Annotated in this window: 47 protein-coding genes and 3 pseudogenes (2 of these 50 only partly in view); 19 read left to right on the top strand and 31 right to left on the bottom strand. The window is 54.2% G+C overall.

Annotated features, from left to right (window positions below):
* Both F822_RS14445 and F822_RS14440 read right to left on the bottom strand, forming a co-directional pair.
* A protein-coding gene (locus tag F822_RS14445) for a TonB-dependent hemoglobin/transferrin/lactoferrin family receptor (RefSeq protein ID WP_025040011.1) crosses the window boundary here: on the bottom strand, positions 1-864 show its 5' end (the start). 1,494 nt of this gene lie to the left of the window's left edge; 864 of the gene's 2,358 nt are visible here — the first part of the coding sequence; the start codon lies at positions 862-864; the stop codon falls past the left edge of the window.
* 29 nt (positions 865-893) lie between these two features.
* A complete protein-coding gene (locus F822_RS14440) occupies positions 894-1,616 on the bottom strand; it encodes a VPLPA-CTERM sorting domain-containing protein (RefSeq protein WP_156304441.1) in 723 nt (240 codons plus the stop codon).
* 661 nt (positions 1,617-2,277) lie between these two features.
* On the opposite strand from F822_RS14440, the gene rpsD reads away from it, so the two are divergent.
* Positions 2,278-2,889, top strand: a complete 612-nt coding sequence (rpsD, locus tag F822_RS14430) for a 30S ribosomal protein S4 (protein ID WP_025040014.1) — start codon at positions 2,278-2,280, stop codon at positions 2,887-2,889.
* Between the two features lie 3 nt (positions 2,890-2,892).
* Positions 2,893-3,174 carry a hypothetical protein gene (locus F822_RS14425; RefSeq protein WP_025040015.1) on the top strand — a complete coding sequence of 94 codons (282 nt, stop codon included), beginning with the start codon at positions 2,893-2,895 and terminating at the stop codon, positions 3,172-3,174.
* 418 nt (positions 3,175-3,592) lie between these two features.
* On the opposite strand, the gene F822_RS14420 is transcribed toward F822_RS14425, so the two are convergent.
* The 3 genes and pseudogenes from F822_RS14420 to F822_RS14415 all read right to left on the bottom strand — a co-directional run.
* Entirely contained in the window at positions 3,593-4,000 is a 408-nt protein-coding gene (locus F822_RS14420) for a hypothetical protein (protein WP_197272840.1), read from the bottom strand.
* An 83-nt stretch (positions 4,001-4,083) separates the two neighbouring features.
* Positions 4,084-4,227 carry a hypothetical protein gene (locus tag F822_RS15515; protein ID WP_156304440.1) on the bottom strand — a complete coding sequence of 48 codons (144 nt, stop codon included), beginning with the start codon at positions 4,225-4,227 and terminating at the stop codon, positions 4,084-4,086.
* 114 nt (positions 4,228-4,341) lie between these two features.
* A pseudogene (locus F822_RS14415) lies at positions 4,342-4,847 on the bottom strand (IS3 family transposase); the annotation flags it as partial.
* A 198-nt stretch (positions 4,848-5,045) separates the two neighbouring features.
* Between F822_RS14415 and F822_RS14410 the strand changes: the two are divergent.
* Positions 5,046-6,488 (top strand): anti-phage dCTP deaminase, encoded by a 1,443-nt coding sequence (locus F822_RS14410; RefSeq protein ID WP_025040020.1) that lies wholly within the window; start codon positions 5,046-5,048, stop codon positions 6,486-6,488.
* A gap of 374 nt (positions 6,489-6,862) precedes the next feature.
* Here F822_RS14410 and F822_RS14405 read toward each other — a convergent pair.
* The 3 genes and pseudogenes from F822_RS14405 to cls form a co-directional block, all read right to left on the bottom strand.
* Positions 6,863-7,234: pseudogene (locus tag F822_RS14405) on the bottom strand (ATP-binding protein); the annotation flags it as partial.
* Between the two features lie 9 nt (positions 7,235-7,243).
* Positions 7,244-8,698 carry a zinc metalloprotease gene (locus tag F822_RS14400; RefSeq protein ID WP_025040022.1) on the bottom strand — a complete coding sequence of 485 codons (1,455 nt, stop codon included), beginning with the start codon at positions 8,696-8,698 and terminating at the stop codon, positions 7,244-7,246.
* 350 nt (positions 8,699-9,048) lie between these two features.
* A complete protein-coding gene (gene cls, locus F822_RS14395; protein ID WP_036574741.1) occupies positions 9,049-10,413 on the bottom strand; it encodes a cardiolipin synthase in 1,365 nt (454 codons plus the stop codon).
* 780 nt (positions 10,414-11,193) lie between these two features.
* On the opposite strand from cls, the gene F822_RS14390 reads away from it, so the two are divergent.
* The 3 genes from F822_RS14390 (at position 11,194) to F822_RS14380 (ending at position 14,483) form a co-directional block, all read left to right on the top strand.
* Positions 11,194-12,402, top strand: a complete 1,209-nt coding sequence (locus F822_RS14390; protein WP_025040024.1) for a cation:proton antiporter — start codon at positions 11,194-11,196, stop codon at positions 12,400-12,402.
* Positions 12,399-13,514, top strand: coding sequence for a YbdK family carboxylate-amine ligase (locus F822_RS14385; RefSeq protein ID WP_025040025.1), 1,116 nt, complete (start codon positions 12,399-12,401; stop codon positions 13,512-13,514). The genes F822_RS14390 and F822_RS14385 overlap by 4 nt, the downstream gene beginning before the upstream one ends.
* Before the next feature lie 195 nt (positions 13,515-13,709).
* Complete coding sequence (locus F822_RS14380) at positions 13,710-14,483, top strand: gamma-glutamyl-gamma-aminobutyrate hydrolase family protein (RefSeq protein WP_025040026.1); 774 nt, start codon at positions 13,710-13,712, stop codon at positions 14,481-14,483.
* A 211-nt stretch (positions 14,484-14,694) separates the two neighbouring features.
* On the opposite strand, the gene thrC is transcribed toward F822_RS14380, so the two are convergent.
* The 3 genes from thrC to F822_RS14365 all read right to left on the bottom strand — a co-directional run bounded on the left by thrC (position 14,695) and on the right by F822_RS14365 (position 18,936).
* Positions 14,695-16,110: a threonine synthase gene (thrC, locus tag F822_RS14375; RefSeq protein ID WP_025040027.1), complete on the bottom strand. Its 1,416-nt coding sequence runs from the start codon at positions 16,108-16,110 to the stop codon at positions 14,695-14,697.
* 158 nt (positions 16,111-16,268) lie between these two features.
* Complete coding sequence (locus tag F822_RS14370) at positions 16,269-17,585, bottom strand: homoserine dehydrogenase (RefSeq protein WP_025040028.1); 1,317 nt, start codon at positions 17,583-17,585, stop codon at positions 16,269-16,271.
* 124 nt (positions 17,586-17,709) lie between these two features.
* Positions 17,710-18,936 (bottom strand): pyridoxal phosphate-dependent aminotransferase, encoded by a 1,227-nt coding sequence (locus F822_RS14365; RefSeq protein ID WP_025040029.1) that lies wholly within the window; start codon positions 18,934-18,936, stop codon positions 17,710-17,712.
* Positions 18,937-19,153: 217 nt separating this feature from the next.
* On the opposite strand from F822_RS14365, the gene F822_RS14360 reads away from it, so the two are divergent.
* Entirely contained in the window at positions 19,154-19,531 is a 378-nt protein-coding gene (locus F822_RS14360; protein ID WP_025040030.1) for an Mth938-like domain-containing protein, read from the top strand.
* A 255-nt stretch (positions 19,532-19,786) separates the two neighbouring features.
* Here F822_RS14360 and F822_RS14350 read toward each other — a convergent pair whose 3' ends face one another.
* The 6 genes from F822_RS14350 to F822_RS14320 form a co-directional block, all read right to left on the bottom strand.
* Entirely contained in the window at positions 19,787-21,544 is a 1,758-nt protein-coding gene (locus tag F822_RS14350) for a hypothetical protein (protein ID WP_025040032.1), read from the bottom strand.
* Between the two features lie 67 nt (positions 21,545-21,611).
* Positions 21,612-22,208, bottom strand: a complete 597-nt coding sequence (locus F822_RS14345; RefSeq protein ID WP_025040033.1) for a TetR/AcrR family transcriptional regulator — start codon at positions 22,206-22,208, stop codon at positions 21,612-21,614.
* Between the two features lie 245 nt (positions 22,209-22,453).
* A complete protein-coding gene (locus F822_RS14340) occupies positions 22,454-23,683 on the bottom strand; it encodes an EAL domain-containing response regulator (protein WP_025040034.1) in 1,230 nt (409 codons plus the stop codon).
* A 453-nt stretch (positions 23,684-24,136) separates the two neighbouring features.
* Positions 24,137-28,315 (bottom strand): PAS domain S-box protein, encoded by a 4,179-nt coding sequence (locus F822_RS14330; protein ID WP_036574744.1) that lies wholly within the window; start codon positions 28,313-28,315, stop codon positions 24,137-24,139.
* Positions 28,312-29,577: an ABC transporter substrate-binding protein gene (locus tag F822_RS14325; protein ID WP_025040037.1), complete on the bottom strand. Its 1,266-nt coding sequence runs from the start codon at positions 29,575-29,577 to the stop codon at positions 28,312-28,314. Before F822_RS14325 ends, F822_RS14330 begins: the two co-directional genes overlap by 4 nt.
* A 236-nt stretch (positions 29,578-29,813) precedes the next feature.
* Positions 29,814-30,740: a histone deacetylase family protein gene (locus F822_RS14320; protein ID WP_025040038.1), complete on the bottom strand. Its 927-nt coding sequence runs from the start codon at positions 30,738-30,740 to the stop codon at positions 29,814-29,816.
* 600 nt (positions 30,741-31,340) lie between these two features.
* Between F822_RS14320 and F822_RS14315 the strand changes: the two genes are divergently transcribed.
* The 5 genes from F822_RS14315 (at position 31,341) to F822_RS14295 (ending at position 37,671) form a co-directional block, all read left to right on the top strand.
* Positions 31,341-33,464 (top strand): EAL domain-containing protein, encoded by a 2,124-nt coding sequence (locus F822_RS14315; RefSeq protein WP_025040040.1) that lies wholly within the window; start codon positions 31,341-31,343, stop codon positions 33,462-33,464.
* Positions 33,465-33,588: 124 nt separating this feature from the next.
* Positions 33,589-35,742 carry a hypothetical protein gene (locus F822_RS14310; protein ID WP_025040041.1) on the top strand — a complete coding sequence of 718 codons (2,154 nt, stop codon included), beginning with the start codon at positions 33,589-33,591 and terminating at the stop codon, positions 35,740-35,742.
* 77 nt (positions 35,743-35,819) lie between these two features.
* Entirely contained in the window at positions 35,820-36,842 is a 1,023-nt protein-coding gene (locus F822_RS14305) for a class I fructose-bisphosphate aldolase (protein WP_025040042.1), read from the top strand.
* 25 nt (positions 36,843-36,867) lie between these two features.
* Positions 36,868-37,254, top strand: coding sequence for a fluoride efflux transporter CrcB (gene crcB, locus F822_RS14300; RefSeq protein ID WP_025040043.1), 387 nt, complete (start codon positions 36,868-36,870; stop codon positions 37,252-37,254).
* Positions 37,255-37,338: 84 nt separating this feature from the next.
* Entirely contained in the window at positions 37,339-37,671 is a 333-nt protein-coding gene (locus F822_RS14295; protein WP_025040044.1) for a DUF190 domain-containing protein, read from the top strand.
* 239 nt (positions 37,672-37,910) lie between these two features.
* Here F822_RS14295 and F822_RS15510 read toward each other — a convergent pair whose 3' ends face one another.
* Positions 37,911-38,072, bottom strand: coding sequence for a hypothetical protein (locus F822_RS15510; RefSeq protein ID WP_156304439.1), 162 nt, complete (start codon positions 38,070-38,072; stop codon positions 37,911-37,913).
* 453 nt (positions 38,073-38,525) lie between these two features.
* On the opposite strand from F822_RS15510, the gene F822_RS14290 reads away from it, so the two are divergent.
* The 3 genes from F822_RS14290 (at position 38,526) to F822_RS14280 (ending at position 43,485) form a co-directional block, all read left to right on the top strand.
* Positions 38,526-41,747, top strand: coding sequence for a hypothetical protein (locus F822_RS14290; RefSeq protein ID WP_025040045.1), 3,222 nt, complete (start codon positions 38,526-38,528; stop codon positions 41,745-41,747).
* Positions 41,748-41,818: 71 nt separating this feature from the next.
* Positions 41,819-43,009, top strand: a complete 1,191-nt coding sequence (locus F822_RS14285) for a hypothetical protein (protein ID WP_025040046.1) — start codon at positions 41,819-41,821, stop codon at positions 43,007-43,009.
* A 269-nt stretch (positions 43,010-43,278) separates the two neighbouring features.
* Positions 43,279-43,485, top strand: coding sequence for a hypothetical protein (locus F822_RS14280; RefSeq protein WP_025040047.1), 207 nt, complete (start codon positions 43,279-43,281; stop codon positions 43,483-43,485).
* 211 nt (positions 43,486-43,696) lie between these two features.
* Here F822_RS14280 and F822_RS14275 read toward each other — a convergent pair whose 3' ends face one another.
* The 3 genes from F822_RS14275 to F822_RS14265 all read right to left on the bottom strand — a co-directional run bounded on the left by F822_RS14275 (position 43,697) and on the right by F822_RS14265 (position 46,216).
* A complete protein-coding gene (locus F822_RS14275) occupies positions 43,697-44,368 on the bottom strand; it encodes a hypothetical protein (protein ID WP_025040048.1) in 672 nt (223 codons plus the stop codon).
* A gap of 182 nt (positions 44,369-44,550) precedes the next feature.
* Positions 44,551-45,516: a tetratricopeptide repeat protein gene (locus F822_RS14270; protein ID WP_051536577.1), complete on the bottom strand. Its 966-nt coding sequence runs from the start codon at positions 45,514-45,516 to the stop codon at positions 44,551-44,553.
* A 22-nt stretch (positions 45,517-45,538) separates the two neighbouring features.
* Complete coding sequence (locus F822_RS14265) at positions 45,539-46,216, bottom strand: SOS response-associated peptidase (protein WP_025040050.1); 678 nt, start codon at positions 46,214-46,216, stop codon at positions 45,539-45,541.
* Between the two features lie 58 nt (positions 46,217-46,274).
* Between F822_RS14265 and F822_RS15665 the strand changes: the two genes are divergently transcribed.
* Positions 46,275-46,535, top strand: coding sequence for a S24/S26 family peptidase (locus F822_RS15665; RefSeq protein ID WP_197272839.1), 261 nt, complete (start codon positions 46,275-46,277; stop codon positions 46,533-46,535).
* Positions 46,492-46,626, top strand: a pseudogene (locus F822_RS16080) (LexA family protein); the annotation flags it as partial. The gene F822_RS15665 and the pseudogene F822_RS16080, both read left to right, overlap by 44 nt.
* An 89-nt stretch (positions 46,627-46,715) precedes the next feature.
* Here the strand turns inward: F822_RS16080 and F822_RS15825 are convergent.
* The gene (locus F822_RS15825; protein ID WP_025040051.1) at positions 46,716-47,207 is read right to left on the bottom strand and encodes a hypothetical protein; all 492 of its coding nucleotides are present in this window, start codon (positions 47,205-47,207) and stop codon (positions 46,716-46,718) included.
* Complete coding sequence (locus F822_RS14255; protein ID WP_025040052.1) at positions 47,207-47,803, bottom strand: polysaccharide deacetylase family protein; 597 nt, start codon at positions 47,801-47,803, stop codon at positions 47,207-47,209. Before F822_RS14255 ends, F822_RS15825 begins: the two co-directional genes overlap by 1 nt.
* Before the next feature lie 456 nt (positions 47,804-48,259).
* On the opposite strand from F822_RS14255, the gene F822_RS14250 reads away from it, so the two are divergent.
* Positions 48,260-48,814, top strand: coding sequence for an NADPH-dependent FMN reductase (locus F822_RS14250; RefSeq protein ID WP_025040053.1), 555 nt, complete (start codon positions 48,260-48,262; stop codon positions 48,812-48,814).
* Between the two features lie 35 nt (positions 48,815-48,849).
* Here F822_RS14250 and F822_RS14245 read toward each other — a convergent pair whose 3' ends face one another.
* Positions 48,850-50,121 (bottom strand): NAD(P)/FAD-dependent oxidoreductase, encoded by a 1,272-nt coding sequence (locus F822_RS14245; RefSeq protein ID WP_025040054.1) that lies wholly within the window; start codon positions 50,119-50,121, stop codon positions 48,850-48,852.
* Positions 50,122-50,148: 27 nt separating this feature from the next.
* Positions 50,149-51,159 (bottom strand): zinc-dependent alcohol dehydrogenase family protein, encoded by a 1,011-nt coding sequence (locus tag F822_RS14240; protein WP_025040055.1) that lies wholly within the window; start codon positions 51,157-51,159, stop codon positions 50,149-50,151.
* A gap of 194 nt (positions 51,160-51,353) precedes the next feature.
* Here F822_RS14240 and F822_RS14235 point away from each other — a divergent pair, with 194 nt between their 5' ends.
* On the top strand, positions 51,354-51,677 hold the full coding sequence (locus F822_RS14235) for a hypothetical protein (protein ID WP_025040056.1): 324 nt from the start codon (positions 51,354-51,356) through the stop codon (positions 51,675-51,677).
* 43 nt (positions 51,678-51,720) lie between these two features.
* On the opposite strand, the gene mnhG is transcribed toward F822_RS14235, so the two are convergent.
* The 6 genes in view from mnhG to F822_RS14205 are tightly spaced (each overlapping or abutting the next) and all read right to left on the bottom strand, a layout consistent with a single transcriptional unit that may run on beyond the window.
* The gene (gene mnhG / locus F822_RS14230) at positions 51,721-52,095 is read right to left on the bottom strand and encodes a monovalent cation/H(+) antiporter subunit G (RefSeq protein WP_025040057.1); all 375 of its coding nucleotides are present in this window, start codon (positions 52,093-52,095) and stop codon (positions 51,721-51,723) included.
* A complete protein-coding gene (locus F822_RS14225; protein ID WP_025040058.1) occupies positions 52,092-52,373 on the bottom strand; it encodes a K+/H+ antiporter subunit F in 282 nt (93 codons plus the stop codon). The genes mnhG and F822_RS14225 overlap by 4 nt, the downstream gene beginning before the upstream one ends.
* Positions 52,370-52,858: a Na+/H+ antiporter subunit E gene (locus tag F822_RS14220; protein ID WP_025040059.1), complete on the bottom strand. Its 489-nt coding sequence runs from the start codon at positions 52,856-52,858 to the stop codon at positions 52,370-52,372. The genes F822_RS14225 and F822_RS14220 overlap by 4 nt, the downstream gene beginning before the upstream one ends.
* Positions 52,858-54,498, bottom strand: a complete 1,641-nt coding sequence (locus tag F822_RS14215; protein ID WP_025040060.1) for a monovalent cation/H+ antiporter subunit D — start codon at positions 54,496-54,498, stop codon at positions 52,858-52,860. Before F822_RS14215 ends, F822_RS14220 begins: the two co-directional genes overlap by 1 nt.
* Positions 54,495-54,839, bottom strand: coding sequence for a Na+/H+ antiporter subunit C (locus F822_RS14210; RefSeq protein ID WP_025040061.1), 345 nt, complete (start codon positions 54,837-54,839; stop codon positions 54,495-54,497). Before F822_RS14210 ends, F822_RS14215 begins: the two co-directional genes overlap by 4 nt.
* Positions 54,839-57,671 carry the 3' portion of a monovalent cation/H+ antiporter subunit A gene (locus F822_RS14205; protein WP_025040062.1) on the bottom strand. It continues 116 nt past the right edge of the window, so 2,833 of the gene's 2,949 nt are visible here — the last part of the coding sequence; its start codon lies beyond the right edge, outside the window; it ends in the stop codon at positions 54,839-54,841. Before F822_RS14205 ends, F822_RS14210 begins: the two co-directional genes overlap by 1 nt.

The following is a 57,671-nucleotide window of genomic DNA, read 5'->3' as shown; positions in this document are numbered from 1 at the left end:
GGTATCGATATCCTGGGGATTGGCTTTGGTGCGAGTTATACCGGTGCCCCCTATCGTACCCATGGTGGCGGTTTCGTGTCCACTGCGCTGCACCCCCCGCAGCATCAGCTTGAGATATTCATTGCCCGTAGCAAGCGTGCCGATGATGCCGAGCGAGCGATCCACGCCCTGGTATATGGTTTCAGGGCTGATGGCAAACGAGCGGCCTTTCAGGAAATCCTCCGGCTCCGGGGAACGAAACGAGACGACGCCCCCTACTCCCTCCGACCCTTGCAGGGCGGAACCGGCTCCGCGCTGGATTTCCACGCCGGAAAGCATGCCGACGTCGACCAGGTTGCGGCCGGTATTGGCAAAACCGCCAATGACGAAATTGTCCGGCTGGCGGATCCCGTCCATCTGGATCAGTATGCGGTTGCCGTCCAGTCCACGGATATTGAAACCACTCAGGCCAAAACGCGATGGATTGTTGCCGACCGATATCCCCGGCTCATAACGGATCAAATCCTTGATGGACGTAGCCATTTGTTCCTTTATCGTCTCTGCGGAAATGACGTTCAGCGTGACCGGCACGTTTTTCATGTCGCGCTCGGTGCGGGGCGCGGACACGGAAATAGTGCGAAGCACATTTTCCGCGCCTGCTTTTTCAGGTAGTGAATCCATGCACGGAGCCGTTGCCGCGACCAGTGGGGAGCCGGCCTCTGGGGTGGGCTTTGGAAAAGCGGCAGCGGCTGCAATTTTCAGTTCGCGTTCCGCGCATGGGGAAGGAAAGGTAGAAGCCTGATCGGCAGCTACCTCGGCATAGGCCGCGTATGCAGGCAGGAGTAGCGTGCCCGCCAGAAGGCAGGCTTTATATTTCTGTTCCACTTGGCCCGACCGCGCACCATCACTCTTTTCTATACCTGGGTATTATTTCCGGCACTACGCCGGCGAATAATCGTCCCCATCAGCCCCAGTCCGGCCAACAGCATGGCCCATTCACCGAGTTCCGGAACGGGAGCGGCAATATCCAGGGCGGCTTGCGTGAAGCTCTGGTGCGGTCCGATACTTTGCATATCTATGTGAAACACAGTTGGGGCTGCGTTCAGATTCCATACCGCCAGATAGTGGTTCAACTCGACCGGCCCCATGGAACTGGAGAAGTTAGGATCGGTATAGGTTACTCCCGCGCTGGTGGGCGCTATTCCATTCAGCTGGATGCTGCCGTAATCCATCACTGTGCCCCAGGTTTCGAATTGCAATGCCACTGTAAGCGGACCATTGAAAGCGAGAGCAGGCGTGACATCGATGTCGAATATCTGAGAGCCGGTAAAGCTATACAGATTTCCCGAGGTCGCGCCGAAGGTGCCGGCATTCCAGGTAAAAGTGGCGCTGCTTACGCCAGACGAGTCATAAACCGAGGAGTAGGGAGTGCCGGGCATGCCCCCGACGAAATTATCCCATTCCGCATACGCGGTACCCGCATCGCCCCGGGCCCATCCGCCCCAGGCAGCCGTGGCATCGCTCGGCTTGTCGAAGCCGAAGCCGGCGGCATAGGGATCGGGTCCGTTGGCGATATCGGCAAGGGCTGGGGCGGTCAGCAGCAAACCGGCAATCAAACTTATGGATTTCAATTTCACGTCAAGATCCTCCATGGATGAATGAATAAAGCAAGTACGCTAGCCCTGAGTGCCAGAGGCACATGAGCAGGCATATGTGGAAACTCCACATGTCAAACGCTTATTGATTGCGGGCGGAATCGGCTGGCGGGTATTTCGGGAAACCTGACTGGCAGGATTTTTCAGGGCTGGCGGCCAGAGGTGAGAGCCTGGCGTGGCGGGCAGACAACAAACTACAGTTATTTTATTTTTGAAAGCTCGAGAACGGTTTCTCAGATCTATCGAAGCCGTAAGCGACGACAAAATAATAATGAGAATGAGAACTGTTGTCAATTAATATATTTAGAAATAACGCTATTCTCATCTTTATAGTAGTAAGAGCTGGCTCTTCATAAAACAGAAATAACACCCTTGGATCAAGAGAATTTCGGCTGTGCGGCTAATGCTCCGGCTTAATGTGCTTTTGCGCTCCGTACTGAGAATTCGTGATAGATCGAGTAAAAATCATAATTGATAATAAGAATCATTTGCAAATGAGTTTCGATAATATTATGATTCTTACAGCTCGGCTGCAGCCTTGCAGTGGATTGATAAGGTGCATCGCTGCTGCTTGCTACCAGATGGGCTCCATGCGTCAAGGAGATCCTGCCGCTCTATCAACCAAAACGAAAAGGAGAATCGTTTGTCACGTTATACTGGACCGAAACTCAAAGTCATGCGCGCACTTGGGATCGAGTTGCCGGGCTTGTCCCGCAAATCCCTTGAACCGGGAAGCTATCCGCCCGGTCAGCACGGACAGAAGAGTCGCCGCCGTTCCGATTACGCGGTGCGCCTGATGGAAAAGCAGAAGCTGCGTTTCAACTATGGCCTATCGGAGGCCCAAATTCGGCTTTTGTTCAAGGAAGCCAAGAAATCCCAGACGCCGACCGGCGAGAAACTGCTCGAACTGCTTGAGCGCCGCCTCGACAATCTGGTATTTCGCGCCGGTTTCGCACCGACCGCGGCAGCTGCCCGCCAGCTTGTCCGTCATTGCCATGTCATGCTGAATGGCCGCTTTGTGAACATCCCATCCATCCGGATAAAAACCGGCGACGCCATAGCCCTGACCGATAAGGCAGCGCGCATTCCTGCGACCATGGAGTGCCTGCTAGCCCCTGCCCTTACCCGCCCGGAATGGATCAGCTTCGATGCTCGGACCCGATCGGCTGTCGTCACCCGCCTGCCAAGCGCCGATGAGGTGCCCTTCCCTATCGAGGTGCAGCACGTCGTCGAGTATTACGCCGTGAGGTTATAACGGATGAGGCCCAAGACCCGCAATCAGGCTGATGCACTACCGGAATACTGCACGAATCCGGAACAGGCCCTGGCAGCCCTGATCTGCCTGATGTCGCGCTTTCCGGCGAGACGTTCGCAGGCGGTTGCAGCGGCAATCATTATTCACTTGCGCCTTATCCGTGATGATCCTCGCCTGTCGCACGTAGTACGCGATTGTGCTGATAATCTGATCGAGGAGTGGGAAGCCTACGCAGCCCTGTGCGCACCGGATGCTGCCATTTCGCAATGGCATCTGCCAAACTGAGCGGTCGTCTCTTGGTAAAACCCAGTAAACACTGCTCAACCGGTCAGCATTGTCATGTATGTAGGACTGGGCCCGGCGGCAATCTGGGCAGGGGCGGGGCGAAAGCTGCCGGTGCACCAAGCGCTGCCATGGCCAATGCGATTCTGCTCAGCTGCATTTTCATGTTGAATATCCTTGAAGGGTTGGAGTACGTATCGTCCAGATATTGCAGGGAATTGATTCGTTCGGTTTTTTGGTTTTCAGAGCTCAGTGGCGTATTGCTAGGAAGACGATTGATTCCATTGTAGAAATATAATAAAAAGAATGAATCCACCTATTATCATTGCCATCCAGGCAAGATTACCCAGCTTAAGGTTCCGGATGGGATCATCTTTCGCTGCCTTGAAGCCCGGTTTGCGCTCGTCGATGAATTCCATATTCAGGTAACGGGCAAATATGGCACGGAGTAACAACGCTTCCCTGAAATCTGACCAGACAGGTGAAACATCGAACTGAAAACGCTTCCCTGACACCTCCAGCGTGCAAATTTTTTGTGAGAAGAGTCCCCTCTGTTAGATATTATTCTTGCAACGATGCTCGCGCGGGTGATCTCATTCCACTTGTATGCATACTTTATTTTGGATTGCGTGATAGCAAGCCCCTGTTCCGAAACTTCGATCTCCTCCACCGGCACACTAATTGTGAAATAGCTGAAGAGGCTTCCGCGCTGCGTATTTGGCAGTCCTACAAACCGCAATGGTCTCGTGGCCAGATCGAAGACCGGCACATCGTCCACCATTAAGTTGGCTTGCTCCCACTGAACGATATTTTCATAAGTAAAATCCATAGACAGAATCATTCCAGTTTGCGTCTGGTAATTATCAACGACCCTACGGGCACTGCTGTAGAGCTCCGCATACACCAACTGATTTACCGCATGCACAATGACACCTTGTTCGCCGGCGCCTGCGCAATTGCCAACCCAATCAGATCCTTTGCATTACCGAGATCCTCCCCTTCTATGCACTCGCGGGCCATGTCGAGCAAGTCGCGGCCTGACGTTTCTAAAGCCATCGCATTCCTCTATTTTCTGAGCATACTTCTGGGCAAACTGTTGATAAACCCTCCGACCGTTTGAATACCGCCCCCTGAATCGCCCCGAGTTTCATGGAGACTGTTTGGTTTAAGTTAGACGTCTACCGTTGCCTTTTCAGCCAGTTGCTGATAATAGTTTATCTCAGCTTCAGCCGGCGGAATGTAACCGATAGGTTCGAGTAACCGGTGGTGGTTAAACCAGGATATCCATTCCAAGGTCGCCAGCTCCACAGCGGCCTTGGTTTTCCAGGGTGCTCGGCAATGGATCAGCTCGGTCTTGTACAGCCCGTTGACTGACTCAGCCAAGGCGTTGTCGTAGCTGTCTCCCCGACTGCCTACGGAAGGCTCAATCCCAGCTTGGGCAAGGCGTTCGTATAGTGAATGGAGATGTATTGCGATCCTCTGTCGCTATGATGCACCAGAGCATCGGCTTGCTCGGGCTGGCGAGCGTAGAGTGCCTGCTCCAGGGCATCGAGCACGAAATCCGTGCGCATGGAACTGCTCACGCGCCAGCCCACGATGCGCCTGGCGAACACGTCAATCACGAAGGCTACATACAACCAGCCCTGCCAAGTCGAAACATACGTGAAGTCTGAGACCAGGAATACCCATACTCGGTAATGGGTGTACCTAAGTCCAATTGTTTGCTCAGCCATGAAAAATTAAAATCGAAGCTACAAAATAGATCTCTGTTTACCTTTCTTTATTGATCCGCCTGGAGCGAGTGATACGCGACCTCAATCTGACAAGAAAGCGCATTTTCTGCGTAAACTAATACTTAAACAAAAAAAAACCCAATGATCTCAAATTCTTCAGAGAGTTGTGAACTAATAATTGGCATTGTCGCGCCCGTTGGGGTGAACCTAGATGATGTTCAGAATCGGCTAAAGTCTCTTTTTGAGAGATTTCAGTATAAATTTAATTTCATTCATGTTAGTAAGCTTTGCCAGCCATATTTAAAGAACCTTGAGGTCCCAAAAACGGAACTCGAGCGACTTGATAACGGAATGAATAACGGGAAAACTCTCCGTGGGCTTTATAAGCGAGGTGATTTTTATGCTCTCCTAGCAATCAACGCTATCAATAACGAAAGGATCAAGATTGAGGGAGGACCTCAACCATTAAAAAGATGGGCGCACGTGATCCGGTCCTTAAAACATCCTGACGAGGTGGAGACACTGAGACGTGTCTATGGTGATGGTTTTTTTCTACTAGGCGTATCTTCAAGTATCACTAGTCGTAAAAACTATCTTCAAAATTTAAAAGGGGTGCCAGACAGCGAGGTTGATCGACTGATCGACAGAGATGACAAGGAAATCGGGGATTACGGTCAGCGAACCCGGGACGTTTTCAAATTGGCGGATGCATTCGTGACGACCGATGACGCAGAAGGTCTTTCCAAGCAACTTTTAAGAATATTGAATCTTTTATTCTCAGCTCCGGTAATTACCCCGACAGCCGATGAGTATGCCATGTTTATGGCATATGCAGCATCACTAAGATCAGCCGATTTGTCGAGACAAGTTGGTGCAGTAATTTCTAATTTGCACGGTGACATCGTCGCCACCGGTGCAAACGACGTACCCCGGTTCGGAGGCGGGCTTTACTGGCCTACTGAGGATGAAAAGAGAGACCACATATTAAGCGAAGATTCGAACGAAATGGAGAAAAGAGACATCATTTTGAGAATCATGATGAAGCTTTATCCAAATTGTCGAAAGGATGAGGAGAGCTTAATAGCAGAGGGGAAAAAAATCCTCAGGGATACGGGGATACTCAACATTTCAGAGTACGGACGTGCTGTTCATGCCGAGATGGAAGCAATCATCTCGGCTGCGAGAAATGGGATATCTATCAGAGGGAGCACCTTATACTCTACTACTTATCCATGCCACAACTGTGCTAAGCATATCGTAGCAGCTGGGATTTCTAAAGTTAGATATATTGAACCTTATCCCAAGAGCTACGCAACAAAACTTCATAACGATTCTATTGAAGCGAGCGGTAAAGACGACAAGGAAAAGGTACAATTTGAAGCGTTTGTTGGAATAGGACCTAGAAGATTTGTAGATTTATTCTCTATGGGCTTAAGTAGTGGACGAAAACTTATAAGGAAACAAGATGGGCGCTTGACAAAGTGGGAGCCTGGCACAGCACAATTAAGAGTTCCGCTAATTCCTTTATCTTATTTGGAAATTGAGCAGATTATGAATAGTGAGCTAAAGCAACTCATCCCATAGAAATAATTACGAGTGACCTCAGACGAAAAACTCATCCGTGACCTTGAAACACTTCAGGAGAGCATCCGTAGCGATTGGCAGAATGTGGCAAGAGGGCTCTCGACTCGTCTGAAGTTATCGATCACATTCAGCGGTGTGTCAAGGAGCTTAACGAGCTACTCGAACGCTATAGCTAAGAGTAGATTAAGTGCTAATTTTTTGAATAAGTCCCTAGGAAAACACTGATTTAAGCCCTGACTGTAGAATGCTTGAGTCATCCCATTCTGGACAATATTTCGATGAAACGCCAGATGTCAACAACGATTTAAAACTGATACACCCCCATTACGTTCGCATACTACTTGTGCGCTTGGTGCGATCTCCCGCTTACTCTTTACCATTCCCGCCGCACGCTGATTTTTGAGGCGGTAGCTCTCACCGTTGATCGGCACCATGCGCGCATGGTGCAACAGGCGGTCGAGTAGTGCGGCGGTGAGCGTGGCGTCCTGGGCGAAAGTGGCATCCCACTGGCCGAACGGCAAATTACTGGTAACAATCAAACCACCCTTCTCGTAGCGGGCTGCGATCACCTGGAAGAATAGATTGGCTTGTTCATGGTTCATGGGCAGATAGCCGATCTCGTCGATGATGAGCAGGCGATAACTATTGATGACCCGGTGCATCACGCCCTTGAGTTGATTCTGCGCATGGGCGGCGGTCAGCGTCAGCAACAGATCGGCAGCGGTGGTAAAGCGCGTCTGCAACCCCTGGTATCTCTACTTCAATGACGTACCCTTGTAAGCGTTCCATGTTGCATCAAGTGATCGAAGATTTTCACGGAAAATCGCCAGAGCCTCTGCGCTCGGGCGATTTCCTTTTCTATCGTGCTCTTCGATTGACCGAGCATAGCTCAAGACGGAATTGGCATCGGCGGATTCGGGTACGCCAAAACTCTTCAGGATGGAACTCAGTGATTGCTTGGCGGTGCGGTACTCTACAAGGCGTTGTTCCTTGACCGGATCGCCGAACCGAGCGGTTGAGACAAGTACCCCTCCGTTAATCCAGCTGACTGCAAAGACAAAGTTTGCGCCGCCGTTATAGATATCAGCCGAGGTCAGAACCAGGAATTTGAGCGGTGCCTGGAGCGAAAAGTCGATGTAATCTTCAACTGCTGTAGTCAGGGAGGAGACTTCCCATTGCTTGCCGTCAACAAGGCCCCGGATTCGGGTGTACGGCGGCAATTGTATCGGTCGCGTCACGGTGCAGACTGGAATATCCAGTTCACGCGCAATCACATCTCCAACCGCGTCAACCAGGCTGTCGCTTATTAGCTCACCCACACGCAAGATCACAATCGTCGTTCTGTCGATTCCTTCCATGCGCTTGTCCAATTCGCAACGCGGGAGGGGAGCAATGATATGCTCCTGTGACCAATATGGGCCATCCCACTTGCGCGCAAACATTGTATCGGAGAGATGTTCATTCTTCCCTATCTCGGGCGATAGCGCAGCAAGCCGTTCTCGCACATCTTTCTGGTAGGGATTGAGATGCAGCGCGTCCAGATAGAACCTGATTGCCTCTCCGGTACTTCCTTGTTCATCAAGCATACGGGCATGAGCGGTTACCCAGTCATAGTGGTGTCCCGCAGCGATTCCATCGCGTAGTGCCAGGACTCGCTCCGCCGCAAGCGCCGCGCGATGTGGGTTGACCGGATTCAAGTAGGGGTGCCGATCCTGAATCCCGACAATCAGCAGCATCGCCGCAGGCAGCAGTGGAAGACCCCACCAGATGAGCCGCAGCCGCGCGCCCGGACTCGAAATAGCAAAAGGCGAGAGATAGAGGATAAACCCCAGCAAGGCAACGACTACAGCCGGCCAGCTTTGGCTGGAGCGGAGTGAGACGATCTCGCTCGTATACAGCACCCATGCCAATGGAGCAAGGATACAAAATGCCAGCAGCCCCGCACATTCGCTCATCTGTTCCAATCGAGATCGCCGGTTTGTCTCGCCGATACCCGGCCCGTCACCGGAGTTTTGCCGTTTCCCGACAATTTGCGCCACCAGATAAGCACATCGCGCGCCCACGAACGATGCGACGAGCCAGAATAGGCTTTCTCCCTCCACTGCGCCATAGAGGATCAGAACGATGGCAACACCGATTAATAACCGGTACCCTTTTTCGGTCAGCCACTCGACTGCGGCCAGCAGGAAAGACACAAAGGTATTACGCATGACTGGACCTCATTGTCTCTGCCGATATTGATCGATCATTGAACTATTTTAGTGATGGTCCCGTCGATGATGGTGCGGCACATGCACCCGTAGCCGTCGTATGCCGGATTGGCCGCAGACCGGCCTTGCTGGCGCTTCTCAATCGGTTATCGGCATCGTAACCAAAGTCCCAGTACCATCGCTCGTCAAATTGCCGTTGCCTCGTAGCCGAGCGTGACTCCCGCGGTTAAGAGAAATCCATAGCGTGGTCTATGGACGCTGCGCAGGTAGCGAAAATGGCCGCAAACTGACCACCAGCACTCGGGTAGGCTCGCAGAGCCGCCTAATGAATTATCTGGGTTTAAGACATACTATAACCGTCGAGCCAGCAAACTCGCGCCAAATTCCTTTATGCGCGCAATAATCGAACGCTGCCGCCATTTTTCCAATGTGACAAGTCGGGAAGATTTAATATCTTCGTCGAACAGCGCTTTCATTTGCGTACCAAACTCTTGACCAAGGACAACCGCATTAATTTCCTGATTGTGCTCCAGGCTGAGCCAGTCAAGATTGGTCGAGCCTATGGTGGACCAGACACCATCGATCAGGGCGGTCTTGGCATGCAATAAAGCGCCCTCCCGTTCATAAATCTTCACGCCGGCACTCAACAGTTCGTCATAATAGGAGTGCGACGCATACAAAACCAGATTCGAATCGGTTTTGTCTGGTAACAGCAATCGCACGTCGACGCCGCGCTGCGCTGTACCCTTCAATGCAGCCAGTAACCTCGGATCAGGCACAAAATAAGCGGTAGTGACATATGCGTAGGTTTCAGCGCTGTTTATGGCGGATAAGAGCGTAACGTAGATAAGGCTGTAAGACTCATCGGGAGAGCTGCCGATGGCACGCACTACTTCGTTACCCCTCCTGCCTATCCGTGGAAAAAAGGATTTCGACGCTAGCGGCTTACCCTTCTGTTTTTCCCAGGTCGCCAGAAACAATTTCTGGAAATCACTAACGACGGGTCCTTCGATACGGAGATGCGTATCGCGCCACGGTTGGATATCCTTGGTATTCGATTTTGACCTGAATGATCCGCTGGAATATACGCTGCTGATATTGACGCCACCTACAAAGGCGATCTGGCCATCAACCACGAGCAGTTTCCGATGATCACGGCCCAATTCCAGTTTCTTGCGAAATGTCAATGGGTTGACGGGGTTGAATTCCAGTACGTTGGCGCCGCTGTCGATCAACGGCTTGAAGAATTCTTCAGGTGTAGCGCCCGATCCGATGCTGTCGTAAATTAAATTGACTTGCACGCCCTGTTTTTGCTTTTCGATCAATGCAGCGGCGAAGCGGCGGCCAACCTCGTCGTCCTCTATGCTATAGGTTTCCATGTTGATATGATGCTTCGCGCCCTGTATTGCCGCATACATCGATTTGTAGGTGGTGGGCCCGTCAACCAACAGCTTCACATTATTGCCCGTCATCAGCGGGCTTCCCGAGAGCTGCTCTGCCTGGGCAAGGTGCCTGGTAAAGATATTGGTTTCAGGGCCGCCGTTTTTGAGATTGGCCAGGACAGCCTTACTTTCCTGGATAGAGAGCGCACCGCGTGCGCCATCGACTTGCACCGGACGGTTTGCATGTACCGTTTTATCTGGAACTGAAAGGGAGCCGCAACCAGCCAGCAGCATGATCATGCAAAGACTCACTGCACATTTCGGAGCTGTCATGATTGAGCCTTCTTAGGTTTGCGGTACAAATAGCCGGTTTTTGTGGGGTTGGCGATTTTTACCAAATCAGCAATTTTGGGAGTGATGCTTCTCTTGCCCATGGAAAATTTTACCTAAACAATTTAGCTTGTGAAGGGTAAGTAGCAAGAATCGTTCCAAAGCCTATCAATCAAATGGTTATCGGTAAGAACCAGAGTAACGTGTGAAGTTCCTCGACATGACCTGACTGAAGAAATACAGGTATTGCATGGCATTCCATTCGCCTCGTCTGTCCCGGTAAGAGGCTATGAAATTTAAAGCTGAAGGTTTGATCCTACTGTCCGATGACCGGGATGGATAGGCCATTAATTCGTCCTGAGCGGCCATGAAAGTCACTGGATAGGTATACGGTTCCATTTTCGTGCCGCCCTCTGCCCCGTCTGGGTAGGCACAGTTCCTGCCTTGAAATATATCAAGCGGCAGACGTGCGCCAACGCTGGTTATTGCACCACACGCAATCCGGCGCGTGCTGATTTTCAGTACAGTCGATTACAGCAGACGTTTCCTCTTCGCATTCATGGTTTATAATTCACCCACATCTCTTCCAGATAGTTTATTCAGACCCTCGCTAACTAACCTCGCCCGTTATCTGTAATCCTGGGGTTCAGTTTGAGGATACCGTAAAGTTTCCAAAGTACAGACCGAACATCCGCATTGTCCTTAAGGAGACCGGATGCATCTGACAATAACGTTCGCGGTTGACGGAACAGCCCTATTTCGGCTGTTTCCCCGCATTGTTTCATGAACTGGCCCGCATACCTGCCTTTTTGGCCGCTAGAAGTCAGCCCCGCTCTCTGGCTTGCGTTGACGCTGGTTGCAGCCGTACTTGTGGGTGAAGCACTGGTACGTCACCTGCGATTGCCGCGTATCGTCGGCTATATCGGTATCGGCGCGCTGCTGGGCCCTGGCGGCCTGGGCTTTATCCCACCATTGCCCGTCACTGAATGGCGGCTGGTAGTTGACCTGGCGCTGGGCATCCTCTTGTTCGAACTGGGCAGCAAGGTAAATCTGCGCTGGCTGAAAGCCAATCCCTGGATTGCCGGCACAAGCCTGCTTGAATCCACCGCCACATTCGCCGTTGTTTTCTCAATGCTGAGCTGGTTTGGTGTTGCCAATATTTCTGCCGCGGTGGTCGCTTCCATTGCAATTGCCACCTCACCTGCCATTGTGGTACGCATAGTCACCGAATCACGCGCTCAGGGTCAGGTGACGGACCGGCTTCTGCTGATGACCGCGCTCAATTGTATTTATGCTGTCATCTTCCATAAACTGGCCGTCGCCGGCATGCATGGCCAGGCCGGCACCAGCGTCATCCATACGATATTGGCGCCGTTTTATCTCTTGGGGGGGTCCGCGCTACTGGCCTGGTTGTTCGGCATTACCTTCGAGCGAATCCACCATTATCTCGGGCAGCATGAGGAAACCTTTTCTTTCGTCCTGTTCGGCATGATTGCGTTTGCGACCATCATGGCGTCAACACTCAAGCTCAGCCCGATCCTCGTCCTGCTGGCTGCCGGCCTTATAACGCGATACCGGCGGCAGCGCCCGCGGACTTTCCCGCCGCACTTCGGTTCCGCCGGCGCCGTTCTGGTCGTGTTAATGTTTATCGCTAACGGCCTCGCGTCCGACCTCAGCGGGTTGCGTGACAGTTTTCTGCTGGTCTTGCTGCTTATCACGGCACGCGCAACAGCCAAGCTGCTGGCGGTACTGACATTGGCGCATTACAGCGGCATCAGCCTGCGTCAAGCCATGGCCCTGGGGATTGCCCTGATACCCATGTCGAGTGTTGCGCTGCTTCTTACATTGGATACGGCGGTGGACTTCCCCATGTTCGGTTCAGGGTTGGGGCTGGTAATGATGAGCTGCATCGTGATACTTGAGCTTGGGGGCCCCATTCTGGTCCAGATGGCCTTGCGAATGGCCGGGGAAACACCGGAGAAAAAAACATGAGCCTGATGCCCTTCGCGCCCTCCAGACCCTTGAGCATCGGGGTGGAGCTGGAACTGCAACTGCTCAGCTGCAATGACTATAACCTGGCGTCTTCGGCTCCCGATATATTGCGCCGGGTTGAGAAACGTGCGCATCCCGGCGAAATAAAACCGGAAATGACCCGCAGCATGATCGAGATCAACACCTCGGTGCAACAGGAATATACCGGACTGGTCGCGGAACTGCATGCCTTGCGCGACGTTGTATCCGAGGCGGGACGCTTTCTCAACGTCGCGGTTGCAGGTGGCGGCACACACCCGTTCCAGCACTGGAGCGAGCAGAAGATTTTTGATGCGCCGCGCTTCCATCATCTGTCCGAGCTGTACGGCTATCTGGCCAAACAATTCACCATATTCGGGCAGCATGTCCACATCGGTTGCCCTGGGCCGGACGAAGCGCTTCACCTGATGCATATGCTGTCGCGCTACGTCCCGCATTTTATCGCGCTGTCGGCCAGTTCTCCGTTCGTGCAGGGGCACGATACCGGGTTCGCCTCGGCACGCCTGAACTCGGTATTTTCCTTCCCGTTGAGCGGGCGGGCTCCTTTCGTACTGCGCTGGGATGAATTCGAGCGATTTTTCGGCAAGATGACCGGCACCGGCGTGGTCGAATCAATGAAGGATTTTTACTGGGATATCCGCCCCAAGCCAGAGTTCGGCACTATCGAGGTGAGGGTATGCGATACCCCTCTTACCGTTGAAATTGCCGCTGCCATTGCCTGCTATATTCAGGCGATGTCCCGTTACATCATGGTGGAGCAGCGCACGCCGCCGGAAGAGGACGATTATCTGGTTTATACGTTCAACCGCTTCCAGGCCTGCCGTTTTGGACTCGAAGGTGTTTTTATCGATCCGCGTACCCATGAGCAGCGCAGCATTCGTGAAGATATCACCGATATGCTGGCGCGCATTGCGGACCATGCCCGGGAATTGCACGCGGTGGAAGCAATGGACCGTGTTCGCGAGATATTACGAGCAGGCAATGGCACAAGCTGGTTGCGCCGGACCTATGCGCGGGAACATTACCTTGCCGATGTCATGCAACTGCAGGCAGAGTTGTGGATGGGAAAGTAATTTTTATAGCGTGATGCGCCAGCATACGGCTATTGTTAAGTATAAAGAATACCGGCTGAACGTTAAAATAGCGGGGTGATTTCAGGCAGGGTGCAAAAAAGGCAAATATATATTTATATGTGGCGAAGAACACAGCAGGAATGCGGCAATCTAATTATTCTTGATATTCCTTTATGTACCCTACCCAGACTCTAAATGACGCGCCCGTTACTTATCGGATTGTCACCGCGTATCCTGCATCAAGCACCTGCAGAATTAGGTTTCCGCAATAAAACCCTGCAATACCTCGAACAAAGCGTCGCCCACTGGATCATGCGCCGCCGTGCCCTGGCGTTCATGCTGCCCGCTATAGAAACAGGCGGCGTCGAACGCTCCAGCGTGCGCATCAGCGACTATGTCAGGGAAATAGATGGACTGGTGCTGCAAGGGGGAGCGGACGTCAGTCCGATTTCATACGGCGAAACGCCGGTACGGCCCGAATGGTCGGGAGATCGGGTGCGCGACCTTTATGAAATGGAGCTCTTCTGGGAATGTGTCGTACAGGGGAAACCCGTACTGGGCATTTGCCGCGGGCTACAGCTGATCAACGTGGCATTGGGCGGAAGCCTTTATCAGGATATCGCCACCGAGCACCCAAACGCTATCTCGCATGTCGACCAGGCCCTGTATGATCAGCATCGCCATCCGGTTCTAATCGAGGAGAACTCCCGATTGGCAAAGCTGTACGGTGAGGGTTATCAACATCTCGTCAACAGCATCCATCACCAGGCAATCAAGCGACTGGGACGGGACTCGGAGGTCGAGGCAGTCTCCAGCGATGGCATTATCGAGGCAATACGCATGCGTGGGACATGCTATGTGACCGGGTTTCAATGGCATCCCGAGTTTCATGGCGGCGCCAGCGAACTGCTCGACTCGGGACCCATACTGGATGATTTTCTCGCCGCCGCTGAAAAGCAGCGCAGGTAAATCGGGTGCCCCATGCCCCCGCACGTTCGCACGCGGTAGGTCGGGCTCTGCCCGACAATCGAAAAAAATGTCGGGCGGAGCCCGACCTACTCCGGCCGGAAAATTTGTGCCAGAGGTAGGTCGGGCTCCGCCCGACATCATGCATTGAATCGCGTAGCTGGCTGCTTTCCACTTGCCGCTGCTTAAAACAGCGGTGCGGTACATCGGTTCCCTAGACCTGTACGGTCTGCTCGGCAATAAACGCCTTGATGGCATCGGCATCGGCATTCATTACGACATATCGCTGCGGCATGCTTTCAATATTTTCATACCCCGCCGGACGCGCCGGCTCCTGGCCGATAGCCTCGATAATGCTCTCGGAAAATTTGACGGGCAGTGCGGTTTCCAGGCAGATCAGGGGCACCCCGGTCTCACGGTGCTCCAGGCCCACCTTCAAACCGTCCGCGGTATGCGGATCCACCAGCATGCCATATTGCTCATATGTTTTGCGGATGGTCGCGATGCGGGCCCCATGATTACTGGTTCCCGACACAATACCGAAGTTCTTCACTTTCTCCCATAATGGTGTAGCGGCGAGATCGAAAGCGCCGCCCTGGTCCACTGACCGCCATAGTTCCTTCACCCTGGACGCATCCCGTTCTGTCAGGTCAAAAATGAAACGCTCGAAGTTGGATGCCTTGGAAATATCCATCGAGGGGCTACTGGTCTGCTGTGTCTCTCCCGTGGCGCGGGGCCGATAGCACCCCGTCCTGAAGAATTCATCCAGCACGTCATTTTCATTGGTGGCAAGTATCAGCTTCCTGATGGGCAGGCCCATCATCCGTGCAACATGGCCTGCACAGATATTGCCGAAGTTTCCCGATGGCACGGCAAACGATACCTGCTCGCTATTCGAACGGGTAGCCTCGAAATATCCTTTGAAATAATAGATGATCTGCGCCGCAATCCGTGCCCAGTTTATTGAATTGACGGTGCCGATTCGGTATCTTTGCTTGAACACGGAGTCGTTGCTGACCGACTTGACAATGTCCTGGCAATCGTCGAATACGCCGCGAACGGCGATATTGAAGATATTCGGGTCTTGCAGCGAAAACATTTGCGCGGTCTGGAACCGGCTCATCTTCCCCTGGGGGGAAAGCATGAACACGCGAACGCTGCGCTTGCCGCGCATGGCGTATTCCGCGCTGGGGCCTGTATCGCCGGAAGTTGCGCCGAGAATATTCAGACGTTCTCCGGTTTTCGCCAGAACGTACTCGAACAGGTTGCCCAGCAATTGCAGGGCAATATCCTTGAACGCCAGGGTCGGTCCGTTCGACAATCGTAGAATGTGCAGCCCTGGTTCCAGCGTCGCAAGGGGCGTGATCTCCTCACTCTGAAACGCTTCAGCGGTGTAAGTCCGCGTAATGATGCCGCGTAGATCGGCGGCAGGAATATCGTCTGCAAAACGTGAAATAATCTCGAACGCGAGCTCCTGATAATTCAGGGCGCGCAATCTTTCCAGCTCGGCGGCGTCGAACTTCGGATAGGTTTCAGGCATCACCAACCCACCGTCAGGCGCAAGCCCACCCAGGAGAATCATGGAAAATTTTTTCGGCGGCATGCCACCACGAGTAGAAATATAACGCATTATTTTCACCACAACAGAATACTGGAACGACTCTCACATATCACTTATGCCGCGCCAGCCACGGCACGAGGCATCGTGCCCGCACGCCGGGGTTACCAACTTGCCGCTGTTGATTGCCGGTATCGTGCGTTTCTGGAAGCACCAAGGATGGTCCCGGATTACTTACTGCTTAAATTTTCCAGCCGGATACGCGTCACCTTACCGGTCGTCAGGGGGAGTTTTTTTATTTTCGCGATCGCGGCATTAATGTTTTTTTCAACCGTCAAGTGGGTGAGCATGATGATATCCACCTGATCTTCACCCTCGCTGGGCTCTTTCTGCACCATTGCGTCGATTGAAATGCCCAGATCGGCGAGTACACGGGTGATGTCGGCCAGCGCCCCGGGTTTATCCATCACTCGCAAGCGAAGGTAGTATGAAGTCTCCACCTCCTCCATCGTCAGGATGGGTGTATCGGAAAGCAGGTCGGGCTGGAAAGCGAGATGAGGAACACGATGTTTGGGATCGGCGGTATGCATGCGGGTCACGTCCACCAGATCCGCCACCACCGAACTGGCGGTAGGCTCGGCGCCCGCACCCGCACCGTAATACAAGGTGGCGCCTACCGCATCGCCTTTTACGACGATCGCATTCATGACACCCTCCACATTGGCTATCAACCGCCGTGTAGGGATCAGTGTTGGGTGAACGCGCAGCTCGATCCCCTTGGGTGTGCGCCGTGTAATGCCCAGCAGCTTGATGCGATAGCCCAGTTCCTCCGCATAGCGGATATCTTCGCGGGTCAATCTGGTGATGCCTTCGGTGTAAACCTTGTCGAACTGCATGGGAATCCCGAACGCGATGGCCGCCATGATGGTGAGCTTGTGTGCGGCGTCAATGCCTTCGATGTCAAACGTGGGATCAGCCTCGGCATAGCCCAGTTTTTGTGCCTGCTTCAGCACGGTATCGAATGTCAGTCCTTTTTCGCGCATCTCAGACAGGATGAAATTACTCGTGCCGTTGATGATGCCGGCAATCCATTCGATACGATTCGCGGTCAACCCCTCGCGCAATGCCTTGATAATGGGGATGCCACCTGCTACGGCCGCCTCGAACGCAACTATTACGCCTTTTCTCTGCGCCGCCGCGAAGATTTCGGTCCCATGCGAGGCCAGCAGTGCCTTGTTGGCGGTAATGACATGCTTGCCGTTCTCGATGGCCTTCAGCGTCAATTCCTTCGCCACGGTATAGCCACCGATCAGTTCGACGACGATATCGATATCCGGATTCGTCACGACTGCATTCGCGTCGGCGGTAACCACGACGTCATCACCCGCGATATTGCGCGCTTTCTCCAGGTCGCGATCGGCGATCATCCGGATGACGATGCCGCGCCCTGCACGACGCGTGATTTCCTCCTGATTGCGTTTGAGCACAGCAAAAGTACCACCGCCGACAGTGCCGACGCCTAGCAAGCCTACATTGATGGGTTTCATGTTGAGTGCAATAAAAAATAAAGTTGGCGGATGGGCTGAGTATTTCGGCGTAGGTTGGCAGTTGGAGTTTATCCCTCCCGCTGCATTTTTACTGTTTTGTTTTTAATGTTTTTTCAGGTTGGGCTCAGGTTCGGCATCGCTTGCGATACCGCTCGAGGAAATTCGCTATGCGGCCGATTGCTTCGGTAAGGTCATCGCTGTTGGGCAAAAAAACCACACGAAAGTGATCGGTGGATGGCCAGTTGAAGCCGCTGCCCTGCACCAGCAGCACCTTCTCTTCCAGCAGCAGATCCAGCGCAAACTGCTCGTCGTCCTCGATCGGATACATTTCCGGATCCAGGCGCGGGAATAAATACATCGCCGCCTGCGGCTTGTAGCACGTAACGCCGGGAATATCGGTCAGTAATTTCCAGGCGAGATCACGCTGCCGCATGAGCCGCCCTGTCGGCATCACCAGGTCCTTGATGCTCTGATAGCCGCCAAGCGCGGTCTGAATGCCGAATTGCGAGGGCACATTTGCACACAGGCGCATGGAAGCAAGCATGGTCAGTCCCGATATATAATCGCGGGCAAATTGTTTTGTGCCCGAAACCACCGCCCAGCCGGAGCGAAACCCGGCAGCACGATAATTCTTGGATAAGCCATTCAAGGTGACAAATAGAATGTCGTCCGCCAGCGAGGCTATCGAAGTGTGCGTGGCGCCATCGTACAGTACCTTATCGTAAATTTCATCCGCATAAATGATGAGCTGATGCTGGCGGGCGATCTCGATAATTTCACGCAACACGTCATCCGGATAAAGCGCGCCGGTAGGATTATTGGGATTAATGACAACGATGGCGCGGGTGTTCGGCGTAACCTTCGAACGTATATCGTCCAGGTCCGGCAGCCATCCGGATTGCTCATCGCATACGTAATGCCGCGCCGTGCCACCCGCCAACACCACCGCCGCTGTCCACAACGGATAGTCGGGCGAGGGGATCAGCACCTCGTCGCCGGTATTCAGCAGCGCCTGCATCGCCATCACGATCAACTCGGAAACGCCGTTGCCGATGTAAATGTCTTCCATCCGCACGTCCTGGATGCGTTTTTCCTGGGTGTAGTGCATGATCGCCTTGCGCGCGGCGAACAAACCTTTCGAGTCGCAGTAGCCGGACGCGGCGGAGAGGTTATGAATGACATCCTGCAGAATCTCCTCGGGCGCATCGAAACCGAACGATGCCGGATTGCCGATATTGAGCTTGATGATGTAGTGCCCTTCCTCTTCCATTTGTCTCGAGCGGTCGAGCACCGGCCCCCGGATGTCATAGCAGACGTTCGCCAGCTTGCTGGATTTCAGGATGGGTTGCATGAATGGAGAAGACCTGGTTGGCAATGGCGCTGGTAAGCGCCGGCAGAAGATGACCTAATGGTGGAGGATTTGAAATTCAAAGCTTTGCGTTTTCCATCGCAGGTACCCAAAAATCCTGCCCTGCGTTGTTCCCCTTAATTGACACAAAAACTTTATCAAGACGCAAAAAAGATGTAATGTTACCCGACACGCCAACCTGCCGCAAATGGAGCCTTACGTGAAGTTGCATCTTTCCGTGTTTTCCGAACAAAATATGTTCACCGGCTACGGGGCCGGATATGTCATGGTCAACAAGACGCGCCATGAGCAAAGCCTGATCGTATTACCCGATCGCCTGATCGAAAATTGGGATGCCAAAACCTTCGAGCAGCTCACGGCCGAGCATTTCGAATTCGTGCTCTCGCTGCAACCTGAAATGGTATTGTTCGGGACGGGAGCCACCCTGCGCTTTCCTCATCCGACACTGACGAGAACACTGATCGAGTCACGCATCGGCGTCGAGGTAATGGATACCGCCGCCGCATGCCGCACCTACAATATACTGACAGCCGAGGGACGGCGCGTGGCGGCCGCGCTGCTTATCCAGACCGAATAAGTCGACAAACCTCCCTGCCAATATGTTCGATCACGCCTCGCTCAGCGATCTTGAACGCTGCCGGCGCGGTGGCGGCGGAGGCGGCAGAGGCGCCGCATGCGCTACGCCATCCGGACACGGCACCAGCGCCGCCCGCCAGGCCCCATACCGATCGAGATTCAAACAGCCATCAATGAATGATGGCTGTTTGTTAAAAAAACAGGATTTTTCGGGATAACCCAGTACCTGCCCCGGTTTTGCATGCTCTACTGCACACTAGCGCCCAAAGCGCGATGCCTTGAGTTCTACATCGGCACGCGCCCAGGCCTTGTTGAAACGTGCCTCGATGAGCGTCGCCTGATCGTCCTTCTTCTGCGCGCGCAACGCTTGCATCAATCCGTAAAGCGCCCATCCGCTGTTGCGATTCCGCCGCAGCTCTTCCCAATACACGGTCTCCGCTTCGGCCGGACGTCCTGCTTCCAGCAAAATTGCACCCAGCGTCAGCCGTGGCGGCGCATTGAATTCCGACGGTTCCGTATATACTAGGGCGTCTTCAAGGCGAACCGCTCGATCAAGGGACGCGATGGCCTGATCGAATTGTCCGCGCGCCGCAGCGATCTCGCCGGCGAGCACGTCGGGTGCAGCACTCAACACGGTGCGCGCGGTATTTTTCGAGAAAAGCGGGAGGTCCAGTGCCGGATCCTTCATGATCTCGCGCAACGCACCCAGTTCCTGATCGGCCTGTTGCAACTGTTGCGTCGCGACAAACGCGAGGCCGCGCACATAGTGCCAGCTTCCTTTCAAAAACGGGTTGGTGGATGGCGGGGCGGGTTCTTCGAGAATTTCCTTCCAGTACCCGAACCTCGCGAGCGCCCAGTACGGCACCATGCGGAAGATCGCCGTCAGCGGCATCGCCTCCAGCACTGCATCGTCTACCTTGCCGGCAACTTCCCGTGCCGATTTGATTGCAACCTTGCTTTGACCATCCCCCGTTGCCGCGAACCAGAGGAAGTGAATGTTATGCGGGTAGTACATCATGGGGTATATCCCCTGGGCGCGGCACTGCGCGATGTAGTCCTCGTCGGCTGCGATGGCAAGCTGATTGCTCTTCATCGAGTCCGCGTAGCGGCCTACACGCTGATAGATGTGCGATGACATGTGTATCATGTGCCCCGCCGCCGGCATCAGCGTCAGCAGGGTATCGGCCGCCTTCTCCGCCCGCTCGGGCGTGTTTGTCGGCTCCATGATGTGAATATACATATGCAGCGCGCCCGGATGCCTGGGATGGCGCCGCATCACTTCTTCGGTGAGCGCCACGATTTCGGCTGTGCCCTCGTATGGGTAGCCATCACGCATCCAGTAGCCCCAGGGACGAAGATCCATCACCGACTCCACATAAAGCATCGCGATATCCGGGTCGTCCGGAAAACGCTGGTGCACTTCCCGCATTGCCTCCGCGTACGCCTTGTTGTTCGCCGTCCGGTTCTCGGTATTCCCCGAGTAACGCTTTTCGAGGGCGCTGATAAGCGCTCTCTCCCTGGGCGATGCCTTGGCCATGAGCGACTTGGCCTGCTGCACGATCTGCAGAGCCTGTGGCTCCTCGTTCGGTTCCATCATCGCATTGATATTGGGGCCGAGCACCAGCGCCTGGCCCCAGTAAGCCATCGCAAGGCCGGGGTCGAGCCGTGCCGCCTCGCGGAATGCCCGGCGTGCCTCGGCATGGTTGAAACCATAGGCGAGATTCAGGCCCTGATTAATATATTGCTGCGCCAACCTGTTGCGCGTGCTGACAGGGAATGTGTGCGTGCCCAGGTTCTGCAGCCTGGGTGCGAGCTGACCATCCGGGCCGGGCTTGTTCGCACTATCGGATTGCACGTAATGCTGGTGACCACCTCCAGATCCCGCGGGAGCTTCGCGCTTTTTGGTCGAGGCTACCTCGCCAGTCCCGGCGCCGGCCTCGGCGAATGCGCCGGGAATACCCGTGACGGCCAGGGCCAGAATGAATATCGTTGAACGGATGGCAGCGGATTGCATGGACACTATCTCCTCTTCTGAAGAATTAACTATATATGACCGGTCGTTTTTTTATCAAGAAAAAAAATCAGGGCCTGAAAAAATCACCGAGCAGATCCTGGCAGCACTGCTTGACCGGTGCGGATGATTTTTCTATTTTCATCCTCAATAAAGCACCCTGCCAGGTATTCGTCAGCAGATCAGCCATCTCTTCCGCAGATTTGTCCAATCTTACGGTACCCTGTTGCTGCGCCTTGGCAAGGCCGGATTGCAATAAATTCCGGTAACGGGTAACGGCGGACTGGAGAGATTTCCGGCAAATTTCGCTGGTATCGCCTATTTCTCCCATCAGATTGCCCATGAGGCAACCGCCTTTAAACTCATTCCTCTCGAGCTCCACTATGAGCTCGTCAAAATAACGCTTTATAGCACCGAGCGCATCATCATCGGCTGCTTCCAGGTGAGCGGTCAGTTGTGCGATGAATGGATTTGCATAGTGTTGAATGACTTCCGCACCAAAATCCTCCTTGCTGCCAAAGTAATTGTAAAAAGAACCCTTGGGAACCTTTACCGCATCCAGGATTTCCTTGAGCCCCGTGCCGTGATAACCCTGGCTCCAGAGCATGGCGACCCCCTGGTTCAGCAGGTTTTCCTTGTTGCTTTCCTTTCTGGTTGCCTTGAGCATGGATCAATAATACGACCGGTTGTATTAGATGTCCACAAAAAATGATATATCCCCTTTATAAAACCCAGGACGCGGCGCGCTACGGTATCGGGCTTCCGGGTTTTTATAACAGCCTCAAGCCATACGGAACGCTGGACGGCGTCACGCCAGATGCACTTCGCACATCCGCTCGCGCGGGCATTTATTCTTCGAGCGGCTTAAGTTTAAGTGGGAGGCAGGAGAAAATCTCGAGTGGGTTGCCCCATTCACTTCGAATCGCCAGCGGTCAAAGACTCCTTTCGAACCCGCTCGCGCCACTTTTCGATCCAGCCAGGCAGATCGGCGGCTAGCATAGGCCGCGACATGAACGTCCCTTGAGCCAGATCGCATCCCGTGCGGCGCAGAAGATCCCAATCGTTACGGTCTTCGACTCCTTCCGCCACGACCTCCATCTCCAGTTGCCTTGCCAGAGACAGGCTGGCGTCATACATTGCGCGTAATGTTTCGTCTTTCCAGGCGCCATGCACGAAGCCCTGGTCGATCTTGAGTTCGTCGAAGGGAATGTCGCGCAGTTGCGCCAGGGAAGAGTGCCCCGTGCCGAAATCATCAATGGAAAGACGAAAGCGCTTCAAGCGCAGCCGCGTCAAAATCTCAAGCGGCGCTCGCGTATCCTGCATCAACCGGGTTTCCGTTACCTCCAGCACCACGTTATGCGCCGCTACACCCAGCTTTGTCGTGATCTCGGCGACAAAATTCAGAAAATCCAGGGATGCCAGATTATCCATCGATACATTGACGGCGATCCGCAATGGCAAATGCGCTTCTTCCCAGGCTTTCACCTGCGTCATCGCTCCCATGAATACCACTCGAGTCAGCTTGTCGATCAGGCCCGAGGCCTCGGCTATGCTGATGAACTGGTCTGGAAAGATGAGGCCATCCACAGGATGCCGCCATCGCGCCAGCGTCTCGACACCGATCAACTCGCCGGTGGCAACCGCTACTTTCGGTTGGTAATAATTGATCAGTTCGCCATTGTCGATGGCAGCCCTCAACTCATCCGAGCTGTATACTTTCTTCGCCACACCGATGGCTTCGGCGGGGGGCGGCGTCCACTTCTCAAGCATGGCGGATAACGCATCCGGTTTGACCGGCTTGTGCAGGTATCCCAGTATCGGGATTTTATGCGCCCGCACCAGTTTCTCGGCGGTTTGCAGCATGCGCTCGTCCTCGCCGCTGATCAGGATGAGGCTACCGGAATAATGCCGATCAACAAGGTGCCGCACAAACTCGATCCCATCCATTTCGGGCATGTTGAGATCCAGCAGGATCAGATTCGGCCGTCCGCTCGCATCAGTTATCTGTTCCAGGGCCGAACGTCCGTTATCGCAAAATATTACCGAGGTAAATCCCAGGTTCAACAGGATACGTCCCAGCAGCTTGAGCATGAAAGACTCATCGTCAAGTACCAGAATATTGACCGCGGATCTATCTGTCATGGCGCTCGCTTTTCTCTCCAGGTCGATAGCTGGAAACTATGCTCATCTGTCAGCCCACTATTCCTCACCGCATCCCTCTCCTGGCGAAGCCGGATAAATTCCGGATTCCCCGGGCTCCGGTGCTAAAACGCGGCAGAAAACTTTATCGTGATAACCGGAGCATAACCCATTCGCCTCGATATTATAATGCTCGTTTGAGCTGATCGTTATTTTGCCTTCTCGAAAAAATGACGCCACTCTCGCGCGGCCATCGGCGGCGCGGGCCAGCATCCAGCAGCCTGTCGGACTTAAAGGAAATCGGCTGCAAAAACGCGTCTGGCCGGTTCATATTTCGCTGCTTTTTCGACCAATGGAATAACGACTGATCTTCAAAATCCGCAAAACCTGCCCTCACCCAGTCACTTTTTTGCTGCGATTCTTCAAACCTGACAGACCGCCAGGACCCCGCTTGCATTAGCCTTGCAATGAGTCGATATATTTATTCACGGCCGTTAACTCCGACTCGAAACGCGGCAATAGTGCGTTTAAAGCCTGAGTATCGCCTGCCTTTCCTGCTTGTTCCATCTCGGCACAGAGTTCGCCCAGCGCCAACGCGCCGACCGCCCTGGCCGACGACTTGAGTTTGTGAGCTGTGGCACCAGCGATGTTCGCCTGCCCCCCCTGGCAAGCACCGCGCAAGTCCGCTGCTATTTTTTCAGAGCTGGTGCGAAAATCTCTCAAAAACTCGCTGGTCACGGTCGGATCATCTCCGACAAGCTCTTTAAGGACATTCACGTCCACCGGTTTTTGCGCCGCCGGCGCTGTGGTGGGGGCCGCGGCGGGGGCGCTGGAAGCTGCGGTGGGCATGGCCGTGGGGGCTGCAGAGATAGCCGGGGCCGCAAGAGACAACAGCTCCGTGGTAGTCGCGGGAGGCAGCCATTTCTGTACTATGGCTTTCAAGTGTGCGAGTTGCACAGGCTTGCTCAGATAATCGTCCATGCCCACCGCACGGCAATGCTCGGCCTCACCCTTGAGCGCATTGGCAGTAAACGCAATAATGGGTTTTCTGATTTTGCCTTGCTCGGCGAGGCGAATGGCTGAGGTTAACTGATAGCCATCCATCTCCGGCATATGCAAATCGGTGAGCAGCAGGGCGTAGTTGCCGCTCTCCCAGCGTTTCAGCGCTTCGCGGCCATCGCGAGCGATATCTGTCGCATAGCCCAGCAACGTGAGCTGTTGGCGGATCACTTTCTGGTTGATTTCGTTGTCTTCCGCTACCAGGATCAGTCGCCCTTCCTTGAGTTCCTTCTCGCGAGACGGCGCAACCACCGGCTCGACCTTGGCAGCCTCCTGCGTCTCGACTTCTTCATGCGCGCGCCCTGCCGCGATAGCCACCGCCCGCAGAAAAGCTTCGCGATGCATGACATCACCATCCAGCGTGACGGTATCGACCATTTCGGAACGCTCATGACGACGGCGGCCGCGCCTGATAACGACAAATCGGGGCTCGATGTCGGGCTGATGATGCCCATGCTCAAGAACTACGAAGTGCGGATCCATATCCGGCCGGGACTGGAAGGCTTCACGCAGCTGCTCGATTGGCGGAACATCGTGACCCGCATCGATAATAAGCAGCCATAAGCCGGGCGGGAGTATTTTTATCCGTTCGCGGGCTGACGCCAGGTTCGTGACGCGCTCGGCAATCGCGCCGCTGTATCTCAAATACACGGCCAGATCGTCCGCCATTCCCTTCTCGTCACCCAGTACCAGGCAGGAAACTCCCGTCAGATCCACCACCTTGTCTCCCGGGGGGGTAGCCGGCAATTGTGCGAACGATACACGTACGGTAAAAATGGAACCCTTGCCCGGCGCGCTTTGCACTGTGATCGTCCCTCCCATCAATTGAACCAGATGATAAGAGATGGCCAGTCCCAACCCGGTGCCGCCATATCGACGGGTAGTAGAGGTATCGCCTTGGGTAAAGGAGGTGAAAAGACGCGCCTTGGTCTCCTCGTTCATGCCAATACCATTATCCGTTACCTGAAACTCCACCGTTACCCGATCCGCGCTATGGTCCGCCAGTAATGCCCGCACCGATACCCTACCGGGCTCTTCCAGTCCGCTCGAAAATTTGATGGCATTATTGGCCAGATTGACCAGCACCTGACGCAAACGGAGCGCATCGCCATAAACCTCCTCCGGAATCGCCGGATCGAGAAACAAGGTAAGCTCCACCCCTTTCCGTGAAGCCAGGCTTTCGAGCATGTTGCAGGCCTTCTCCACCACGGTAACGATCGACGTGGGCGCCTGTTCAATTTCCAGCCTCCCCGCCTCGATCTTGGAGAAATCGAGTATATCCTCGATGATCTCCAGCAAGGCAAAGGCGGACTCCCGTATCAGATCGACCATTTCCATCTGATAGCCGCTCAGGCTGGTTTGCTGCAGTACATCCGCCATGCCGATCACGCCGTTCATGGGCGTGCGTATCTCATGGCTCATGGCTGCCAGAAAAATGGATTTGGCCTGGTTCGCCTGCTCCGCATCAAGCCGGGCTTGCTGCAAATCCTTCAACATACGTACTCTCTCGCTGATGTTGATGCCGGAAGGTATCAGCTTGGCCACCCGGCCTTTGGCATCGCGAACCGGCACAAGCATGAAATCCATCGTCATCACGCCGCCGCCGGCGATGCGTGTCTCGATATCATGGCGCACTATTTCGCCGCCCAGGGCGAGTTTGATGTCTTCGCGAATTTGTGCCTGCACTTCCGGCTTGAAAGAGAACCACGCGGTTTCATCGAGTCTTTTGCCGATGACATCCTGGGGCCGCAAACCGCCTCCCTCCAGCGCGGTGCGATTGATCTCGACCAGGACTCCGTCGGGTGTCATTTCCCCGACGAACGCCGCAAGATTATCCACTATGGCGCGCAGGCGCTGCTCGCTTCCCCGCAAGGCCTGCTCCGCCTGTTTACGGTCATGGATATCGCGCAGAATAGCGGTGAAGTAGCGCTTTCCCCCAACGAAGTATTCGCTGACCGCGACATACAGATCGATAGGCTGGCCATTCTTGTGCCGTCCCTCGACTTCCCGACCCATGCCGATGTTATGTACTCCCTCGACTTCGAGCGTGAGAATGTGATCGAATTCACAGCGGCCCCTTCCTGTCCGGTAATACCTTTTGATGTAATCGTCATGGCCGCTGCGATGGGGTTCTGGCATGAGTATCGACACACTCTGGCCGATCGCCTCCTCGCGCGTGTAGCCGAAAAGTTTCTCAATTACCGGGTTGACTGAGCGGATAATGCTTTTGTCATCGATGGTGACGATGCAATCCACCATATGTTCGACAACGGAACGTGTTTCCTCTTCCTTGCTTGCCAGGATGGCATTGGCCCGCTCCAGTTCGGCAGTGCGCGTTGCGACCCTGGTTTCCAGATCCTGATTCAGCTGACGCAGATCGTTTTCAGCCAGGTCCCGTTCGCGATTGCTGACATTCAGGCGCTCGGTCATCGTGTTGAACGTACTGGCGAGTTTCCCTATCTCGTTCCATCCCTTCACGGGAACACGCTGCTGCAGATTACCCGCGGCGATGTGCTGGGCGCTATGGCTGAGTTTTTTCAACGTGGTAACGACGCGGCGGCTGAATAAAACCGCACCCAGCACGGCGATCAGCAGCGTAAGGCCGAGAATCAGCAAACTGAAAGTCTGGACGCGTTTTACTGAAGCAAATACCTCGTCCGCATCCATTTTGACCTCTATGCCCCAGTTCATGCGTGGCAGGTACCGCCACGCAGCGACTACCTCCTTGCCGCGATAGTCCATTTTCAGACCGCCCCCGCGTTCACCGTACAAGCCGTTGTGGATCGCTGTCGAAAATGGCGGATTATGGAGGGGTATCCTGAGCTCCAATGCTGCATTGGGCTCATGCTTCAGCGGTGCCATTACCAATGCGTTGTGCTCGTCCAGAACCCGCGTGACCACCGTTTCGCCACTCGCTCCCAGTCCCACGTTGTCGGTTACCACGTTAAACACGCGCTCACTGTAGAATTGCAACGCCACCACCCCTTCGAGCTTTCCCTCAACCACGATGGGAATCGCCATGAACGCAGTGATCGCTCCGCGGGATGGCGGATAATATCCGAAATCCGATACTCCACCCTCCAAGGTGTCCAGCGCTGTACGTGTAATTCTGCCCAAGCCGCTGTCTCGATAGGGACCCGTGATGAGGCTGGTGGCAAAATCCGCTTCATGAGCCTGGGTATAGACGATTTCACCTCGAGTGGAAATCAGGAACAGATCGTAATAACTGGCATCCTCGACAAAGCGTTTGAAATGTTCGCGGTAAAATGCATCCAATTGGCGATACGCCTGCGAGTCAACTCCATCATTGGCGTATGCGACGGCAAATTCACGCATGGCTGTGCGTGTGGTGCCGGAGATCTGAATAACCTTGGCATCGAGGATACGTTCGCGCAGGTAACTATCAATTTGTTCCGCTTTCATATCGGCCATCGCCGAGACTTGCTGGATCGCAGTTTTCTGCGTCTCGGTTTCGAAAGTACGCAACAAGCTGTAACCAATGACCAGGATGGGGAGCAGAGAAACCGCCGCGAACCAGATCGCGAAGCGTTGTGTGAGCGATGTAAACCTGATCATGGTTGAGAACCCGGGGCGATTCCAAGCAGATTGTCCCACTCTTCACGAGAGCGGTACGCGGGGAATGGCGCCGGTTCGAGCGGCCGCCCGGAATCCCAGACGACGTCGATCTGGCCGTCTTCACGGGATTTGCCGACACGCGCCACTTTCCAGACATGGCGTGTAATCGGGTCGAGTGAGACTATTCCTTCGGGCGCGAGCAGACTCTGACGCAAAACGGTACGCTGCACCTTACGCAAATCGCCTGAGCCCGCCTCGAGCGCCGCCTGGACCCACATTTGCACATTGATGTAAGAAGCTTCAGCCGGGCCGTCGAGCAAGGCGCGCTCGCCGAAGCGGTCACGGAATCGTTTTGCGAAAGCTTGATTCTCATGAGTGGGAATAGTCCGGAAATAATTTCGTGCGACGTAGTGACCTGCCATCGGCGTGGTCTCCACGCCTTTCAACTCCACCTCGGTGACACTGAACGACAAGACCGGCATCGTAGCAGCTACAATTCCGCTCTTTTTAAGCGCTTTAAAGAATACTTCGTTATCGGGGCCACTGATCGTATTAAATACAAGATCCGGCTGCCGCTCCGCAATATCCGCCACCAGATCGTCCATGTCGGCGGCCCCCAGCGGAAGATAGCGCTCACCCACTGTTATCGCGCCATGCGCACCCACCAGATCCTTGATAAGGATACGCAGCACCCGCGAAAAGAAGTAGTCCGACCCTACCAGATAGACGCGCTTGCCATGCTTGACCGGATCGGCCTTCTTGCCGAGATTGGCCAGCGCCCAATGCACTGCGGGCATGACCAGCTGGTTGGGTACAGCGCCGCCATAGATGATATTCCGCGACTGCTCCATGCCTTCATACCGCAGCGCGTAAAAGAGCAGGTGATTGTGTTCCTCGACGACTTGTTTCACTTTTTTCCGGCAGGCCGTTGTCCAGCACCCGAACAATGCCTGTACGTGTTCTTCAGTAATCAGGCGCTCTGCTTCCTGGGCGCAATGCACAGCGTCAGACCGGCAATCGGCTGCTACAGCCTCGATTTTCCGCCCCCCGATACCGCCCGCCGCGTTAGCCTCTTCGATGGCAAGCTGGATCGCATTGATCAGTGGTTTTTCAGCCGTCGCCATAGGCCCCGACAGAGAGTGGAGCACACCGATCCTGATGCTCGGTTTTCCGCCCGAGTAATGATGCCAGACCAGGGCACCGCCGATCAGCAGGACGACTAGCAAAACAGGGGGCAGGCGCGATCTTCGGCTGGTATTCATTGTTCCTTTTCGTGGATACGGGTAATCACGAAGGCTCCATGGCGTCTATGTTTCTATCATAGACACAATAGCTGCGTTATGAAACAAGTCAGAGAAATCTCCTATGATAAGTTCGGCCATGTGGGTCGTTGCAGGCAGATATGAGTCCGGTATCACGATAAATTGTAGCGAAAATTGGCGAAGCATGCTGCGCCGTACGAAATTTCGATAACTGGTCAACGAGCATTGAAGGGCTTTCAAACGAACGCCTTCAAATGAGCGGCTACGCTCCGCCCCAATGCGGGCAACGCATATCCCCCTTCCAGAGCGGATACGATGCGGCCGCTGGCATATTTTTGCGCAATCTCCCGGATCTTCTCCGTCACCCATGTGTAATCCGCCTCCACCAGTTTCAATGAAGCAAGACCATCCTCCTTGTGCGCATCGAAGCCGGCCGAGATGAACAGCATCTGCGGTTTGAATCTTTCCAGCGCAGGTAGCCAGAATTGGCTCACTGCTTCGCGGAATAGTTCGCCATCACTACCGGCGCGCAGCGGAATATTGACCATGCGTTCCGAGCGCCCCTTCACCCCGCTGTATGGATACAGAGGGTGTTGGAAAGTGGAAACCATCATGACTCGCGGGTCATCCCGGAAAATATTCTCTGTGCCATTGCCATGATGCACATCGAAATCCACCACGGCAACACGCTCCAGGGCATGCGCCTCAATAGCATGCGCGACCCCTGCCGCGATATTGTTAAACAGGCAGAAGCCCATCGCGCGGTTGCGTTCCGCGTGATGTCCGGGGGGACGAATACTGCAGAAGGCATTTTCCACCTGCTTTCCAGCCACCAGATCCGTTGCCAGGATGACCGCCCCTACGGCACGATAAGCGGATTGCAGGCTGTACCGGTTCATCGCCGTATCTGGATCGAGATTCACGAGACCCGCTGAAAGCGCCTGGCGCCCAGCGGCATCCAGCAACGCGATATACTCTGGCGCATGCACCCGTTTCAGTTGCCCGAGGGTCGCTAGTGGTGCAAGATGGTGCTCCAGTTTATCCATCAGGCCGGAGGCAGCCAGCTCATCCTCAATCGCCTTGAGCCGCGCTGGAGACTCGGGATGGTGTAAACCCATATCGTGCAGCAGGCAATCGGGATGCGAAATGAAGGCGGTATGCATATCGAACTCCTTTATCCTAAACCCGGTAGTTGGACGGGGCGAAGTGTATGGTTTTTGGGGTGCAGGGCAAGGCGCAACGACGCGGAATGCGACCGCGCAGGGCGGAGCAGTGCCTTCCGTAGGAAGGTGCGACCCCGAAGCGGGATGCGGGCGCCCCCTCGCGTGTGGGGCGCGATCGCGGCAGCCCCTGCGCTGCCCGATCCCCGCTTCGCGGGGCCCCTCGGGCGACGCTTCGGGGCGCCGTTCCATTCCAAGAAGTTGCAACGCAGCCATGTGCCCAAAAACCGTGCAATTCACCTCGTAGCGCGCTCACTCGGAAGGTGAGCATAAATAATATGAAATATTGCTATTAACCATAACGCTAATCTATTAAATGAGCGGTCAACTACCAGATTGAGGATTATTCCCTGCCGCGCGCACGTGCTCTACTTTGACGCATTCTTCATGCCATTGGCTTCTTACAAACTGGAAAGCAACATTCGGTCCGTGATAATCTCATAAAATAAGAACCTCTGAATAAGCCCATCATCACGCTCATTCGGCAACTGAACCGGCAACCCAGCGGGCTTATTCAGAGGTCCACCAAAAATAAGGCGTTCGATGTCTCTTCTTCGACAACTGCGGTTGACAGTCATCCTGGTTACCCTGGCAAGTTTCACAGGCAGCTTTGCCATAAGCCTGCTCAGTGCGCGAAGCTATCTGGAACAGCAACTCCATCAAAAAAATATCGATAGCGCCAACTCCCTCGCCCACTCGATCTCGCAACTGAGCAAGGATACGGTTACGATCGGTCTGCAGATCGGGGCACTTTTCGATAGCGGCCAATATGAAACGATCTCGATCACTTCGCCGGATGGCAGGGTGATTGCCGAACGGATACGGGATCGGAAAGACGGTACTGTTCCCGAGTGGTTTATCGACCTCTTCCCCGTCAGCGCCGAAGCGGGTATCGCTCAGATTTCGGACGGCTGGATGCATTTCGGCGTCATCAAGGTTGCGGCTAACGCCCAGTTCGCCTATCAGGCTCTCTGGGATCAAACGGGAACGTTATTGATCTGGTTTCTGGCTGCAGGCATATTTTGCGGGCTCATCGGCATATTGATACTACAGCGTATCAAAAAGCCATTGGCGGCAATGGTCGAGCAAGCCGAAGCGATTACGGAACGGCGTTTTCTCACCATTTCCGACTCCCGCATACCGGAATTGCGCACCATCGCGCATGCGACGAATGACATGATAAGACGCTTGCATAACAGGGCCATAGAGGAAGCGTCCCGGATGGAGAGCGTGCGCAAGCTGATAAATTACGACCCCGTCACGGGCCTGGCCAATCGCGCCCACTTCATGAACCGGTTTCTCGAAATCCTGGACGGCAAAGAGGGCGAAGGCGCCACTACGGATGGAAATGATAAGGATACTGTTCCCGGCAAGGACAGCGAAGACATGGCTACGACCCAGGACGTCGAAGACGCGGCTTTGATCCACGATGGCAAAGATGCAGGCCCCGGCGGCGATGAGGGAGGTACCGTTCCGAGCGTGAATGATAAGGATATCGTAGCCGTAGCGAAGACGAAGCGCGCACAAGGCGTTCTTTTCCTGGTACGGATCAATAACCTGGAAGAGATCAACCAGAAACTTGGCCGTGATGGAACAAACAGTCTGCTCCGTGAGGTCGGGAGGCTCATAGGCAACATTGCCGGCAGGGCTTGCGATAGCACAGTATCGGATCCACTGGCTGCGCGCCTGAACGGGTCGGATTTCGTCCTTGTCATTCCCGATATCGATGACACAAGCCAGATCGTAAATCAGTTGGCGATGGAATTGGCGGTATTGTCATCAAAAATCGACCGGGAGATAACCGATCTATACCACATCGGTGCGGTTCGATACCAGGGCGGGGATAAGCTGGGCGAGCTGTTAGGCAACGCCGACCTAGCGCTGACGACCGCCGAGCGTACGGGTATCAATGCCTGGCATCTCATTGCTGCGCAACCTGATCAGCTTCCTGCCCCTGTCGTCAATATCGGTGACTGGCGCAATATCTTCAGCGATGCGCTCGCCGAAGATCGCTTCAAGCTGGTTCTCTATCCCGTGATCGGTCCGACGGGCGCTCCGTTGCATCAGGAGGCCTTTGTCCGCATGCAAGCCCAGCATAACGGAGGCTGGCTGGAGGCGAGCGATTTCGTCAACATCGCTGCACGCCTCAACCTGACTGGGCCTCTTGATCTGGCTGTCATCCGTCACGGACTCGAAACGTTACAGTCGTTGACGGGAGATCTCGCGATCAACCTATCCATTGAAACGATCGCGGACTGGGATTTCCGGAATAAACTTGCAGAATTGTTGCGCCAATATCCAAACTTGTGCCAGCGGCTCTGGATCGAAGTGCCGGAGTATGGGGCTTATCGAAAATTCGAAGCATTTCGTGACTTCTGCTACACCTTCAAGGAACTTGGCTGCCGTATCGGTATTGAACACTTTGGCCATCACTTCGCTGAACTGAGGGAGCTTACCGGCCTCGGCCTTGATTACATCAAGATAGACGCCAGCTTCGTGCACGGTATCCACCAGAACAGGAATAATCAGAAATTCCTGAAGGGGTTGTGCAGACGAGCCCACAGCATCCGTATCATAGCAATTGCCGATGGTGTGCAAACGGAAGCGGAGCGGCAGGCATTGATAAAACTCGGTTTCGATGGCGTTACCGGACCCGGGATAAAATAGTTCGACCTGTTCCCTTGTGAAACTTCGAATCTCATGGTGGCAAGGTTCTTCTTGCATTGCTCAAGTGCTGCATCTATAACTCCTCAAGAAGTCTCACAATTTCTAATAATACAAAGGATAGATCATGACTCCCTCACACACCTGGAAATTTTTCCGCGCGGGCGGATTCGATCAAGTACAAATTGATAACGGCGCGGATTTGCTGGCACTAAAAGGATTGGATCAAAAGCTGTGGGTAGCGTTGAGCTGCCCCACACGCGGCATAGAATTCGACACTAAAACCCTCGATTTGATCGACCATGATGCCGATGCGCATGTGCACGCGAATGAAGTGCTGGCAGCTATCGCCTGGGCAGGTGGTCTACTGAGGAATTCGGACCTGTTGGTCGAAGGGTCGGATCGGATGGCTCTGGCTGATATAGACGATAGCAGCGAAGAAGGACAACAGGTGCTTGCGTCAGCACAATACATTCTGAAAACGCTGGGTAAGCCGGATGCGACAGAGATTTCACTGGCGGACATGGCTGACATCGAGAAGTTTGTCGCTGGTTTGGAATTCAATGGCGATGGCGTGGTTCCTGCCGGCCAGATTACGGATGCGGGATTGCGCACAACGATCGAAGACATCATGAAGTGTCGCGGCTCAGTAACAGACATGAGCGGGAAGGCGGGTATCAATCAGGAAATCAATGATGCGTTTTTTGCGGAAGTTGCCATTTTTTCGGACTGGGGGGTTAAGGGTGACGCCGATGCCAATATTCAATTTTTGGGTGACAAGACACAAGCCGCCGCTGACGCCTTCCATGCCGTCAAAGAAAAGGTCGATGACTACTTCACGCGTTGCCAGATGGCAGCTTATGATGTGCGCGCAGCCGTCCCGCTAAGCCGCTCCACCGAGGATTATCAGGGCATTGCCGCACAAACGTTATCGGCAAAAAATACCGATATCGCAAGTTTTCCGCTTGCGACAGTGGAGCCAAACAAACCCCTGCCATTGGTTTCCGGCCTCAATCCCGCATGGCAAAAACAAATAGATGCATTACGCGAGCAAACCATCGTGCCGGTATTTGGTAAGAAGGAGAATTTGCTCGCATCGGAGTGGGCCGCACTCTGCACCAAATTCGACGCATTTGAAAAATGGCAGTCCGCCAAACCAGCGTGCTGTGCCGAGCAGCTTGGCACAGCACGCCTACGCGAGATCTTCGGCAGCAAGCACAAGGAAGCAATCGATGATTTGATCAACCAGGATAAAGCGGTGGAAAGCGAGGTAAAGGCGATCCATTCGGTGGAAAAACTGCTGCGCTATAAACGTGACTTATTTAACCTGGTGAATAATTTCGTATCGTTTCGCAGCTTTTATACCGGGAGAGATAAGGCGCTATTCCAGGTAGGCACGCTGTACCTGGACGGACGCAGTTGCGAGCTGTGCGTGAGAGTTGACGATATTGGCAAACACGCTGAGTTTGCCAATATGAGCGGCCTGTATCTCGCGTATTGCGATTGCGTGCGCAAAGGGGGTACGGAGAAGATGAGTATTGCCGCTGCCTTTACCGCCGGCGACTCCGATTTTCTAATGGTGGGGCGAAACGGTATTTTCTATGATCGAAAGGGCCAGGACTGGGATGCCACTATTGTGCGCATCCTGGACCATTCGATCAGTATCCGCCAGGCGTTCTGGTCGCCATACAAAAAACTGAGCAAATTTATCGGCGATCAATTGCAGAAGATGGCCGCATCGAAAGCCGCCGCATCGGATGAGAAGTTGATCAAGGCAGCAGTGGAGAGCAGCACGCCGATAGCGGCGGGTACAACTCCTCCGCCGCCAACGCCCAAGCCGCCTTTCGATGTAGGCAAATTTGCCGGGATTTTTGCGGCGATAGGGCTGGCGCTCGGCGCTATTGGCGGTATTCTCGCATCACTCGTCAGCGGAATACTTGGACTGCAATTCTGGCAAATACCGTTGGCGATAATCGGCTTGATGTTATTGATTTCCGGCCCGGCCATGATTGTAGCGTGGTTCAAATTGAAGAAACGCAACCTCGGCCCCGTGCTGGACGCAAACGGCTGGGCGATCAACGCGCGGGCGCGCATCAATATTCCATTTGGCACATCGTTGACCAAGCTTGCCCGTTTACCGGAAGGTTCGCGTCGCTCATTGGCCGATCCCTTTGCGGAAAAAAAGACGGTGTGGCCATACTATGTGTTGATTGCGGGCGTCATCGTCGCTCTGATCGTGATGTGGCAAATAGGCTTTTTCGGGGCGCCTCCAGTCAAATAATCAGGCTGGAGCGAAATTACCCGTGAATGCTTCCGGCTTCGATGTGAATCTTCAGCCTTACAGGAGAATAAGCGCTCATGAATATTGACGAACTCAAGTCGGTGGCCGAGGCCATCGTTGCAAAACAGAAGGGTATTCTCGCGGCGGATGAAAGTAACCCGACGATCAAGAAACGTTTTGATTCGATCGCGCTTGAATCCACCGAGGAAAACCGCCGGCGGTACCGGGAAATACTTTTCACTGCGGATGGTATCGAACGCTACATCAGCGGAGTCATTCTTTTTGATGAAACATTGCGCCAGGGCACCCGCGACGGTATGCCTTTTGCCGAATTGCTGTCGAACCGGGGAATCATACCGGGCATCAAGGTGGATAAAGGCGCAAAAGCGCTGGCATTGTGCCCCGGTGACAAAATCACGGAAGGATTGGATGGGTTGCGCGACCGACTTGCAGAGTACAAACAACTCGGGGCAAGGTTCGCCAAATGGCGGGCTGTGATGGAAATCGATGAGCACGACCTGCCTTCGGCATACGCGATCCATGCGAATGCCCATGCCTTGGCGCGCTATGCCGCCCTTTGCCAGGAAGCCGGCATTGTTCCGATTGTCGAGCCCGAAATACTCATGGACGGCGCCCACACCATCGATCGGTGCGAAGCAGCCACCTCACAAATGCTTGAAATCCTGTTTGGAGAGCTCAACGCGCATGGCGTGCTGTTCGAAGGAATGCTGCTCAAGCCGAATATGGTGATTTCAGGGATGAAATGCCCGCATCAGACCAGCGCGCAACAGATTGCAGTAGCGACTATCCGTTGTATGCGCCGCTACGTGCCTGCCGCGGTGCCTGGAATCGTATTCTTGTCGGGTGGCCAAAGCGCAGAAGAAGCAACCGATAATCTGAACGCGATGAATACTGGGGACGCCCATCATCCATGGCAACTCAGCTTCTCCTACGGGCGCGCGCTGCAAGCGCCGGTCCTGGCCGCCTGGAAGGGACAGGAAGGCAATGTTGCCGCAGCACAGCGGACTTTCTTCAAGCGCTGTCAACTGAATGGCTTGGCTCGCGAGGGATTATATAGCCGGGTAATGGAAAGCAACTGACTTGCAATAACAATAAAACAACAAAATGGGTATCTACGCGATAACGGCAGTGGGCACAGGTGCTGCGCTGGGTGCATGGCTACGCTGGTGGTTTGGCATGGCATTGAACCCGGTATTCCCTACCCTCCCTCTCGGCACTTTGATGGCGAACCTGACCGGCGGCTATCTTGTCGGCATTGTGGTCGAGTATTTTCATCACAACACGATGCTGCCGCCCGAAGCACGGCTGTTTGCCCTTACCGGCTTTCTCGGCGGATTGACCACCTTCTCCACTTTTTCCGCTGAGACGGTCACCTTGCTGTTACGGGAGCAATATGGCTGGGCTAGTCTCATTATTTTTTCACATCTGGCGGGTTCTCTGACGATGACAGTGCTTGGCATCATGACCATCAAATGGCTGGCACAACATTAATCCGCTCAGCCCGCTCAAGCCGCGCAGCATCGGTTCGGGCGCTGGCTGAATCAACAGCAAAAAGTGAATGACGGGAGAAAGAAAATGAGGGAGGACGACACGGAAGGCACCTTTCTCAAGTTCTTTGTGAGCGAATATCGGGAACACGATGGCATTCTGCTATACGAATGGCTGCTGGAGCGCGCAAAAAAAAGCGGCTTGCACGGCGGCACCGCGGTGCGCGCGGTGGCGGGCTTCGGACGACACGGGGTATTACACGAAGAAACTTTCCTCGAGCTTGCGGCGGACCTGCCGGTGGAAGTAAGCTTTGTCGCGAGTAAAGAGGAAGCAAGGCGCTTTCTGGATTTGCTGCAGGCGGAAAACCTGGACCTTTTTTACGTCAAATTCCCGGTCGAGTACGGGTTTCTGCCGGAGTAAAAATACTGGTTTTCCATGGCGATTGAACACCCCCAGGTAGATCGGGCTCCGCCCGACAATCGAAAAAACAATGTCGGGCAGAGCCCGACCTACCTGTTGGGGTGCCAGTGCGACGTGTAACTACGCGACCCGTTACCCATCGTTTTTCGTTATACATCATGTATAGCTGCAAAAGGGTTGCAACGAGATTACCCAACCCCCCCAGCCCATCTTTGCCCGTGCGGAAATATATTCCTGAATTACCTCCCCTCTTGCAAGGATAAAGCCACAGGCAACGTAATCACGCTGCCCTCTTCGCTTGCGATACGCTCTGCTCTCCATACCATGCCGATGATGAGCGCCATGATGACGATTTTTACGCGCACAGTTGCCTTTTCCCCGCATACATTAGGACATTGCATTGATGAACCGAGAAAAAAGGCCCGACAGCAGGATCACTGCTGCCGGGCCCGTGGCGTTTGCTGCAAGGGAAAAACCGGCATTAAATTCCACTAGCTGTTCCCCAGCTGAATCTTACTCGTTTTGGACGCGCCGCCTATTGGACTGAAGTACAACCCGGGGTGTTAAAAGATCTAACAGGAAGGTCTGACGGATTGGAGAAGGCTGCAAAGTTTGCGGTAGTCATGATCGAAAAGATCAGGGCGTCCGCAAATCGAGCAGCCTGATCCATTTAAAACATCGCTTTGCTGTAGATCCCATACCAATTTTTGGGTTGAATGAGGATGAGCTTTTCGCTTCGTGGGTTTTCCGGTTTTTATAGGCGTTTATGCTATAAATAAGTGTAACTCTACCATTCCGTTTACCGCCTCGGTTGCCCGAGCCCAACTGGGCGGCACCAACAAAAGGCTTACGATATGGCGGAACAACAAGACGAAAAAGCCAAGCTGCCGCTAGCCGGAATATTTGCGTTGATCTCGATGATAAGCAGCTTCTTCATCTACCAGCAAATGTCACTCCAGACTTCCCGGCCAATTCACAAGGACATCGCAAGTCATATATTCGCGGAAAAAGGAACTGTACAGTCGCGCCTTTGGCAGGATCCATTCGAAGCAGTCGAAGCGCATCGGCTTAGCGAGAAACAAAATCCGGAAATGTCGAGCCGCAAAGCAGGCGTTCCCTACCCGCTTTCCGGTCTTATCAAGGTCATTGCAGAATCGGGAATTTTATCCGGGCTTCATGTCGTGCCGGTATTTGTCGACGGGAGCCCCTATTCCAGCGGCGCCGAGTCGCGGCTGAACGATCGCTATGCTGTCGTATCGGCTTTGGGAGCCGCAGGATACGTACCTGAATCGGGTGAATATATCCGGTTTTTCGAATGGACCCGCCAGAACATGATGGCGGACACAACTGGCTTGGCTATTCCGGCCGAATTATTCATTCCGAAGTCAAAAATGCAGAATGAGCAAAATCGGCCTCATGTTCTGGTTTTATGGTTAAAAGATCAGGATTTCAGCCAGAAACCGCTCCAGTCTCTGAATGAGCTACTGATCGAATTCAGTAGAGTGCTTAATACCGGCGCACCTCATGTCAGGCCGGCCTATAGTGTGTTGGGGCCCCGGTTTTCCACTAGCCTGAGCGCCATGCTGAAGGAAATGGAGAGGGAGTTTAGAGACGGGTCGTCACCGTCCAGCCATCGGTGTTCAGCCTTGAACCCACACTTCAGCGAATTGAAAGACACGCGTTTCTATTCTCCCTGGGCAACGGCGAAGGATATTTTCTTGTTGGACTATTCCGCTGATCCTGAGAATAAAGAAGTGTCGCGAAGAACCGCCGAGGAAATATTCGATTGTGCAGGAATCAAAAACTTTACCAGGACCATCGACACGGATGCCGTGCTGGCAGAGCAGCTTCTGCAAGAACTAAAGCGACGACGCGTGGACTTGCGACCTTGTCCAGCTAAAGATTGCAATCCCAAAGTCGCGCTGATTTCCGAATGGGATACTCTTTACGGACGCGCATTGCCGCGCACATTTGCCGCGGTTGCGATGAACAACGGTTCTGGCGACGCCGACCCGGGATTGGAAGCTGAAATTGACAAGCTGCTCAGTGATGATTGGCCCGAGTGGATCTCACGACACTCATACCTGGCAGGACTTGACGGTGAACTGCCGGCGAAGGGATACGATAAGGGGGACGATAAAGCCAATGCACAAGATCAGGCACAGGCTCAGGCCAAAGGTCAGGCGTGGTTCGGAAGCCAACCTCAGGGTGTCGAGAAAAATGTCGGCCAAAGGCCTGAAGGCCGCAGCCAACTGGATTATGTCGTCAGGCTGGCAACGGCCTTGAAGCAAGAGGAAGCGAAGAATGGGAAATTCGGCGCAATCGGCGTGCTGGGCAGTGACGTGTATGATAAGCTACTGATTCTGCAGGCATTGCGCGACAGGTTTCCAACCGCTATTTTTTTTACGACCGATCTTAACGCCAGGCTGGCCTTTCCTGCCCAGTGGAAATCAACCCGCAATCTCATCATCGCTTCTCACTTCGGGCTGGAACTTCAACCTGAGCTGCAAACACCCATTCCGCCTTTTCGCGATAGTTACCAGACATCGTTGTTTTATTCCGCTCTGATGGCGTTAGAGTATATCGTTCCTGTTCCCGATAAGGCGAACTGCCCGGATTGCGTCCAACTGAGCACGGATATGAATAAAAAACCGGAGTCAAGGGACTCTCTGAGGAACACGGGGCCGAGATTGTATGAAATCGGGCGGCACGGCGCTTTTGACATCAGTACCACCAGCGCACACATGCCGAATTACGCAAGCATCCATCCGGTGCGGCCAGATATGGATACCTATTTCAATACACGGCAGAATCTGAAGTGGATCGCGGGAGCAGTTGCCACGGCTGTCATATTTATTATCGGCACCATGCTGATCAGCAGTGCGGCGGCAGATATCTTTCTCAAACTCGGCTCCAACATATTGTTCTGGCTGGGCCTTGCCGTCGTGGCCGTGGTGTTTTTCGACCTGGTGGAAGGGATGCCGCCTGCTGCGGAAAACGAGCCGCTTGCATTGACCGAGGGAATCAGCGCATGGCCAACGGCGGCCATTCGCCTGCTCGCATTGGTTACGAGCTTGCTCTTTCTCTGGTATTCGCGGCAAAAGATGAAAGGCAACGAAAACATTCTGACACGCGAATTCGCCTTTGAAGAAAAAAACATTAAAGTCACCGATACGCCCGGGGACGAGCATCGTCGCACCCGTTTTTCGCCAAGAATGCTCACCCAAGCTATTCGCCGCTCTTTAGGGTTATATATGTGGCGGCCGCATGCCGTTGGCCAGATTGATGCCATTTGTCTCTGGCGAGAATACACAACACTGGGTGAATTGAAAAATTTCAGCATGAGGGGCTTACCGCAGGTAGCTGTCGCTTTGTGCGTTGCCTGGCTGATGATGGTGCAATTCGGTTTTCCCAACACGCCATGCCGGGGTTCGAGCTGTTTCGCGATAAATGACGCGCTCATCGTTATGAACTTGATAGCGATAATGTTCCTGATATTCTATGTAATAGATGCCACGCGGCTCTGCCGTAGATGGGTCAACTGCATTGCCATGAATAAAGTACGATGGCCTGATGACACACTGGCAAAAATAGCCGGCAAGCGAGGCATCGGCAAGGAGAATCTGGACGAATGGCTGGGCATTGAACTGATCGCGGAGCGCACGACCGTCATCGGCAACTTCATCTATTTCCCTTTCATCGTCATGTTTCTATTAGGTATCGCACGCTACAACTACCTTGACAATTGGGATTTTCCCCTTGCGCTCGCCATTATTTTCATGCTCAACGCGACACTTATTTTTGTCAACAGCATGGCATTGCGAAGATCCGCCGAGAAAGCCAAACGAGAGGCCATCAAGCGACTTGAAAGCAAACTCATCCAGCTATCCGGTCAAACACCGGATGAAATAAAGCAGAGGCAACAGATCGAATGGGCGATCCGCACAATCAAAAATAACCGGAGGGGAGCCTTCCTCCCCTTCACGCAGCATCCGTTCTTCGGGGCGGCAATTGCATTGCCTTCGGGTGGTTTTGGGCTCGCGCTCTTGCTGGAGTATCTTGCAACCGGTTTCTGAAGCGAATGAAGTAATGATTTACAGTTGCAGTTCGCATAAATAACTGTAATCCAATACAGGACTTTATTGATATGCCTGGCAAAAAACTTTCCTATACCCTTGCGTTTCTGCTACTTGTGCCCCGGGCTTTCGCGCAGGAACCACCTCAGACCCCGCCCCAACCGGCCGTTGCCAGCGAGAATGCCAAGGAACAGCCACAGGATGACAAAACACCCTCCCCGCCTGGTGCCAATCCTCTGAATTTCGAAGGCATTGTTATTCAGGCAATGCCGCTGGAGGTAAAATCGATGAGCGGCGAGATACGTCAGTTTTTTACCGAGGAAAAGGAGGCTTCAATTGCTGAGCTCAAAACCGGCGATCTGGTCAAGCTGACCTATGAGCACACTTCCAAGGGCAACATCCTCAAGGGTGAAGTCAAAGTAGTCGGTAGAACCATAGTTGGCACAATAAAGGAAATCGCCATCGATATGTCGTGGCTCGTCGTGCGGACTCGGCAGCTGGATAAGCCGGAGAACGAGATCAATATACCGCTCCAGGCAGATAAGCAATTCCAACCCCTTGTTTCGGCGATGCGCCCCGGAGATGGGATCAATGCAACATTCGTGCGCGATGGAGGCGTCGACGCCATGGATGGAATCAATCACGTGAAATCCCTTGAATGGCAGAGCAAACCGGTCGGCCGTAGCGCGCGATGGTTCTCGCTCATCGGTGCGCTGGTATCGCTTTGGGTTATCGCTTTCATTTTTACGAAGGGCCATCCGGCAGCATTGTTTCTCGGCACGGACAATCGCTACAGCAGTTCGAAATTCCAGACCGTTCTCTGGTTTACGCTGGTAATCAGCGCTTATATCGCCATCGTGTCGCACCGCATCGCGGCAGCCGGCTGGACTTATGTGGGCGGGGTAGATATCCCGCCCAACCTGCTCATCCTTTCCGGCATCAGCGTACTCACCTTTGCCGCTGCCAAGGCGATTACGACAGGAAAGGTCGAAGGCAAGCCCGACATGAAAACCAGCGCCAGTGCGCCGAGGGCAACCGATCTCATTACCGATGACAACAATAAAACCGATCTGGGCGATTTCCAGATGGTGGCAATCACAATCCTGGCAGTCATTATCTATGCCATATCCGCAGTCGAATTCATGGAGCACATCGAGTTCCGCCGTGTCGTTACGATGCCTGATGTCGACGCAACCATGCTTTCCATATTCGGCTTGGGTCAGGCTGCCTATCTCGGCAAAAAAGCCGCTGGAGAGGGGTAGTCCAAATATTGATCAGACCTGCCATTTCCAGCTTCCGAATGGAAAGCCGGTGCCTACAAAGCGAGCATAGTGATCCCCAATATAGTTGACGGCAACAAATTCGAAACCTTCTACTTCTATTAGATTGTCCTAATTCAACACATCATAAAATATGTTAGTCGCCCCTGAAATACCTTCCAGACCCTTATAAATATTGACGTTTGGGGTATTAAAAGGTGTGGAATTTGCCAGAATCAGGGTTGTTACCCCCTGATTTCTGGTGAATTGTGATGAAACCAAAGAAGCAAGAACGCAGTGGTTGTGATGATCTTTTCCGGATGCGGCTGGAGCAGATACTGGACCAGCGCCATGCGCTGTACCGGCTGGGTGGGAAGATTGACTGGACGGTGGTGGAAGAGCACTTTGGTGCCCTGTATTCAGAGGGATGCCGGGACCGCCTTCCTCTGAATACAGGCAATTCAAGAATTTCTCTATAAAAGCCCTTCAAGAATTTAACTGCAAAAACCGTTAGGCCAGATCCCTGGAATTCGTGTTTGCCTCTGGAAATATGGGAATTAGTACAAAATTTCGTGAACGGAAAGGCTTTCTAAATGGGGTCCAATAATAACAGGGAGTGTATACGAACTCATGCTGTCCTTGAGTTGTAAGACAAACGAATAGTATTTCGACACTCCCTAATACCCATACTCAGAGACGGGTGTACAGTGGTAGTTTGTCTATTTTTCGTTTTGTTGCGATAAGCAGCGTAAGGCCTGCAAGCATCAGTGCATACGTTGGCAATTCAGGAACTGAAGATACAGAGTATTGGAAGTTGGGGCCAAGGAAAACACCGTGAACTACCCCTACTTCGCCCGCAGTAGTCGGAAACTCTAACCCTGTTGAGCGTGATGTGCGCCACCTTTCATAGGTGATATCCTCGCCAAACGCGAATCCTCCTGTTGGGTTACCTACGTATCGATCCCATGTTGGACCGGAGCCATACCCTACAAGCGTATATTCTGTTCCGGAGTTTAGAACAAAGGGCGTAATGGGCGTGAATCGGAAGTCTATAGTAGTGTCAAGCATACTAGCAGAGTCGACGATTGCGGAAGGAGCTGCCAGCTCTTTCGTCGATGTAACGTATATCGCAACAGGGTGGGGATTATTCAGGCCATCTGCGCCGTTATCGTACCAACCGAGAGCGCTTACGGTTAGATCTTTTGTAGGGGTGAAATCGAAACCATCCAAGCCATTAACAAGGTTTGAACAACAAGAAGATTGTGGAAGACTGAAACTTACTGCGTAGTCTGCATGCGCTGGCATGATTGATGCCGCAATAATTCCTGACACTACCGCAGCAAGAGTTTTCGTATGCAACATTATCGTTTCTCCTATTAATAATTAAGTTTTTTTGTCCTTATTGCCTGATGGTGACCTTAGCGTAATGATCTTCTTTAAGAAATAGATTGATTAACTCCTCCTCTTGATTCTCTATGTCCCCTACTCCGGGGATCAGCCCAAGCCTACATTTGCTCCAAACTGAGTGCGTCTAGAACAGGTAATCAACGCACGATGGGTACCTGTATCAGAGTGGATTCTCCAGGTATCAGTTGTCCGGCTGAATCTTGCGCAGGCACCCATGTTTCGGAGTAGGCCGGCGTTTCGTCGTCGCCCCCAGTGGAGCCACCACCGAAAAATCCACTCAGATATAACGATGCCAAATTTTGTTTTGCGATAGCAAAACCCTGGTCAGCTGCCTTGCGATACCACCGGATTGCTTGAACATAGTCTTGTGGAACACCCCAGCCGTTTTGATACAATCGACCGAGATTGTTTTGAGCCCTGACCACACCTTGCTCAGCTGCCTTGCGATACCAGATTGCTGCTTTGGCATAGTCTTGCCGAACACCCATTCCCCAATCATACATAACCCCCAAGCTGGCCTGCCCTTCACCAAAACCTTGCTCAGCCGCTTTGCGATACCAGTACATAGCTTGAATATAGTCCTGAGTGACACCATGACCGTTTTCATATAGAACTCCCATTTGTACTTGAGCCCCCAAATCCCCCTTGTCAGCCACCTTACGAAACAATCCTTCTGCTCGAACGTAATCCTGGGGAACACCATGACCTCGGTGATACATATTAGCTAAATTGAATTGAGCATCGATAAACCCTTGCTCAGCTGCCTTGCGAAACCAGTCAGCCGCTTCATCATAGTCTTGTGACACACCATCTCCGTTGAGATACGCCACTCCTAAATTGTATTGAGCTCTAGCATTACCCTGCTCAGCAGCCTTGCGATACCACAGGATTGCTTGAGTTCTGTCTTGGGAGACGCCTTTACCATTGTCATACATCCACCCCACCTTTCTTTGCGCATCTGCATTGCCCTTTTTAGCAAATGGCAACAGGTGCTTTATGGCCGTTGAATAATCTTCTGCTTGATAAGCTTTCAAACCTTCCTGTAGGCCAGCAAAACTAGAAGTGGACAGAACCAACAAAAATAGCAACAGCAGCTTTGACATGATTTCCTCTTTTTAGAATTTTTTATTGATGATTATTCGTGTTTGGCCGAATCAATTCCTCTCCCTGATTCGTCACTCTCCCCACTGCCGAGGATACCGCCCAAGCCTGCATTCGCTCCGCATCAAACGGTTTAAGCAGGGATAGCAGGATCTCATCCTGCTTGGACTCCGGGTCAAGCCAGGCCGCCCAGTCCTCGGGCGACAAAATGACCGGCATACGATCATGTATCGGCTGCATCAGCGCATTGCATTCGATTGTGATGATCGTGCAGCTATCGATGGACTCTCCCGTATCTGCCGTCCAGGTGCCCCATATCCCAGCAAAGGAAAATGGCGCACCGTCCCGGCTAGATATAAAATATGGCTGCTTGCTCGTGCCCTCTGCTTTCCACTCAAAAAATCCGGAAGCGGGGATCAGGCATCGCCGCTGGCGAAAAGACTGCTTGAACATGGGCTTTTCAGCGATTGTCTCCGCCCTGGCGTTGTTCATCACCGGCAGTTTTTTCGTATCCTTCGCCCAATGCGGGATCAGGCCCCAGCGCATCGTTGAACCGATGCGGCCGGGCTCGGTTTCGCGCATGGCAAGTATTTCCATCGCCGGCGCGATATTGTATCGGGGCTTCAATTCCGGAATGTATGAGGCGCGGTACCAGTCCGTCAACACTGGATGGGAATGATTCAGTCCGTAGCGTCCGCATATATCGTCTATCCTTTCAAGACAAAGTCATATTTTTTCATATTGCACCAGGACGTATTTCATGGCAAACATTCTCCCGCTTCGCAATGAGCCTCCCCTGCCCCATCTTCGGCAGGCTGCGCTCTCCGCTCCGCTCTATCGTTTGCCCTTGCTATTGCAGCGCATCCCGGCGAGCTTTCCTTCTCCGGCGGACGAATACGCGGAATCCGCTCTCGATCTCAACACGTACCTGGTACGCAACAAGACCGCGACCTTTTTTCCGGGTAATCGGCGATTCCATGACCGGTGTCAACATCAACGATGGAGATATGCTAGTGGTTGACCGTTCCATCGAGCCCAGGCACGGGCATATCGTGCTGGCCGTCATCAACAACGAATACACGGTCAAGCGGCTGCACCGCCAGAATGGCGTGATCGAACTGCACGCGGAAAATCCCGCCTACGCGCCGATATGCTTTCAAGAACACGACAAAACTGCAGGTGTGGGGTGTCGTGACCGACCTCAGCGCAACTCTCGAAGCGCGCACTTACCGATGTCAAACGTCAACCCCTCGTTACGATACCCCCAGACAGCCGTAAAGTTGGCGGTATCGTTATTTCCGGTACCGATTGTCAATGAAACGATTATCGGCTCATTTCCGGGATGCGCAGTTGGTATCAGCTTACCCATCGCCGTAAGGTTACCCGAGGCCGGGTCCCTGAATACGGTCGCCTTGGCTGCGTAGCAGTTCGTCCATAAACAAGCCGATAACTCGCCGGTTGTCGTACTGTAGGCGAACCACTCGGCATGCTGGAAATCGCTGACTATCTTTTCGCACTGGTCTACGGTGCACTCATATTTGATATCCGGCCTGCAATCATATTCCCGGTTTTCCCGAGCTGCGATCGCCGGGCTCGATAACAGCATAGACAACAATGACAACAATGCGGAGCCGCAGAGGCCATCATCCCGGCGCAAATGATACGCCGGCTGACGCTCGTCACTGCGGTCCATTACGGTTCCGCAATGGTAAACCCCCATTCCCTTAACCGGGAGATAAAAGCCGGGAGGTCCCTGGCAGTCCCCATTTGCACGTGCATCAGGATATTGAAGGATTCCTTACGCGGCTGTTGCTCGAACTGACTCTCGATATTGTTTATTTTTTCCGGTCCCAGACCTTGCGGGGCTTTCCAATCCTCGGTATCGATGTCCCAGGTTACGATGTCCAGGGACAGGGCCCGTGCCACCTCGACCAGCTCCGGATCGAGGTGTCCACTGAATCCCCCCGCACCGTATGGCGGACGGATTTTAGTCGGCGTTACGCCGGTGGTTTTCTCGATTATGTTCTGGGTGCGTTCCAGTTCACTGCGCACGCTTTGTTCCGTCGCCCGTTCAAGATCCGAATGACTCCACGAATGATTCTGGATGTCATGCCCCTGACCGACAATCATTCTTGCCGCTTCAGGATACTGCCTTACCTCGTCGCCCAGAACATAAAACTCCGCCTTGATTTCCTCCTGTCGCAGCGTCTGCAGGATGCTTTCAAGTGCTGCCAGGGGCGCTGGCCCGTCATCGAATGACAGGACTACCGATTTTTCATCACCCAGCATTCTAATTCTCCCGATAAGATGAATAATTAACGCAACCCTGGCCTGCAAATGGCTCATTAGTTCCTGAATCCAGATATTGCCCCCGCACCAGTGCAGAGCGCGGAATGAGGTTCCGTTCTTTTGCTGCTATATTATGGATACAAAGAACGTTATCATTGAATAGCCTTTTTAACTATTAGACCAACGCCAGCAGTAGTCAAGTTTTGGTATATTCGAGGTGTCTCCTAGCAGCCTGTCGAACTTGAAGAATCGTAGCGAAAAAGTGGCTGGGTGAGGACAGATTTTGAGGATTTTGAAGGCCAATAGTTATTCTATTGGTCGAAAAAGCGGCGAAATAGGAACCATCCAGACGCTTTTGCAGCCGATTTCCTTTAAGTCCGATAGGCTGCCAAGTATGGTTGCTGAACGCGAAACACGCATATTCATTTTCTGCAATTTTTCATAAGGAAATCCCACATGAGCCAATATCGCATTGCGATAGTGATCGGCAGCCTTCGCCGTGATTCGTTCAACCGCAAACTGGCTGGCGCAGTGATGCGACTGGCTCCGCCGGAGCTTACATTCAAACAATCCCTGATCGGCGATCTGCCACTCTACAATCAGGACGACGATGGCAACCAGGCACCGGCAGTCAAGCGATTGAAGAGCGAAATTACGAATGCCCACGGGCTACTGTTCGTCACACCCGAATACAATCGTTCGATGCCGGGCGTGCTCAAGAATGCAATCGATCATGCCTCGCGCCCCTATGGGGCGAATGCCTGGGCCGGCAAACCAGCGGGGGTGATAGGCGCCTCACTAGGGGCCGCGGGCACAGCCATGGCGCAGCAACACTTGCGCAATACACTTGCCTACCTGGATGTACCGACGCTCGGGCAGCCTGAAGCGTTTATCCATGTAAAAGAAGGATTGTTCGACGAGAACGGAGACATCGGGATTGAAGATACCAGAAAATTCCTGCAAAACTGGATGGACCACTATGTCGCCTGGGTGAAAAAGCTGGCCGTCTGATAAACCAATACTATCGTTGAAGCGCTTTTATCGGGCTATTTCTCGCGCCCGGGATTTGCCGCCGGCCTGATTATCATCCTCAACGATTGGTCCTTGGTAAAATAAGCGACTCCCCAGTTGAGCAAGGTCATTACCCTGTTTCGATAAGTGATCAAGGAAAAAAGATGTACGAACAGCCATGTCATCCAGGCAACCAAACCGTTAAAGTGCATTTCGGGTTTGGGAAGGTCTGCCACGGCTTTATTTCGCCCGATAATGGCCATCGAACCCTTGTCATGATAGAAAAACGGCTTTAACGGTTTGTCATAAAGTGTGGCGAGCAGGTTAGCGGCCAGGTTTTTACCCTGCTGAAGCGCCACCTGCGCGAGTTGCGGGTGCCCCTGCGGAAAATTCCTGTCGGTGACCATCAGGCAGGTATCGCCGATAGCATAGATATTCGAAACACCCTTCACCTTGTTATGCTCGTCCACCCGAAGCCGGTTACCGCGACCATAGCAATCCGGGGGGATGCCGTCGAACACTCTTGCGGTTACCCCTGCGGTCCAGAGCAGGATCCGGGTCTTGATCGTTTCGCCATCCGCAAAGATGACGGCATTGTTTACATAATCTTTCACCAGTTTGTTCAGCCGTACTTTCACGCCCATTTCAACCAGCCTGTCATAAGCATATTGCTGCGATTTTTTGCTCATTGACGCCAGCAATGCGGGCGATGCATCCACAAGATAGATATCCACTTCGTGGCCGGTCAATTCCGGATAATCCTTTTGCAGGATATTCTTGCGCATCTCCGCGAACATTCCCGCAATTTCAACTCCGGTGGGCCCGCCACCCGCTATGACGACAGAAAGCCGCACCTTTTGCGCGCCGGCGGCAACGGTTGCCTCCTCCATTTTCTGGATCATGTCGTTGCGGATTTCTATTGCATCATCCACTGTTTTCATCGGTAGTGCGGCCTTGCGGATGTTTTCCATTCCGAAATAGTTGGTCTCGGTGCCCGTCGCGAGAACAAGATAATCATAAGACAGCTCTCCGGTAGACAATAAAACCTTGTTGTCTTCCGCAATAACCCTTCGCAGGTCGCCCAGACGGAAACTTACGTTCCTTCTGCCATGAAAAAATTTGCGAAATGGATAGCAGATATTGGATACCTCAAGAAAACCCGTCGCTACCTGATACAAAAGCGGCGGAAAGAGGTTGTAATTATTCATATCGACAAGCGTGACATGAAAATCGGGTTCTTCAGCCAGGTGCTTTACCAGGTTAAGCCCTGCAAAGCCGCCGCCGATGACCACCATTTCTTTTTTCATTTTTTATATAAAAAAATGACGGGAAGCTCAAATATCAAGACATATCTTGCCGAAGTGCCGGTTGGATTCCTGATAGCGGAAAGCTTCGACAATCTGTTCCAGCGAAAAATGCCGGTCGATTATCGGCTTCATGCCATTAGCATCGATGGCGCGGATCATTTCCATCTGGTGGCGGCGGCTGCCGACGACCAGTCCCTTGAGGCGTAACTGGCGCGTGAGGACCGGGAGCAGTGGCAGCGTTCCCGTCACGCCGGAAAGGATGCCGATAATCGCGATGTGCCCACCGATACGTGCCGCTACCATGGATTGCGCCAATGTCGACGGTCCGCCTACCTCGATGACGTGATCGACCCCGCGACCCGCAGTCAATCGACGTACCGAGTCGCCCCAGTTCTGGTCTTTCCGATAGTTGATCAGGTAGTCTGCGCCCAGCGCTTCCAACCGGCCAAGCTTCTCATCAGTGGATGAGGTGGCGATTACCGTCGCGCCCGCCATCTTGGCAAATTGCAAAGCAAATACCGAAACACCGCCGGTTCCCTGGATCAGCACGGTCTCGCCGGGCTTCAATGCGCCATCCACCATCAATGCCCGCCAGGCTGTCAATCCCGCGCAGGTAAGCGTGGCCGCCTCGGCGTGGCTATATCCCTCAGGGGCACGGGTGAACGCGGTGACAGGCATGGTTACCTGCTGGCGCGCAAAACCATCGATGCCGTCGCCTGGGACGGTGCTCATGTCATCAACCTCAGGTTCACCGTCCAGCCACGTCGGGCAGAAAGTACTGACGACCTGATCGCCCGGCGCGAATTCAGTCACGCCTTCACCCGTTGCCACAACTTCTCCCGCTCCATCCGACATCGGAATACGTGGAACGGTTGGCGCCCACATTCCACTGACCACTGCGTAATCGTGATAGTTAAGCGAACTCGCCCGGATGCTGACGGTAATCTCGCCCGGTTTCGGCGGCAAAGGATCGCTTGTGCCCAGCGTTACACGATCAAATCCCCCGCCTGGTTGCACGTAGATAGCCTTGTTGGTCATGATTGTTTCTCCTGTCGAAGCTTGGAACAGGTTGAGATGGAAAAGAACGTTTTTGTGTTTGTAGCGTATATACTTTAGCAGGTTGCCAACAACTAAACGATACTCGCGGCGCCAGGTATCCCTGCGATCAAGCGATCAAGCGATCAAGCACAACGCTCGGCAGGATCTTTTGATGAACAAGGAAAAACAAATCCATGGAATCCAGGGCCATCATCAATACCGAAAACATAATAACCACCAAGGAATTGTTCACGCGTATCAAACGGCTGGAACAGGAACTGAATTACCACTGTTCCGATGAGTATTCGAAAGAGCTGAAGGCGCTGGAAATACTGGAGAGGAACGTTGAAGCCGCCGCCACGGTTTCGACTTATGAACCGGGCTCGGACCTGGTTCGCGACAGTTACCTGGAGGAATATAAAAAAGCCGTACAAACGCTGCCGGGTACGGCGAATACGAGTGAAGTCCTATTCCGTCCCGTTGATTTCGGCGGCATAACCTATTGGCTACGTCAGTAAAGCTCAAGCATCGTAGCGCTTGAGCTTCAATGCAGTCGCGGCATTATTGCATCCGCTGAATTTGCTTGAGCGCCTCGCTCGGCTGGCCTATCGCCTTTTTGCGCGCATCTCTGCGGTCCCGGTATATTCCCGCCCGCATGAGCAGCATCGAGGTCACCGGAGATGTCGTTACGACGAATAGCGAAATCAGCAATTCCTGAAAGACGAACCGTTGAGCATGCAAGGAAGCGACCAATATCGATGCCAGCAATACGCAACCGAGGCCGAGCGTATTGCCCATGGTAGGCGCATGTATGCGCGCAAACAGATCAGGCAGCCTGAGCAGGCCGAAGGAGCCCGTCAGCGCGAGCACCGCGCCCGATACCAGCAGCAAGGAAGCCAGCACATCCGCCCACACGGGGATATCCGCCGTCATCATGACTCGATTACCTCTCCACGCAGCAGGAATTTTGCCATTGCAGCCGAACCGACAAAACCGAACAGCGCAATCAACAGGGCGATATCGAAATATATTCTGGATCCGAACTGGATGCCGAGTGTCAGTACAGTCAGCATGGAATTAACATAGAGCGTATCCAGCGCCAGCACGCGGTCTTCCGCAGCCGGCCCGCGCAACAGCCGGATAGCCGCGCAAATCATGGCCAGTGCAAAAGCAATCAGCGCGAAAGATACGGCCCAGGGTAGCAGGGTATTCATTCGAAGATCTCCATCAGTGGACGTTCATAACGGTCTTTGATCGTACGGACCCAAGCCTCCTCATCTTGCAGGTCGAGCACATGGATCGTCAAGGTAGCACCATCCGGCGCCAGGCCCGCCCAGATGGTGCCGGGTGTCGCAGTCACTATACAGGCTAGCGTGGCGAGGCCATACGGAGCACGCATATCGATAGGGATCTCCATGAAGCCGGAATTGGAGCGTGCTTTCGCCGACCCAAAAATAATGCGTGCAACTGCGATATTCGAAAGGGTGATATCAAGCAGTACAACGAAAAGCAGCCTGATCGCAACCAGGAGGTGACCGGGACGCGCGCGCGATCGCAGCATCGCAGCGGTCGCTAGGGAAACGGTTATCGTCATTACGAGGCCCAGCACAATCTGGCCCGGCGCCAGTGAATCATTGAGCAGGAGCCAGATCGCGAACAGCACTATCGTAAACAGCGATAGGGATGGCCATCGTTTCATCACTCAGGTTCCCCAGCCCCATTTGACGGGGATGATAAAAGACCGTTCCCCAGCACGGCATCAATGTATATTCGCGGTGAAGATAACGAAATCTCGGTAAGTGCGAGATAATTGGCCGCCGGCCCGGCTCCCGCCGTGAGCCCCATGCTCAGCAGCAGCAACACGGCCACCGGGGCCGCTTCGGTCAGATGCAGCCGCGGTGTGACGATCTCGTCCGAGCTCCAGAACAGGCGCATGCCCATTCTGCACAATGCAATGATACCGACCAGCCCCGACCCGAGCATCGCCGCCCATAACGCCCAGGTCGATGCCGGCACGGCCTCGAGCGGTGCAGTTCCCAGCGTGGCCGAAAGAATCATGAATTTGCCGACGAAGCCGGACAGCGGCGGCAGTCCTGTTACCAGCAGCGCACACGATACGAAACTCAGACCCAGAAACGCCATGGCTGCGGGTAGTACAATACCCACCACCTCATCCGGACGGTCGGGATCGAGCGGATCGTCGAGGCCGAATGATTCCAGCGAAACGTCTATCGCGTTGTCTCCAAATCGCTGGGTACGCTCGATCATTTCGCTCAGCATGAAAAAAGCGCCGGTCGCCAATACAGAACTGACCAGATAAAACATCGCCGCGCCTTTCATCCCCTCTCCCCCCAGCCCAAGCGCCGCCAATAGCGTGCCGGCTGACACGATGACGCAATACGCCGCCAATCGCTGGGGTTGCTGCACGCTCAGCATGCCTGCGGTACCGAGTGCAAGCGTGACCATGCCGATGCCGAACAGCCACCCATCATTAAACGGTGCAGGTGCGCCCGAGACAGACAGCAACGACCCCAATCGCAGCAGCGCATAAATCCCCACCTTGGTCAGGATTGAAAAGGCCGCCGCCACCGGCGCCGCCGCAGCGCCATAAGCCGCCGGCAGCCAGAAGTTCAATGGCCATGCCCCCGCCTTGACCAGAAACGCCACGCCCAGGATCGCAGCACCCGCTTCGAATAAAATACGGTCGCCGTCGTCCAGTCCCGGCACCCGCACGGCCAGATCCGCCATGTTCAATGTGCCGCTTGCGCCATAAATCAGCGCAACGCCAATCAGAAAAACAAGCGAAGCCGCCAGATTGATGACGATGTAGTGCAGGCCTGCCTTGACGCGAGCAGCGCCCAGACCATGCAGGAGCAAACCATAGGAGGCGGCCAGCAACACTTCGACAAACACGAACAGGTTGAACAGGTCGCCGGTCAGAAAAGCGCCATTCACGCCCATGATCAGGAACTGGAACAGTGACTGGAAATGAGGCCCCATCCGTTTCCAGCGCGCCAACGCATATACCAGCGATGCGAGTGCCAGTACCGCGGTCAGCATCAACATCACAGCAGACAGCCGATCCGCTACCAGCACGATACCAAACGGCGCCTCCCAGCCGCCTAGCAGATACACCGCGATTCCCTCCGGCCAAATCTCCGGCAAGCCGCGATTGGCCACATATACGAGCAAGGCTGCCACCGCGAGGTTTGCCAGCGTAGCGCTGAGTGCGATGAACGTGCGGGTGGTGCGCCGGGATTCGGCAAACAGCAACATTACCGCTCCCGCCACGAGCGGTATGACTACCGGTAATACCGGCAAATGCTGTAACCAGCTCACGGTTCAGGCTCCTCCTCGCCATCGACATGATCCGTGCCGGTCAACCCCCGGGATGCGAGCAAGACAACCAGAAACAGTGCCGTTGTGGCAAAACTGATCACGATTGCCGTCAGCACCAGCGCCTGGGGTACAGGATCGTCAAAGCGGGTTGGGTCGGGGTCGAGCGTGGCAATGATGGGCGGGAGATGGACAGCCAGCCGCCCCATGCCGAAAATGAACAGATTGACTGCGTAAGACAACAGGGAGAACCCGATGATGACCTGAAAGGTACGCGGCCGCAGCAGCAGCCATACACCGGATCCGGTCAGTACGCCAATCGCGAGAGCGTAGACAATTTCCATCAGCCCTCCGGTCCCGCCTGCGCCGGAAGCGCTGCCACGCTGCCGGTGGCCGTCTCGGGTCGTGCCTGGGCCGCGCTTTTCCGATGGGCGCGTAACGATTGGTGCGCGAGCGCCACCAGGATCAGCACCGTTGATCCAATCACCAGAAAATAGACGCCCAGGTCGAACAACAGTACCGTGGAAAGATGCACTTCGCCGATTACCGGCAACGTTTCGTGCCACGCCAGGGCGGAGAGAAATGGACGCGCTGCCACCCATGCCGATATACCCGCGCCCGCCGCGCACAAAAGCCCTGCCCCGATCCAGTATTGGGGGCGAATGCGCGTGCGCGACTCCGCCCAGGCCGTGCCGCCGACGAGGTATTGCAGGATAATTGCCGTCGCCATGATCAACCCGCCTACGAATCCTCCACCGGGCTCGTTGTGCCCACGCAGCAGGAAAAAGACCGATACCATGCCGGCAACCGGCAGCAGTAGCTGGACGAGCGTACCCGGCACCATCATCGGGCCCGGCGGCAGCGGCGCATGCGGGTCCGGCGCGGCCATGCCCGCATGCGCATCCTGCTCACGCTGCTGCTGCGGCGGCTCCATGCTCTCTGGTGCAGGGCGGAACCGCCGCAGCAGAGCGAACACGGTCAGCGCAACGATTCCAACCACCGTAATTTCACCCAGCGTATCGAAACCGCGGAAATCGACGAGTATCACATTGATCACATTGGCGCCGCCACCCAGCGGCAACGAATTTTCGATGAAAAAATGGGAGATGCCTTTTCCAGCCTGCCGCGTCAATACCGCATAGCTCAACATGGCCAGGCTGACTCCGGCAATGCTTGCAAGCGCCAGATCCCGCAGGCGCCGGCTACGCGCCCGCACCCGTGCCCCGAATGAATCCAGTGCATCGTCGATCCAGGCGTACCGGGGCGGAAGCCAGCGCAGACCAAGCAGGATCAGGACAACCGTCACGACCTCCACGACCAGTTGCGTCAAGGCCAGGTCGGGTGCCGAAAACCAGACAAATGTCATGGCCGTGGCGAGCCCTGCCCCACCCGCAAGGCTAAGCGCGGCAAGACGATGATACTTGGCCTGGGTCGCCGCACCGACCGCACACGCCGCGCCCACCAGCCACATCAGCGCGAATGCCGGCTGGAACGCCGACCCGGCCATATTGCCCGCCGGCAGCCCCTTGTGCAATGGTACCAATGCAATTGCGAACACTGCGCAAATCAGGAGCAGCAACTGGACTTGCAAACGTTCTGTCGAGAGCCACCGCATCAGCCACGCCGCCAACGCATCGAGCTTCTGGATCGCAAATTCGAAAAGGCGCCTGCCGTCGAAGCGGTTGATCAACGGCACTACCGCCGCGCCCTGCTGGTATTTGCCGAGCGCCAGATAGAGTCCGGTTCCGACAACCATTGCCACCAGGCTCATCACCAGCGGGAGATTCAGCCCATGCCAGACCACCAGGCTATAAGACGGCATGTATGCCCCCAACACCGAGCGGGCCGCCGTATCCAGAAAGGGTCCCATGGTCGCGGCTGGAAACATGCCTACCACCAGGCAAGCCAGTACCAGCAGCGCGCTGGGTAGCAGCATCCAGCGTGGCGGCTCGTGCGGCTTTCTCGGTAAATCCTGTGCAGGCGGCCCGAAAAATACCTGCAAGATAAAACGCAACGAATATGCAACACTGAATATTCCCCAGATCACAGCCAGCACGGGCAAGCCAATACGCGTGACCGCGTGGCCGCTGACAAACATCGTTTCCGCGAAGAACATTTCTTTTGAAAGGAAACCATTGAGCAGCGGGACACCCGCCATCGATGCCGCCGCAACCATGGCCAGCGTCGCGGTGATGGGCATGGCGCGATACAACCCGCTCAGTCGCGTAAGGTCTCGCGTGCCGGTCTCGTGGTCGACCATGCCGGCTGCCATGAATAGCGACGCCTTGAACGTCGCATGATTCATGATGTGAAAAATAGCTGCGATCAATGCCAGCGAGCTGTTCAGTCCGAGCAACAGCGTGATCAGCCCCAGATGGCTGATGGTCGAATACGCCAGCACACCCTTCATGTCCCGCTGGAAGATCGCTGCATAGGCGCCCAACACAAGCGTAATGAGACCCGAGGTGCCAATGATCCAGAACCAGGCTTGCGTACCGGCAAGCACGGGCCATAGCCGCACCAGCAGAAATACCCCTGCCTTGACCATGGTCGCCGAATGAAGGTAAACCGATACCGGCGTCGGCGCCGCCATCGCATGCGGCAGCCAGAAATGAAACGGAAACTGGGCGCTTTTGGTGAGTGCGCCCAATGCGACCAGGACCAGCGCCGGCAGATACCATACATCCGCGCGAATGATGTCGCCTGAAGCCAGCACGACATCCAGGTCATAGCTGCCGACGATATGCCCCAGTATCAGCATGCCCGCAAGCAGGCATAAGCCGCCGGCCGCCGTCACGGTGAGCGCCATGCGGGCACCACGGCGCGCATCCACCCGGTGGTACCAGTAAGCGATGAGCATGAACGACGTCAGGCTGGTCAGCTCCCAGAAAACCACGAGCTGAATGAGATTACCCGAGAGCACAACCCCGAGCATGGCGCCCATGAAAGCCAGAAAGAACGCGAAGAAGCGCGGCACGGGATCTTGTGCCGCCATGTAATAGCGCGCATACAGTATGACCAGCGCCCCCATCACGGACACCAGCATGGCAAACAGCCAGGCGAAACCATCTACGCGAAACGTAAAATCCAGGCCCAGTTCCGGCACCCAAGGCAAGACCGTGCGCACCACGCCCTCGCTGACTACCTGCGGGTAGAGCTGAAACGTCAGCGTGACA

Origin of the sequence: Nitrosospira briensis C-128, from assembly GCF_000619905.2 — a bacterium.
Lineage (GTDB): Bacteria > Pseudomonadota > Gammaproteobacteria > Burkholderiales > Nitrosomonadaceae > Nitrosospira > Nitrosospira briensis.
Note: the sequence above shows the minus strand (reverse complement) of the source record. Positions and strands in the feature narration are given on the sequence as shown.

Excerpts from the sequence above, each read along its gene's own strand:
- F822_RS14315 (WP_025040040.1), top strand. The coding sequence starts at position 31,341 with ATGTCTCTTCTTCGACAACTGCGGTTGACAGTCATCCTGGTTACCCTG.
- F822_RS14270 (WP_051536577.1), bottom strand. The coding sequence starts at position 45,516 with ATGTCAAAGCTGCTGTTGCTATTTTTGTTGGTTCTGTCCACTTCTAGT.
- F822_RS14390 (WP_025040024.1), top strand. The coding sequence starts at position 11,194 with ATGAACTGGCCCGCATACCTGCCTTTTTGGCCGCTAGAAGTCAGCCCC.
- F822_RS14220 (WP_025040059.1), bottom strand. The coding sequence starts at position 52,858 with ATGAAACGATGGCCATCCCTATCGCTGTTTACGATAGTGCTGTTCGCG.
- F822_RS14320 (WP_025040038.1), bottom strand. The coding sequence starts at position 30,740 with ATGCATACCGCCTTCATTTCGCATCCCGATTGCCTGCTGCACGATATG.
- F822_RS14365 (WP_025040029.1), bottom strand. The coding sequence starts at position 18,936 with ATGCAACCCATCCTGAAATCCAGCAAGCTGGCGAACGTCTGCTATGAC.
- F822_RS14285 (WP_025040046.1), top strand. The coding sequence starts at position 41,819 with ATGCCTGGCAAAAAACTTTCCTATACCCTTGCGTTTCTGCTACTTGTG.
- F822_RS14295 (WP_025040044.1), top strand. The coding sequence starts at position 37,339 with ATGAGGGAGGACGACACGGAAGGCACCTTTCTCAAGTTCTTTGTGAGC.
- cls (WP_036574741.1), bottom strand. The coding sequence starts at position 10,413 with ATGACAGCTCCGAAATGTGCAGTGAGTCTTTGCATGATCATGCTGCTG.
- F822_RS14420 (WP_197272840.1), bottom strand. The coding sequence starts at position 4,000 with ATGGATTTTACTTATGAAAATATCGTTCAGTGGGAGCAAGCCAACTTA.
- F822_RS14425 (WP_025040015.1), top strand. The coding sequence starts at position 2,893 with ATGAGGCCCAAGACCCGCAATCAGGCTGATGCACTACCGGAATACTGC.
- F822_RS14410 (WP_025040020.1), top strand. The coding sequence starts at position 5,046 with ATGATCTCAAATTCTTCAGAGAGTTGTGAACTAATAATTGGCATTGTC.
- F822_RS14305 (WP_025040042.1), top strand. The coding sequence starts at position 35,820 with ATGAATATTGACGAACTCAAGTCGGTGGCCGAGGCCATCGTTGCAAAA.
- F822_RS15515 (WP_156304440.1), bottom strand. The coding sequence starts at position 4,227 with ATGGCTTTAGAAACGTCAGGCCGCGACTTGCTCGACATGGCCCGCGAG.
- F822_RS14290 (WP_025040045.1), top strand. The coding sequence starts at position 38,526 with ATGGCGGAACAACAAGACGAAAAAGCCAAGCTGCCGCTAGCCGGAATA.
- F822_RS14235 (WP_025040056.1), top strand. The coding sequence starts at position 51,354 with ATGGAATCCAGGGCCATCATCAATACCGAAAACATAATAACCACCAAG.
- F822_RS14340 (WP_025040034.1), bottom strand. The coding sequence starts at position 23,683 with ATGACAGATAGATCCGCGGTCAATATTCTGGTACTTGACGATGAGTCT.
- F822_RS14400 (WP_025040022.1), bottom strand. The coding sequence starts at position 8,698 with ATGCGTAATACCTTTGTGTCTTTCCTGCTGGCCGCAGTCGAGTGGCTG.
- F822_RS14310 (WP_025040041.1), top strand. The coding sequence starts at position 33,589 with ATGACTCCCTCACACACCTGGAAATTTTTCCGCGCGGGCGGATTCGAT.
- F822_RS14345 (WP_025040033.1), bottom strand. The coding sequence starts at position 22,208 with ATGCTCAAGGCAACCAGAAAGGAAAGCAACAAGGAAAACCTGCTGAAC.
- F822_RS15510 (WP_156304439.1), bottom strand. The coding sequence starts at position 38,072 with ATGCAATGTCCTAATGTATGCGGGGAAAAGGCAACTGTGCGCGTAAAA.
- F822_RS14240 (WP_025040055.1), bottom strand. The coding sequence starts at position 51,159 with ATGACCAACAAGGCTATCTACGTGCAACCAGGCGGGGGATTTGATCGT.
- F822_RS14330 (WP_036574744.1), bottom strand. The coding sequence starts at position 28,315 with ATGATCAGGTTTACATCGCTCACACAACGCTTCGCGATCTGGTTCGCG.
- F822_RS14350 (WP_025040032.1), bottom strand. The coding sequence starts at position 21,544 with ATGCAATCCGCTGCCATCCGTTCAACGATATTCATTCTGGCCCTGGCC.
- thrC (WP_025040027.1), bottom strand. The coding sequence starts at position 16,110 with ATGCGTTATATTTCTACTCGTGGTGGCATGCCGCCGAAAAAATTTTCC.
- F822_RS14250 (WP_025040053.1), top strand. The coding sequence starts at position 48,260 with ATGAGCCAATATCGCATTGCGATAGTGATCGGCAGCCTTCGCCGTGAT.
- F822_RS14255 (WP_025040052.1), bottom strand. The coding sequence starts at position 47,803 with ATGCTGGGTGATGAAAAATCGGTAGTCCTGTCATTCGATGACGGGCCA.
- F822_RS14380 (WP_025040026.1), top strand. The coding sequence starts at position 13,710 with ATGACGCGCCCGTTACTTATCGGATTGTCACCGCGTATCCTGCATCAA.
- F822_RS14245 (WP_025040054.1), bottom strand. The coding sequence starts at position 50,121 with ATGAAAAAAGAAATGGTGGTCATCGGCGGCGGCTTTGCAGGGCTTAAC.
- F822_RS15825 (WP_025040051.1), bottom strand. The coding sequence starts at position 47,207 with ATGGACCGCAGTGACGAGCGTCAGCCGGCGTATCATTTGCGCCGGGAT.
- F822_RS15665 (WP_197272839.1), top strand. The coding sequence starts at position 46,275 with ATGGCAAACATTCTCCCGCTTCGCAATGAGCCTCCCCTGCCCCATCTT.
- F822_RS14325 (WP_025040037.1), bottom strand. The coding sequence starts at position 29,577 with ATGAATACCAGCCGAAGATCGCGCCTGCCCCCTGTTTTGCTAGTCGTC.
- F822_RS14210 (WP_025040061.1), bottom strand. The coding sequence starts at position 54,839 with ATGGAAATTGTCTACGCTCTCGCGATTGGCGTACTGACCGGATCCGGT.
- F822_RS14275 (WP_025040048.1), bottom strand. The coding sequence starts at position 44,368 with ATGTTGCATACGAAAACTCTTGCTGCGGTAGTGTCAGGAATTATTGCG.
- F822_RS14385 (WP_025040025.1), top strand. The coding sequence starts at position 12,399 with ATGAGCCTGATGCCCTTCGCGCCCTCCAGACCCTTGAGCATCGGGGTG.
- F822_RS14370 (WP_025040028.1), bottom strand. The coding sequence starts at position 17,585 with ATGAAACCCATCAATGTAGGCTTGCTAGGCGTCGGCACTGTCGGCGGT.
- mnhG (WP_025040057.1), bottom strand. The coding sequence starts at position 52,095 with ATGATGACGGCGGATATCCCCGTGTGGGCGGATGTGCTGGCTTCCTTG.
- crcB (WP_025040043.1), top strand. The coding sequence starts at position 36,868 with ATGGGTATCTACGCGATAACGGCAGTGGGCACAGGTGCTGCGCTGGGT.
- F822_RS14225 (WP_025040058.1), bottom strand. The coding sequence starts at position 52,373 with ATGAATACCCTGCTACCCTGGGCCGTATCTTTCGCGCTGATTGCTTTT.
- F822_RS14280 (WP_025040047.1), top strand. The coding sequence starts at position 43,279 with ATGAAACCAAAGAAGCAAGAACGCAGTGGTTGTGATGATCTTTTCCGG.